At 73.7% G+C, this 55,212-nt stretch carries 50 protein-coding genes and 1 pseudogene (1 of these 51 only partly in view); 28 read left to right on the forward strand and 23 right to left on the reverse strand.

The features are described from left to right. A pseudogene (locus ACFYZL_RS19265) lies at positions 1–92 on the forward strand (TetR family transcriptional regulator); the annotation flags it as partial. Positions 93–258: 166 nt separating this feature from the next. Further along, complete coding sequence (locus ACFYZL_RS19270) at positions 259–1,290, forward strand: hypothetical protein (protein ID WP_388680243.1); 1,032 nt, start codon at positions 259–261, stop codon at positions 1,288–1,290. 2,583 nt (positions 1,291–3,873) lie between these two features. Here ACFYZL_RS19270 and ACFYZL_RS19275 read toward each other — a convergent pair. Then, on the reverse strand, positions 3,874–4,809 hold the full coding sequence (locus ACFYZL_RS19275) for a helix-turn-helix domain-containing protein (RefSeq protein ID WP_384754891.1): 936 nt from the start codon (positions 4,807–4,809) through the stop codon (positions 3,874–3,876). Positions 4,810–4,951: 142 nt separating this feature from the next. On the opposite strand from ACFYZL_RS19275, the gene ACFYZL_RS19280 reads away from it, so the two are divergent. Continuing rightward, positions 4,952–5,731, forward strand: a complete 780-nt coding sequence (locus ACFYZL_RS19280) for an NAD(P)H-dependent oxidoreductase (protein ID WP_388680246.1) — start codon at positions 4,952–4,954, stop codon at positions 5,729–5,731. 162 nt (positions 5,732–5,893) lie between these two features. Further along, a complete protein-coding gene (locus ACFYZL_RS19285; protein WP_388680249.1) occupies positions 5,894–6,313 on the forward strand; it encodes a hypothetical protein in 420 nt (139 codons plus the stop codon). A gap of 7 nt (positions 6,314–6,320) precedes the next feature. Here ACFYZL_RS19285 and ACFYZL_RS19290 read toward each other — a convergent pair whose 3' ends face one another. The 3 genes from ACFYZL_RS19290 to ACFYZL_RS19300 all read right to left on the reverse strand — a co-directional run bounded on the left by ACFYZL_RS19290 (position 6,321) and on the right by ACFYZL_RS19300 (position 9,127). After that, positions 6,321–6,707 carry a hypothetical protein gene (locus ACFYZL_RS19290; protein WP_384754885.1) on the reverse strand — a complete coding sequence of 129 codons (387 nt, stop codon included), beginning with the start codon at positions 6,705–6,707 and terminating at the stop codon, positions 6,321–6,323. Between the two features lie 104 nt (positions 6,708–6,811). After that, positions 6,812–7,210: a VOC family protein gene (locus ACFYZL_RS19295; protein ID WP_384754882.1), complete on the reverse strand. Its 399-nt coding sequence runs from the start codon at positions 7,208–7,210 to the stop codon at positions 6,812–6,814. Between the two features lie 285 nt (positions 7,211–7,495). Further along, positions 7,496–9,127, reverse strand: coding sequence for a N,N-dimethylformamidase beta subunit family domain-containing protein (locus ACFYZL_RS19300; protein WP_384754881.1), 1,632 nt, complete (start codon positions 9,125–9,127; stop codon positions 7,496–7,498). Between the two features lie 115 nt (positions 9,128–9,242). Between ACFYZL_RS19300 and ACFYZL_RS19305 the strand changes: the two genes are divergently transcribed. The 3 genes from ACFYZL_RS19305 (at position 9,243) to ACFYZL_RS19315 (ending at position 12,231) form a co-directional block, all read left to right on the forward strand. Then, entirely contained in the window at positions 9,243–10,139 is an 897-nt protein-coding gene (locus tag ACFYZL_RS19305; RefSeq protein ID WP_388680253.1) for a hypothetical protein, read from the forward strand. 176 nt (positions 10,140–10,315) lie between these two features. Beyond that, positions 10,316–11,263, forward strand: coding sequence for an aldo/keto reductase (locus ACFYZL_RS19310; RefSeq protein WP_388680256.1), 948 nt, complete (start codon positions 10,316–10,318; stop codon positions 11,261–11,263). Then, complete coding sequence (locus tag ACFYZL_RS19315; protein ID WP_384754871.1) at positions 11,260–12,231, forward strand: D-2-hydroxyacid dehydrogenase family protein; 972 nt, start codon at positions 11,260–11,262, stop codon at positions 12,229–12,231. The genes ACFYZL_RS19310 and ACFYZL_RS19315 overlap by 4 nt, the downstream gene beginning before the upstream one ends. A 31-nt stretch (positions 12,232–12,262) precedes the next feature. On the opposite strand, the gene ACFYZL_RS19320 is transcribed toward ACFYZL_RS19315, so the two are convergent. Then, on the reverse strand, positions 12,263–13,150 hold the full coding sequence (locus tag ACFYZL_RS19320; RefSeq protein ID WP_384754868.1) for an ABC transporter permease: 888 nt from the start codon (positions 13,148–13,150) through the stop codon (positions 12,263–12,265). Then, positions 13,147–15,930: an alpha/beta fold hydrolase gene (locus tag ACFYZL_RS19325; protein WP_388680259.1), complete on the reverse strand. Its 2,784-nt coding sequence runs from the start codon at positions 15,928–15,930 to the stop codon at positions 13,147–13,149. The genes ACFYZL_RS19320 and ACFYZL_RS19325 overlap by 4 nt, the downstream gene beginning before the upstream one ends. A gap of 202 nt (positions 15,931–16,132) precedes the next feature. Between ACFYZL_RS19325 and ACFYZL_RS19330 the strand changes: the two genes are divergently transcribed. After that, entirely contained in the window at positions 16,133–17,665 is a 1,533-nt protein-coding gene (locus ACFYZL_RS19330) for an ATP-dependent DNA ligase (RefSeq protein ID WP_384756404.1), read from the forward strand. Positions 17,666–17,677: 12 nt separating this feature from the next. Here ACFYZL_RS19330 and ACFYZL_RS19335 read toward each other — a convergent pair whose 3' ends face one another. Continuing rightward, entirely contained in the window at positions 17,678–18,661 is a 984-nt protein-coding gene (locus ACFYZL_RS19335; RefSeq protein WP_388680262.1) for a CorA family divalent cation transporter, read from the reverse strand. 199 nt (positions 18,662–18,860) lie between these two features. On the opposite strand from ACFYZL_RS19335, the gene ACFYZL_RS19340 reads away from it, so the two are divergent. The 4 genes from ACFYZL_RS19340 to ACFYZL_RS19355 all read left to right on the forward strand — a co-directional run bounded on the left by ACFYZL_RS19340 (position 18,861) and on the right by ACFYZL_RS19355 (position 21,366). Continuing rightward, a complete protein-coding gene (locus tag ACFYZL_RS19340) occupies positions 18,861–19,508 on the forward strand; it encodes a helix-turn-helix domain-containing protein (RefSeq protein ID WP_384756400.1) in 648 nt (215 codons plus the stop codon). Between the two features lie 49 nt (positions 19,509–19,557). Continuing rightward, the gene (locus ACFYZL_RS19345; RefSeq protein ID WP_384756397.1) at positions 19,558–19,737 is read left to right on the forward strand and encodes a DUF6126 family protein; all 180 of its coding nucleotides are present in this window, start codon (positions 19,558–19,560) and stop codon (positions 19,735–19,737) included. 70 nt (positions 19,738–19,807) lie between these two features. Beyond that, positions 19,808–20,890: a dihydrodipicolinate reductase gene (locus tag ACFYZL_RS19350; RefSeq protein WP_384756394.1), complete on the forward strand. Its 1,083-nt coding sequence runs from the start codon at positions 19,808–19,810 to the stop codon at positions 20,888–20,890. Then, positions 20,887–21,366 (forward strand): carboxymuconolactone decarboxylase family protein, encoded by a 480-nt coding sequence (locus ACFYZL_RS19355; RefSeq protein ID WP_384579090.1) that lies wholly within the window; start codon positions 20,887–20,889, stop codon positions 21,364–21,366. The genes ACFYZL_RS19350 and ACFYZL_RS19355 overlap by 4 nt, the downstream gene beginning before the upstream one ends. Positions 21,367–21,427: 61 nt before the next feature. Here the strand turns inward: ACFYZL_RS19355 and ACFYZL_RS19360 are convergent, their stop codons facing one another. From ACFYZL_RS19360 to ACFYZL_RS19370, 3 genes are all read right to left on the reverse strand, one after another. Beyond that, complete coding sequence (locus ACFYZL_RS19360) at positions 21,428–23,083, reverse strand: GMC oxidoreductase (protein ID WP_384756391.1); 1,656 nt, start codon at positions 23,081–23,083, stop codon at positions 21,428–21,430. A 91-nt stretch (positions 23,084–23,174) separates the two neighbouring features. Continuing rightward, a complete protein-coding gene (locus ACFYZL_RS19365) occupies positions 23,175–23,801 on the reverse strand; it encodes a DUF6629 family protein (RefSeq protein ID WP_388680268.1) in 627 nt (208 codons plus the stop codon). A gap of 33 nt (positions 23,802–23,834) precedes the next feature. Next, entirely contained in the window at positions 23,835–25,352 is a 1,518-nt protein-coding gene (locus ACFYZL_RS19370) for an MFS transporter (RefSeq protein WP_384756386.1), read from the reverse strand. Between the two features lie 157 nt (positions 25,353–25,509). Here ACFYZL_RS19370 and ACFYZL_RS19375 point away from each other — a divergent pair, with 157 nt between their 5' ends. From ACFYZL_RS19375 to ACFYZL_RS19385, 3 genes are all read left to right on the forward strand, one after another. After that, a complete protein-coding gene (locus tag ACFYZL_RS19375) occupies positions 25,510–26,307 on the forward strand; it encodes a hypothetical protein (protein WP_384756383.1) in 798 nt (265 codons plus the stop codon). Positions 26,308–26,353: 46 nt separating this feature from the next. After that, positions 26,354–27,655 (forward strand): cytochrome P450, encoded by a 1,302-nt coding sequence (locus ACFYZL_RS19380; RefSeq protein WP_388680271.1) that lies wholly within the window; start codon positions 26,354–26,356, stop codon positions 27,653–27,655. A 64-nt stretch (positions 27,656–27,719) separates the two neighbouring features. Further along, positions 27,720–28,793: a hypothetical protein gene (locus ACFYZL_RS19385; RefSeq protein WP_388680274.1), complete on the forward strand. Its 1,074-nt coding sequence runs from the start codon at positions 27,720–27,722 to the stop codon at positions 28,791–28,793. A gap of 30 nt (positions 28,794–28,823) precedes the next feature. On the opposite strand, the gene ACFYZL_RS19390 is transcribed toward ACFYZL_RS19385, so the two are convergent. Together ACFYZL_RS19390 and ACFYZL_RS19395 are read right to left on the reverse strand one after the other, a co-directional pair. Further along, entirely contained in the window at positions 28,824–29,318 is a 495-nt protein-coding gene (locus ACFYZL_RS19390; protein WP_384754122.1) for a gluconokinase, read from the reverse strand. A gap of 149 nt (positions 29,319–29,467) precedes the next feature. Next, positions 29,468–30,361 (reverse strand): sigma-70 family RNA polymerase sigma factor, encoded by an 894-nt coding sequence (locus tag ACFYZL_RS19395; protein ID WP_384754120.1) that lies wholly within the window; start codon positions 30,359–30,361, stop codon positions 29,468–29,470. A 130-nt stretch (positions 30,362–30,491) separates the two neighbouring features. On the opposite strand from ACFYZL_RS19395, the gene ACFYZL_RS19400 reads away from it, so the two are divergent. Beyond that, positions 30,492–30,851 carry a hypothetical protein gene (locus tag ACFYZL_RS19400; protein WP_384579077.1) on the forward strand — a complete coding sequence of 120 codons (360 nt, stop codon included), beginning with the start codon at positions 30,492–30,494 and terminating at the stop codon, positions 30,849–30,851. A 39-nt stretch (positions 30,852–30,890) separates the two neighbouring features. Here ACFYZL_RS19400 and ACFYZL_RS19405 read toward each other — a convergent pair whose 3' ends face one another. Both ACFYZL_RS19405 and ACFYZL_RS19410 read right to left on the reverse strand, forming a co-directional pair. Continuing rightward, positions 30,891–31,277, reverse strand: a complete 387-nt coding sequence (locus tag ACFYZL_RS19405; protein ID WP_384579076.1) for a VOC family protein — start codon at positions 31,275–31,277, stop codon at positions 30,891–30,893. A 7-nt stretch (positions 31,278–31,284) separates the two neighbouring features. After that, the gene (locus ACFYZL_RS19410; RefSeq protein WP_388680277.1) at positions 31,285–33,252 is read right to left on the reverse strand and encodes an ABC transporter ATP-binding protein; all 1,968 of its coding nucleotides are present in this window, start codon (positions 33,250–33,252) and stop codon (positions 31,285–31,287) included. A gap of 37 nt (positions 33,253–33,289) precedes the next feature. Here ACFYZL_RS19410 and ACFYZL_RS19415 point away from each other — a divergent pair, with 37 nt between their 5' ends. Both ACFYZL_RS19415 and ACFYZL_RS19420 read left to right on the forward strand, forming a co-directional pair. After that, positions 33,290–33,580 (forward strand): hypothetical protein, encoded by a 291-nt coding sequence (locus ACFYZL_RS19415; protein ID WP_388680280.1) that lies wholly within the window; start codon positions 33,290–33,292, stop codon positions 33,578–33,580. Continuing rightward, complete coding sequence (locus tag ACFYZL_RS19420) at positions 33,577–35,598, forward strand: AMP-binding protein (RefSeq protein ID WP_388680283.1); 2,022 nt, start codon at positions 33,577–33,579, stop codon at positions 35,596–35,598. The genes ACFYZL_RS19415 and ACFYZL_RS19420 overlap by 4 nt, the downstream gene beginning before the upstream one ends. Here ACFYZL_RS19420 and ACFYZL_RS19425 read toward each other — a convergent pair. After that, positions 35,595–37,391: a GNAT family N-acetyltransferase gene (locus ACFYZL_RS19425; RefSeq protein WP_388680286.1), complete on the reverse strand. Its 1,797-nt coding sequence runs from the start codon at positions 37,389–37,391 to the stop codon at positions 35,595–35,597. The two genes, ACFYZL_RS19420 and ACFYZL_RS19425, sit on opposite strands and share 4 nt — an antisense overlap. A gap of 100 nt (positions 37,392–37,491) precedes the next feature. On the opposite strand from ACFYZL_RS19425, the gene ACFYZL_RS19430 reads away from it, so the two are divergent. Further along, the gene (locus tag ACFYZL_RS19430) at positions 37,492–37,914 is read left to right on the forward strand and encodes a DUF350 domain-containing protein (RefSeq protein WP_384754107.1); all 423 of its coding nucleotides are present in this window, start codon (positions 37,492–37,494) and stop codon (positions 37,912–37,914) included. 68 nt (positions 37,915–37,982) lie between these two features. Here the strand turns inward: ACFYZL_RS19430 and ACFYZL_RS19435 are convergent, their stop codons facing one another. Together ACFYZL_RS19435 and ACFYZL_RS19440 are read right to left on the reverse strand one after the other, a co-directional pair. Then, positions 37,983–39,224 carry an acyltransferase gene (locus ACFYZL_RS19435; protein WP_388680289.1) on the reverse strand — a complete coding sequence of 414 codons (1,242 nt, stop codon included), beginning with the start codon at positions 39,222–39,224 and terminating at the stop codon, positions 37,983–37,985. Next, positions 39,221–40,261: an alpha/beta hydrolase gene (locus ACFYZL_RS19440; protein WP_388680292.1), complete on the reverse strand. Its 1,041-nt coding sequence runs from the start codon at positions 40,259–40,261 to the stop codon at positions 39,221–39,223. The genes ACFYZL_RS19435 and ACFYZL_RS19440 overlap by 4 nt, the downstream gene beginning before the upstream one ends. Positions 40,262–40,412: 151 nt before the next feature. Here ACFYZL_RS19440 and ACFYZL_RS19445 point away from each other — a divergent pair, with 151 nt between their 5' ends. Both ACFYZL_RS19445 and ACFYZL_RS19450 read left to right on the forward strand, forming a co-directional pair. After that, a complete protein-coding gene (locus tag ACFYZL_RS19445) occupies positions 40,413–40,835 on the forward strand; it encodes a hypothetical protein (RefSeq protein ID WP_388680295.1) in 423 nt (140 codons plus the stop codon). Positions 40,836–40,919: 84 nt separating this feature from the next. Next, a complete protein-coding gene (locus ACFYZL_RS19450; RefSeq protein WP_388680298.1) occupies positions 40,920–41,426 on the forward strand; it encodes a protein phosphatase in 507 nt (168 codons plus the stop codon). Between the two features lie 16 nt (positions 41,427–41,442). Here the strand turns inward: ACFYZL_RS19450 and ACFYZL_RS19455 are convergent, their stop codons facing one another. Next, complete coding sequence (locus tag ACFYZL_RS19455; RefSeq protein WP_384579060.1) at positions 41,443–42,123, reverse strand: response regulator; 681 nt, start codon at positions 42,121–42,123, stop codon at positions 41,443–41,445. Next, entirely contained in the window at positions 42,120–43,469 is a 1,350-nt protein-coding gene (locus ACFYZL_RS19460) for a sensor histidine kinase (RefSeq protein WP_384754096.1), read from the reverse strand. The genes ACFYZL_RS19455 and ACFYZL_RS19460 overlap by 4 nt, the downstream gene beginning before the upstream one ends. A 75-nt stretch (positions 43,470–43,544) precedes the next feature. On the opposite strand from ACFYZL_RS19460, the gene ACFYZL_RS19465 reads away from it, so the two are divergent. Genes ACFYZL_RS19465 through ACFYZL_RS19475 form a run of 3 tightly spaced genes read left to right on the forward strand, consistent with a single transcriptional unit; the run spans position 43,545 to position 45,430 of the window. Then, positions 43,545–44,495, forward strand: coding sequence for an AEC family transporter (locus ACFYZL_RS19465; protein ID WP_384754093.1), 951 nt, complete (start codon positions 43,545–43,547; stop codon positions 44,493–44,495). After that, entirely contained in the window at positions 44,492–45,022 is a 531-nt protein-coding gene (locus ACFYZL_RS19470; protein ID WP_388680303.1) for an HXXEE domain-containing protein, read from the forward strand. The genes ACFYZL_RS19465 and ACFYZL_RS19470 overlap by 4 nt, the downstream gene beginning before the upstream one ends. Before the next feature lie 30 nt (positions 45,023–45,052). Further along, entirely contained in the window at positions 45,053–45,430 is a 378-nt protein-coding gene (locus ACFYZL_RS19475; RefSeq protein WP_388680306.1) for a hypothetical protein, read from the forward strand. On the opposite strand, the gene ACFYZL_RS19480 is transcribed toward ACFYZL_RS19475, so the two are convergent. Continuing rightward, positions 45,384–46,607, reverse strand: coding sequence for a serine protease (locus ACFYZL_RS19480; protein WP_388680308.1), 1,224 nt, complete (start codon positions 46,605–46,607; stop codon positions 45,384–45,386). The two genes, ACFYZL_RS19475 and ACFYZL_RS19480, sit on opposite strands and share 47 nt — an antisense overlap. Positions 46,608–46,616: 9 nt before the next feature. Then, positions 46,617–48,131: an FAD-binding oxidoreductase gene (locus ACFYZL_RS19485; protein WP_384757099.1), complete on the reverse strand. Its 1,515-nt coding sequence runs from the start codon at positions 48,129–48,131 to the stop codon at positions 46,617–46,619. Between the two features lie 210 nt (positions 48,132–48,341). Between ACFYZL_RS19485 and ACFYZL_RS19490 the strand changes: the two genes are divergently transcribed. Further along, positions 48,342–49,535 carry a cytochrome P450 gene (locus tag ACFYZL_RS19490; protein ID WP_384757102.1) on the forward strand — a complete coding sequence of 398 codons (1,194 nt, stop codon included), beginning with the start codon at positions 48,342–48,344 and terminating at the stop codon, positions 49,533–49,535. A gap of 9 nt (positions 49,536–49,544) precedes the next feature. On the opposite strand, the gene ACFYZL_RS19495 is transcribed toward ACFYZL_RS19490, so the two are convergent. Both ACFYZL_RS19495 and ACFYZL_RS19500 read right to left on the reverse strand, forming a co-directional pair. Continuing rightward, positions 49,545–50,207: a class I SAM-dependent methyltransferase gene (locus ACFYZL_RS19495; protein WP_388680313.1), complete on the reverse strand. Its 663-nt coding sequence runs from the start codon at positions 50,205–50,207 to the stop codon at positions 49,545–49,547. Between the two features lie 44 nt (positions 50,208–50,251). After that, the gene (locus ACFYZL_RS19500) at positions 50,252–51,769 is read right to left on the reverse strand and encodes an IucA/IucC family protein (RefSeq protein WP_388680316.1); all 1,518 of its coding nucleotides are present in this window, start codon (positions 51,767–51,769) and stop codon (positions 50,252–50,254) included. 105 nt (positions 51,770–51,874) lie between these two features. On the opposite strand from ACFYZL_RS19500, the gene ACFYZL_RS19505 reads away from it, so the two are divergent. The 3 genes from ACFYZL_RS19505 to ACFYZL_RS19515 form a co-directional block, all read left to right on the forward strand. Then, positions 51,875–53,485: an IucA/IucC family protein gene (locus tag ACFYZL_RS19505; RefSeq protein ID WP_384757109.1), complete on the forward strand. Its 1,611-nt coding sequence runs from the start codon at positions 51,875–51,877 to the stop codon at positions 53,483–53,485. A 69-nt stretch (positions 53,486–53,554) separates the two neighbouring features. Next, positions 53,555–54,313 carry a GntR family transcriptional regulator gene (locus tag ACFYZL_RS19510; RefSeq protein WP_388680320.1) on the forward strand — a complete coding sequence of 253 codons (759 nt, stop codon included), beginning with the start codon at positions 53,555–53,557 and terminating at the stop codon, positions 54,311–54,313. A 394-nt stretch (positions 54,314–54,707) separates the two neighbouring features. Further along, positions 54,708–55,212: the 5' end (the start) of a glycine betaine/L-proline ABC transporter ATP-binding protein gene (locus tag ACFYZL_RS19515; RefSeq protein WP_388680323.1), read on the forward strand. The gene runs 542 nt beyond the window's last position; the window shows 505 of its 1,047 coding nt (coding positions 1–505); it begins with the start codon at positions 54,708–54,710; its stop codon lies beyond the right edge, outside the window.

Below are 55,212 nucleotides of genomic sequence, written 5' to 3' on the forward strand. Positions count from 1 at the left end.
GACTGGCCACCCTGACCCGTGCACGACGGCTCCCACCGGAGGACACCGGACGCAGGGTGGAACTACTCGTGGACCGACTCGCGATGCTCTGACGCGCCCCGCCGCGGGCCCGGGGACCCGGGGGTGGGGCCTGCCGGTCCGGGCACACGGTCCCAGCGGTGCGGTCGTACCCGTCTGCAACGGGGGAGGGGCAAGGGTGGGACGTCGTGTTACGGCCGGTCGGGGGACAGGGAGGTCGCGGCCGTAGGGTTCGGGATCATGACGAGGACCACGCCACCGCGCCCGCTCGACGTCGAGGGGCTCTTTCCCGCGCTCGCCGCCCACCGCGGCACGACCACCCGGCTGCACCCGCGGCCGGGCAGCCCCGATGCGTCGGTGAGCTCCGTGGGCGGCCCGATGCTCTGGCCGGCGGACGAGCCGTGGCCGGTGTGCACCGATCCGCATCCCCACGGGCGCGGCCGACGCCCCGCGGACATCCGCCGGGAGCGACAGCTGTTGACCGAGGCGTGGTCCCGGAACCCGGACCCGGGTCCCACGGACGAGGAGCGGCGACTCCTGGAGGAGCTCAGGCGCACGCACCGGGCGGCGGGGGATGGCGGCGAGACGGACCCGCTCCCGATGATCGCCGTGGCCCAGCTGTACCGCCGGGACGTACCCGACCTGCTCGCCGGGCCGGAGGACCACGATCTGCTCCAGGTGTTCTGGTGCCCCTTCGACGCGCACGGCGACAACCGGACCGGCATGCTGCTGGACCTGCGCTGGCGCCGGTCGTGGGAGGTCGTCGAGACGATGGCGCAGCCGCCCGTACCGGAGGTCGTGGGCTTCGAGGGGTACGTACCCGAGCCGTGCGTGCTGCACCCCGAGCAAGTGGTCACGTACCCCTTCGCGGGCCTGCTGCCCGAAGAGCTGTGCGCCCGGATCGACGCCAGGGAAGAGGCGCTCGAAGAGGAGGCAGAGGAAGCGGAGGCGGAGGAATGGGACTGGCCGACCTACCAGTTCGACCTGTCCATCCCACCCGGATGGCGCGCCGGGGGCTACGCGTCATGGAACCTGACCGACGCCTCCGCCACGGACTGCCCGACCTGCGCGACCCCGATGGAGCTGCTGCTGACCATCGACAGCAAGGAGTGGGACGGTGGAAGCGGCAGTTGGATGCCGCTGGAGGAACGGGGTCCGGCCGTCGGCAAGGACAGCGAGCCCACCCGGGTCACGGTGGGCCGCTGGGGCAAGCTGAACGTCTTCGCCTGCCCCGCGGACCCGGGACATCCACATCTCAGGAGCATTCAGTAGCCGCCGTACGGGCCCCCGCTGCGGGCCGCAGGGATTCGGCGGACATGGGGAGTTGATCCGCGGGCCGCGAAAGGGAGGACGCTCGCGGACCTGCGTGGGGCGGACCTGAACGGAGCCGGGGCCGGCGAGGGCTCCTGCCGGGCCCCATGCGGAGCGTGCCCATGCGATCGGGGCCCGCCCTGGGGGACCCGGTGCCGTTCGATGCGTCGACGTAGAGCCAATCCGCTGATAGCGCCACACGATATTCGGGAAATACCCCGGTTTGATCCGAAAATGCGTCAGAGTTCGATCATGCTTCGGTCCTGACCGTTCCTTCGTTTCTGGTTGGCAAGGAGTAGGTGGATGAACGGAAGGCGCGCAGTGCGTCTTGGTCCACTCCCGCGGCGGCAGAAGTGGCTGAGCGCCGGTGCCGCCGCCGCACTCGCCCTCGTGTGTGTCGGGATGGCGGGGCCGCCGGCGGTTGCGGCTCCACAGGCGGGCGCGTACGGGGGTCCCGCCGATGTCCTGGGCGGCGGTGACTGCAAACCGGGGGCGAAGCCCTCGCGCCCCCACGAGAAGCCCCGAGGCCCTGCGCCTCGCGACGAGCAGGGCCGTTGCCCCGACGGTGCCGGGCCCACGGGCCCGCAGGGCCCGACCGGTTCGGCCGGCGCCACGGGCCCCAGGGGCCCAGCGGGTGTGACCGGTCCGATGGGCCCCTCCGGCGCGGTGGGCCCCGCAGGCGCCACGGGTCCTGTCGGGCCAACGGGTCCCGCCGGTCCGAAAGGACCAACGGGCGACACCGGCGCGACGGGGCCACACGGCGACAGCGGCTCCGTCGGCCCGGCGGGCCCCACCGGGGCAACGGGCGCGCCTGGCCTGACCGGCCCATCCGGCCCGACCGGCCCGACCGGCCCAGCGGGTGACGGCGGCGCCACGGGTCCCACGGGTCCCACTGGCGCGACCGGTGCTTCCGGTTCTGCCGGCCAGATCGGCCCCACGGGAGCTGCCGGAGCAATCGGCAACACGGGCGCCACGGGCGATGCGGGCCCTACAGGAGCCACCGGGGCCACGGGGCCCACGGGCCCCTCGGGCACTGCCGGGGTAACAGGTGACACAGGGGCGACGGGCGCAACAGGCGACACCGGAGCAACGGGAACCACCGGGCCGACGGGCGCAATCGGGGCCACCGGGGCAATTGGCGATACCGGGGCGACCGGAGCCACGGGGGCGACGGGCGCAACTGGCAACGCCGGGCCAGCCGGAGACACCGGAGCGACCGGGGTGACTGGCGCAACTGGAGTAGCCGGAGTGACGGGTGCGACCGGGGCGACCGGGGTGACTGGCGAGGCCGGGGCTGCTGGGGCAACGGGCGACACCGGAGCCACGGGAGCGACTGGCGTAACCGGCGACACCGGGGCGACTGGAGCAACAGGCGGCACTGGAGCCACGGGTGCAACTGGAGTGGCAGGCGCGACGGGGGCTACTGGCGACACGGGAGCAACTGGTGACACTGGGGCGACCGGAGCCACCGGCCCCACCGGACCCACCGGAGCCACCGGTGTGACCGGTGTGACCGGGGCTACAGGGCCGACGGGCACAACCGGGGCTACGGGCGTAACTGGCGACACCGGAGCCACAGGGGCAACTGGCGACACCGGGGCAACTGGTGCAACGGGAGTAGCGGGCGCGACGGGGGCTACTGGGGCGACTGGCGATACCGGGGCGACCGGAGCAAGGGGGGCGACGGGCGTAACCGGCAACACTGGGGCAACTGGCGTAACCGGGGCCACGGGGGCGACTGGCGTAAGCGGCAACACTGGGGCGACTGGGGCGACTGGCGCCGTCGGCCCGACCGGCGTCACTGGGGCAACAGGTAGCACCGGCGACACCGGGGCGACCGGAGCTACGGGGCCGACGGGCGTAACCGGCAACATCGGGGCAACTGGCGTAACCGGAGCCACAGGCGCGACCGGAGTCACTGGTGCGACAGGTAACACCGGGGCTACAGGTGCCACAGGTGCCACAGGTGCCACGGGGGCGACTGGCGCGACAGGTGCCACCGGGGCGACTGGCGCGACAGGTGCCGCGGGTGTCACCGGGGCGACAGGCGCCACGGGTGCCGCGGGTGTCACCGGGGCGACAGGCGCCACGGGTGCAACGGGAGCCACCGGGGCGACAGGCGCGACTGGAGTGACAGGTGCGACCGGGCCTGCCGGGTCCGGCGGGTTGGGGGCGATCGCTGAGGTGCTCGGGCCTGTTGTGACAGTCGGTGACAACGGCGGGACCAACACCAGCGTCGCCGTGTGTCCCGGTACGCAACGGGCAGTGTCCGGCGGGTTCAGCGCCAACTCGTCATTGATCTTCCCCTCTTCGAGCAGCCGGTCCGGAACCAGCAGCTGGACCGTCTCGTTCCGGAACACCTCTTCCAACGTGGAGGGGACGGCTCGGGCCATCGTCTACTGCGTCACCTGACGCGAGCCTCGGCCGGCACTCCGACCGTTGTCGGTTCTCCCCGCGTCCGCGGGGTGAACCGGCACGGCACCGGCACCGGCAGGCACCGGCAACAGACGCGGGCGACGGTCGGGAGGACGTCTTGATGCCGTTTCAGCGACGCACGTCGCCGATCTGTCCCGGAAGTCCGTCGGAACGAGGATGCGAGAGTCCGCTGTGGGGCGCGGCGTGGGGCGGCCGTCCGGGTTCCGGCTGGGGCTCCGGGTGGGGCCCGGGCTGGGCCTCGGGCTCGCCCAGGCTCGCGAGCAGCCGCAGCCCGTCCTCGGCGGGAGAGCCGGGGGCCGCGGACAACACCAGCAGTTCCGTGCCCGACGGATCCGGGAGCGCGAAGTTCTCCTGGTGCAGTTCGAGGAGCCCGACCAGCGGGTGGCGGTAGGCCTTGAGCCCATGCGTGCGGGCGCGCACGTCCGCGCGCGCCCAGAGGCGGCGGAACCGCTCGCTGCCCATCGCCAACTCGCCGATGAGCGAGGCCAGTCGGGGGTCCTCCGGGTACGTTCCGGCGGCCAGGCGCAGGTGCCCCACCACGTCGAGGGTGCAGTTGTCCCAGTCCGCGTACAGGCCGTGCTCGGCCTCTTCGAGGAAGAGGTGTCGGGAGATGTTCAGACCCGGCATCGGCCGGCCGAAGAGGAGCCCGGCGAGGCGGTTCCCGGCAAGCACGTCCAGGCGGTGGTTCATGATCATCGCGGGTGCGCCGGCGACCAGGTCCAGGACGCGCAGCAGCTCCGGCCGAAGCCGCCCGCTCGGCTCCTTCGCACGGCGGCGGGGCTGCCGGGCGAGCCGGTCGAGGTGTCCGCGCTCGGTCTCGTCCAGGCCCAGGACGCGGGCGAGCGAATCGAGGACCTGTTCGGAGGGCTGGGTCGCGCGGCCCTGCTCCAGGCGCACGTAATAGTCGACACTGACCCCGGACAGGTGCGCGACCTCTTCGCGGCGCAGTCCCGAGACCCGGCGGCGGCTGTCGACGGGTATGCCGACGCCCGCCGGGTCGACCCGGGAACGCCGGGTGCGCAGGAAGCTCGCAAGATCGTCCATGCCCCCAGTATGGCTTCGCCGGAACCGGCGAAGGTGGCCCTGTCATTACCAGGAAGTCCCGTCCGACGGAAGAAGCGTCCCTGAACACCGGGCGCCGTCGCGCCGAGGATCGGAGGCACGCATCCGATCCGAAGGAGTTCCCATGAAGACCCTGATCGTCCACGCCCACCCGGAGCCGAGGTCGCTCAACAGCTCGCTGAAGGACCTCGCGGTGTCCACCTTGGAGGCCGCCGGGCACGAGGTACGGGTGAGCGATCTGTACGCGATGAACTGGAAGGCGGTGGTGGACGCCGCGGACTACGGCGACCACGCGTCGAGCCCGCTGAAGGTCGCTCTCGACTCGGGCCGGGCCTTCGACGCCGGAACGCTCACCCGGGACGTCCTCGCCGAGCAGGAGAAGCTGCTGTGGGCGGACACGATCATCTTCCAGTTCCCGCTGTGGTGGTACTCGATGCCCGCGATCCTCAAGGGCTGGGTGGACCGGGTGTTCACCTACCGATTCGCGTACGGCGTCGGCGAGCACAGCGACACCAAGTACGGCGAGCGCTTCGGCGAAGGCACACTGGCGGGCAAGCGGGCCCTCCTGTCCGTGACCACCGGCGGCCCGGAGGCGCACTACGCCGCCCGCGGGATCAACGGCCCCATCGACGACCTGCTGTTCCCGATCCAGCACGGCATCCTCTACTACCCGGGCATCGAGGTGCTGCCGCCCTTCGTGCTGTACGGCACGGACCGGATGACCGCGGAGGAGTACCCGGACGTCGCCAAGGCCTGGGAGCAGCGCCTGCTCACCTTGGAGTCGACCGAGCCCATCGCGTTCCGGCGGCAGAACTTCGGCGACTACGAGATCCCCTCGCTGCACCTGAAGGAAGGACTGGAACCCGCCGGCCGCACGGGATTCGGGCTGCACGTGCGCGGCTGATCGCCGAGGCGCGACGGCCGTCGGACGAGCCGGGTGGGGTGGGAGGAAGGGTGCGGACTCTTGACCGCGGAGAAAAGTCCGTGCGCCCCGTTCGCGAGGGTGCCAGCCTGTACGGCATGACGAACTCCCGAAAGGCCTGTGCCGCGTAGACGGCCGCGGCAGGTGCGACCTGCCCCACGCAGGAACCGGCACGTCCGGCTCCCGACCCCCTCCATCGACGGCCTGTCCGCGCGGGTGATGGGCGAGATGCTCCGGCTCGAATACACGCGGAACCATCTGAACACGGCAGACGTCGCTCTCGCCCTCGACCGCTGGAAGAAGTTCGTCCGCCGCCCGGAGAGCGCGGACTGGGATCTCTGCACATGGGGCAGCGTGCACTGGCACTGCTGCGGCAATCCGCTCGAAGGCCGACGGCTCCTCGACGCGGTGATGCGAGCCCTCTCGCGTCGAAGTGCCCGCGAACTCCGCGCGCTCATCGCCGAGTCCGACTCCCTGGCCGCCCACCCCGCTCTGGCCCTCATGGACCGCGGACGACGGCCACTGCCGGCCGTGCCGGAAATCGGGGAGCGGCGGGTGGGGTGAGCGGCGGCTACACGGTCATCACGTAGAGCGCCAGTGCGATCGGAGCGGGGCAGGCCAGGGCGCCCAGGAGGGTGAAGCGGGCCTCGCGCGACAGGCGTCGGACGCCGGGGGCGAAGTACAGCAGGGTGAGGAGTCCGCCCGCCCCGGCGAGCACGACCGCCGGCCAGAGCAGCAGCGCGGTCACGTCCGCTCCGGAGGAGGCGCTCCAGACGGCGATCATCAGCACGAAGAACGCGATCAGGGAGAGCGCGGAACACGTGATGGCCCACAGCAGCGCGGCCGCCACCACGAGCGCCCTGTTCGTCGGGGCGGCCGAGGAGACGGGAGCGGGGGCGTACAGGGCGGCGTACGCGGCGGAGTTCACGGGGGTGGGGGTGGGGTTCGGGGCGGACATGGCCGGTGGCTCCCTGTGGGTGGCTGACCTGCGGTGACTCGCCCAGTCTGGGGGACCGACGGCAGCGGGGGATGAGTGCGGATACTCATCCCCCGGGGCGTGAACTACTCGGTCGCGTCCTCCTGGTAGCCGTACGGGCGGGTGATGATCTCCATCCCGTGCCCGCTCGGATCCGTGAAGTAGACCCCGCGGCCCCCGTCGTTGTGGTTGATCTCGCCGGGGAACCTGCCGTGCGGGTCGGCGAAGTACGGGATGCCCGCCGACCGGATCTTCTCGAACGCCGCGCTGAACTCCTCCTCGGAGACGAGGAACGCGTAGTGCTGCACGGTGATGGATGCGGCCGGGATGGTCGCGAAGTCCAGGGTGACGCCGTTGGCGGTTTCGACGGGGACGAAGGGTCCCCACTCCGTCCCGACCTCGAGGTCGAGGACGTGCGCCAGGAATTCGGCGGACTCCCGGTTGTCACGGGAGTGGACGATCGTGTGGTTCAGTTCGACTGACATGGGTGAATGCCTCCGAAAGGCACGTCACGGGCACCTCCATGCCTCACCCGGTCGGTGACCGACACGCGATGCCGTGATCGCGATCGTAAGCGGTCGTTCGGGGCGGGTCCAACGGCTTTCGGCCGGAGGCCGGAGGCCGGAGGCAGGGGCCGGAGTCAGGGGCCGGAGGGTCATGGCCCCGGGATCCCGGCCCCGGGGTCCCGGCCTCAGGGTCCCAGCCCGAGAGTCGGAGTCGGACCCCGGAGTCGGACCCCGGAGTCGGACCCCGGGGCCGGGCCCGAGGGGTCATGAACCCCCGTACACCGCCTTGACGTTGTCCTGCGCCGGATGCGTCCGGCCCGCCGGGCCCGCCGCGAAGACGCGTAGGAGGTTCTCCGTCACGCGGGTCGTCAGCGCCCCGGAGCGGGCGTCCAGGCCGTGGTTGCGGCCGCTGCGGCCGTCGCCCGTGGCGTCCAGGGCCTCCACCCACCGCATCGTTCCGCTCGCGAAGACCCCCGCCCCGCTCGTCGTCGTGTAGTACGCCGTGTCCTGGTGGCTCGGGCGGCCGTCGCACACCACGGGGGAGTGCGCCAGTATCTCGATCGGCCGGGGCGTCGTGAAGCCGGTGTTCACCTTGTCGTACTCCACCCCGACCAGGTGCGCGAAGCGGTCGCCCGCCTTCGCGCCGGTGCCCTCGAACAACCAGTGGCCGGGGTTCGTCACCACGTACGGGGCGTCGACCGGATAGCCGTCGTAGATCACGCCGAGCAGCGAGCTCTCCGGGTCCGCGCCGGGCGGCGAACGGAAGTCGACCGTCGCCGGGTGGCCGCGTTTGATCGCCGGATCCTGGTCGTACGAGGACTTGTAGCAGACCACCGTACGGTCCGGCCCGAGGTCGGAGGCTTCGAGGCGGATCCGCCGGAAGCAGCAGTTCGCGCCCAGGATCGCGAGGTTGGTGCCCGCGTCGCGGGCCGCCGTGATGTGCGCCCGCTGCTCCGGAGACCAGTACTCGTCGTGCCCGAGCGAGAGGACCGCCGCCGCCCCCTCCAGCAGCCGCCTCTCCCGCGCCACGTCGCTGGTGGTCGCGTAGGCGAGGGGTATGCCGAGTCGCTCGGCGAGCGCGATCAGCGGGGCCTCGTACACCAGGAACAGTCCGGCGCCGTCGTCGTAGTCGTACGGCCGGTCGAAGGTCACCGCGAGGGAGCGCGAGGCGTAGCCGCCACTGGGGCCGTCGTAACTGCTGTAGCCGCCCCACTTGTTGTAGGCCTGCCAGGTGGCCACGGCGTTGACCACCACCGTACGGCCGGCCGTGGACGCCGACCGCACGGTCACGGGTACGAAGCGCTGCCCCTCGCCGCCCTGCGCGTCGAGCCGCAGCAGGTAGCTGCCCTCGGGCCAGTCCTTCGTCTCGACCGTGGTGGTGCGGGCCCACCGCGTGCGGACCATACGGGTCCCGGAGTCCACGGTGTGCTCCGGCTGCCGAACCCCCGGGAGCGCCTCGGAACGCCACACCAGCCGGGCCCGGGCCCCGCCGTACCAGCCCATCCGGTAGGCGGAGACGGTGAACCGGGGCGCCGTCGTCGAGACGTACAGCCCGAACGACTCGCCGGGCAGCACGCTGACCTTGTCCGCGAACCCCTCGACGGCGCGGTCCGGGCCGGCCTTGGTCACCGGCCAGTCGGCGTTGCCGGGACGGGCGTTCTCGGCCTTCACGTCGAAACCGTGCGGTGTGGTGGGGGAGGGCTTCCCGCCGGGGGTGCCCGACGTGCCGTGCCGGTCCCCGCCCCCCAGTTCGGCGTTGCCGTCCGCGCCCGCGCAGCCGGATACGGCCGCCCCCAGCCCGGCCACCGTGGCCGCCCCCGTCGCGATCGCGAGGAACCGCCGCCTGCCCGTCCCGTTGCCGCTCCCGCTCGTCCCGGCCATGTGCTCCTGATCCATGGAGGGCACGTTATGTCACGCTTCGAACCTGCTTTCGGCCGCCCCGTCCGCCGTCGTTGATCTAGGCTGGCGCCCGTCGGTTCCGTTGCACCAACCGAGCCTGGGGGAACGCGAGATGACGTATGACGGAGCACACGACCTGGGTACGGTCCGGCAGCTGTGGCAACTGCTGGAACCCGTCCACGCCCTCGTCTACTTCGCGCCGGAGTCCTACGAGGAGGCGGGCGCCCTCGGTTACGCCACCGACGACCGGTGGCCGATGTACTTCGCCTTCCGGTCCGCTCCGCTCGGGCCGGTGGAAGCGGAGCTCGTGAACGCCCTCTTCTACAGCTTCAGCCCGAGCATGGTCCGGCGGTACGCCGACCGGTCCTGGCGGGCCGCCCCGCCGGCCCGGGTCCTGGAGGCCCGTGCGGCGGCCACCGACCGGTCCCTGCGGGCCGCGCTCGGGAAGCGCGCCGCCTCCCCCGAGGTCGCCGAAGCGGCAGGGCTCGCCCGCCGCGCGGCGGAGGCCGCCGTCACCGCCGGGCGCCCGCTGGCCGCGGCCAACGCGGCCCTGCCCTGGCCCGAGGCCCCGCACGCGGTGCTGTGGCACGCGGCCACGATTCTGCGCGAGCACCGCGGGGACGGCCACCTCGTCGCCCTCCAGGCCCACCACCTCGACCCGGTCGAGTCCCTGGTCCTGCACGCCGGTGCCGGAGCCGCGCCGGCCGAGGCCTTCGAGAGCCGCCAGTGGTCCGCCGGTGAATGGCACCGGGCCCACGGCCGCCTCGCCGCCCGGAACCTCCTGTCCGAAGACGGCACGGCCACCGACGCGGGCATGGCGGTGCGCACCGCCGTCGAGAAGCTGACCGACGAACTCGCCGCGGCCCCGTGGTCCGCGCTGAGCGGCCAGGAGGTGGCCCGGCTCGCGGACCTGCTCCTCCCCCCGGTCCTCGACATCGTGGCCACCGGTCTGCTGCCGTCCCAGAGCACGCTGGGCATCGGCATGAAGTACGACTACTCGGACGCGTGACTCCGCAACCAGTGGGACGGTGACGCGGGACCGGCACGGTAGGCCGGGCGCCGGCGCGGCGGGCGCCGGGCGGCGGGCTGCCCGTCGTCCCCCGCCCGTCGTCCGTCGCGCCGGCGGCCCGCCTAGACTGGCCGTTTGGTCGATCTTCATCTGACGAGTGCGGAGGAACGAATCGCATGCGCCATCACCCGCTGGGCAGTTCAGGGCTTCAGGTCTCCGCCGTAGGCCTGGGCTGCAACAACTTCGGCGGCCGCCTCGACGCACGTGCCACCCGCGCAGTGGTCGACGCGGCCCTCGACGCCGGCATCACCCTCCTCGACACCGCCGACATCTACGGCGGACTCGGCGGTTCCGAGAGCCACCTCGGCCAGGCCCTCAAGGGCCGCCGTGACCAGGTCGTCCTCGCCACCAAGTTCGGCTTCGCCGGCATGGACATGAAGTACGGGCCGGCCGCCGGCTCCCGGGGCGGGCGCGCCTACATCCGGCGGGCCGTCGAGGAGTCCCTGCGCCGCCTGGACACCGACCACATCGACCTCTACCAGTTGCACAGCCCCGACCCGACCACTCCCATCGCCGAGACCCTCGCCGCGCTCACCGAGCTCGTCACCGAGGGCAAGGTCCGCTACATCGGCCATTCCAACCTCACCGGCTGGCAGCTCGCCGAAGCCGCCCACGTCGCCCGCGAGACCGGCGCGGCACCCTTCGTTTCGGCACAGAACCAGTGGTCGCTGCTGGAGCGGTCGGCCGAGCGGGAACTCGTCCCCGCCGCCCTGCACTACGGCGTCGGCGTGCTCCCGTACTTCCCGCTCGCCAACGGCCTGCTCACCGGCAAGATCCGCCGCGGCGCGCCCGTCCCGGCCGGCTCCCGCCTCGAAGGCCGCGACGATTACGTCACCGAGGAGCGGCTCGACGTGGTCGAAGCGCTCGCCGCCCTCGCGGAGAAGCACGGCCGGACCGTCCTCGAACTCGCCATCGGCTGGCTCTCCGCCCAGCCCGGTTGCGCGTCCGTCATCGCCGGGGCCACCTCCGCCGAGCAGGTGCGCGCCAACGCCGCCGTCGCCGACCGCCCGCTGGACGCCGAGCTGCTCGCGGAGATCGACGCCATCGCCCCGGCCGTCGCATGACCGGCGGCCCGCAGCTGCGCTGCGCACTCATCGACGACTTCCAGGGCGTCGGCACCACCGTCGCCGACTGGACGCCGCTCGCCGGACGCGTCGAAGTGGTGAGCTTCCCCGAGCACACCGACGACGAGGACGAACTCGCCGCCCGCCTGGCGGACTTCGACATCGTCGTCACCCTGCGCGAGCGCGTGCCCTTCCCGGGCTCGCTCCTCGACCGGCTGCCCCGCCTGCGCCTGCTGATCGCCTCCGGCATGCGCAACTCGGTCATCGACCACGCGGCCGCCGCACGCAACGGAGTGACGGTCTGCGGCACCGCCAGCTCCTCCACCCCGCCCGTGGAACTGACCTGGGCCCTGCTGCTCGGCCTGGCCCGCGGCCTGGTCCAGGAGTCCACGGCGCTGCGCGACGGCGGCCCCTGGCAGCAGACGGTCGGCGCCGACCTGCACGGGCGTCGGCTCGGCCTGCTCGGCCTCGGCAAGATCGGCAGCAAGGTCGCGCAGGTCGGGCTCGCGTTCGGCATGGACGTGGTGGCCTGGAGCGGCAACCTCACCAAGGAACGCGCCGACGAGGTGGGCGTCACCCTGGCGCCCTCCAAGGAAGAACTGCTGGCGAGCAGCGACTTCGTGTCCGTGCACCTCGCGCTCGGCGATCGCAGCCGGGGCCTGATCGGCGCGGCGGAGCTGGAGCTGATGCGGCCGACCGCGTACCTGGTCAACACCTCCCGGGCCGCCATCGTCGACCAGGAAGCGCTCCTCGACGCCCTGCGCGCGGGCCGGATCGCGGGCGCCGGCATCGACGTCTTCGACGTCGAGCCGCTGCCCGCCGACCACCCGATGCGGACGGCGCCGCGGCTCCTGGCGACCCCGCACCTGGGGTACGTCACCCGCGCCAACTACGCCACGTACTACGGCGAAGCCGTCGAGGACATCATCGCGTTCCTCGACGGCTCACCCGTGCGACTGCTCGGCTAGCTCGGGAGGACGGTTCTCCCGCTCGTGACCGTCACGAGACGATGTCCTTGCGGGAGAACCCCCGGAACGCCAGGGCGAACAGCACCAGCGCGTACGACACCGACACCGCCGCCCCCTTGACCATGCCGCCCCATTCCAGGTGCGGCTGCAAGGCGTCCGCCCACGCGAACTGCCAGTGCGCCGGCAGGAACTCCCGCCACGACCCGAGCGCGGTCACCGCGTCCAGCACGTTGCCGACGATGGTCAGACCGACCGCCCCGCCGACGGCGCCCAGCGGCGCGTCCGTCCGCGTGGACAGCCAGAACGCCAGCCCCGCCGTCACCAGCTGCGACACGAAGATGAACGCCACCACCAGCGCGAGCCTCGGCAGGGTGTCCCCGGTCGGCAGTACCCCGCCCGCCGGGAGCTTCAGCGGCCCCCACCCGTACGCGGCCGTCCCCACGGCCAGCGCCACCACCGGCAGCAGGACCATCGCCGCCAGGCTGAACGCGAGCGCCACCACCAGCTTGCTCCACAGCAGCCGCGCCCTCGGCACCGGCGAGGCCAGCAGGTACCGCAGCGACGACCAGCTCGCCTCCGAGGCCACGGTGTCCCCGCAGAACAGCGCCACCGGCACCACCAGCAGGAACCCGGCCGACACGAACAGGCAGGTCGCGGCGAAGTTCGCCGCCGAGGCCGTGGCCGTGTCGATCAGGGTGATCCGGCCGTCGCCGCCGCCCCGGCTGCCCGGACCGCCGCCCACCGCGAACGCGATCATCAGGATGAACGGCAGTGCGGCCAGCACCCCGCCCATCACCAGCGTCCGCCGCCGGCGCCACTGCCGCAGCGCCTCCACGCGCAGCGGCAGCGTGCGGCCCGCCCGGTAGCCCGGGGCCACCTCCTGCGCGGGGCCCGGGCCCGCGCTCCGCACCGTGCTCATGCCGGACCTCCGATCAGGGTGAGGAACGCGTCCTCCAGCCGCCGGTGCGGACCCACTCCGGTCACCGGCACCTCCAGCCGTACGAGTTCGGCGATCAGGCCCGCGGCCGTCGCGCCCTCCAGCCGTACGAGCAGCCCGTCGTCCGTGGCCGCCACGGAGCCCACTCCCTCCAGCGCCGCCACCTTCTCCACGCCCGCCTCGTCCACCGGCTCCGCCAGCGTCACCAGCAGGGTGTCGCCGCCGCCCGTGATCTCGGCGACCTCGCCCGCCGCCACCCGGCGGCCCCGGTCCATGACGACCAGGTGCGTGCAGGACTGCTCCACCTCCGACAGCAGGTGGCTGGAGACGATGACCGTCCGCCCGCCCGCCGCGTAACGGATCATCACGTCCCGCATCTCCCTGATCTGCGGCGGGTCCAGGCCGTTCGTCGGCTCGTCGAGGATCAGCAGGTCCGGCATCCCGAGCATGGCCTGAGCGATCGCGAGGCGCTGGCGCATGCCCTGCGAGTACGTGCGCACCGCCCGCTCCAGCGCGTCGCCGAGCCCCGCGATCTCCAGGGCCTCCGCCATGTGGGAGTCCTCGGCGGGCCGGCCGGTGGCCTGCCAGTACAGCTCCAGGTTGGCCCGGCCGGTCAGGTGCGGCAGGAATCCGGCGCCCTCCACGAAGGCCCCGACCCGCGACAGCACCGGCGCCCCGGCCCGCACCGCGTGCCCGAACACCCGGATCTCCCCGGCGTCCGGCGAGATCAGTCCCATCAGCATCCGCAGGGTGGTGGTCTTCCCGGCCCCGTTGGGCCCGAGGAGCCCCAGCACCTGCCCCTTCTCGACACGGAACGACAGGTCCCGGACCGCGTACCGGTCCTGCGACTTGGCGTACCGCTTCGTCAGACCCGTGATCTCCAGCGGTACGTCGGCCAGTGCGGCCTCCGCCGGCGGTGCGGCCGGGGTCCGGCCGGTCCGCCGGATCCCGAGCAGCGCCGCGGCCAGCGCGGCGGCGCCCAGCGGCAGCCCCCACGTCCAGGCGGGGAGCCCGGCCGCGGCCGTGCGCACCGCGGGGGCTTCGGGGACGGCCAGCGCACCGCGAACCGAGACCGTGTAGGTGGCCGGCGCGGCCGGGGTCGCGTAGCCGAGGTCGGTCGCGGCGACCACCAGCCGCAGCCGGTGCCCCGCCGCCACGGAGTGGTCGATCGCGGGCAGCCGCAGGTCGACGCTCGTGCCCTGCAGGGCGTTCTCCACCCGCACCGGGGCGACGAGCTGACCGGGCAGCACCTGTTGGCGGCCGTCCGGACCGACGTCGTACACCTTGCCGAACAGCACGGCCGATTCGTCCGCGGCCGTCGACCTCACGTTCAGGGTTACGGTCGGCGTCCCGGTGATCCGCAGCTCGCGGTCGAGGGGCTCCGATTCGAACCGGGCGTTCTGACCGGGGAAGTCCAGCGAGAAGCCGGCGCCGAGGGCCGAGAGCTGCCCGCCGATCCCCGGCAGCGAGGACAGGGCGGGAGGCGCCCCGCCCGCCGGGTTGGCGAAGCTCTGCTCGCGCCCGGCCAGGGCGAACTCCCGTGGGCCGGAGGTCAGCCCGGGGTACCGCCCGCCGCTCGCGCCGCGCAGCTTCACCTCGCCGTCGGTGGAGTCGATGCCACCGGATCGGGAGACCCGGAACACCGGACCGGTGTCCGCGCCCGCGTCGTCCTTGAGGTAGCGGTCGAACCAGGCCTCGACCCGGGCCTCCACCCGGTCCGCCTCGCGCATGCCGCCGTCGTGGCCGCCGGCGGCCCAGTCGACGGACACGGGCGCGCCGTTCGCCGCGATGGCCTTGGCCATGGCGTCGGCCTGGTCCAGCGGGAAGAGGGAGTCGTCCTGCCCCTGCACGATCAGCGTCGGCACCTTGATGCGGGCGCCCACGGCCGACGGACTGCGCTGCTCCAGCAGGACGCGCGCCTCGGCGTCCGGCTTCCCCGCCACCGCGACGCGCTCGTACATGGCGCACAGTTCGGGTTGGAACCGGCCGCAGCCGGGAGCCGCGGGGGCGGCGCCGGGGGTGGCCCGCTGCGGTCCCGCCTGCTGCTGCATCCCGCCCGCCGAGCCGGTGGTGAAGAAGATGCCGGACCACAGCTTCTTGAAGACGCCCCCGGGGAAGAGGGAGTCGGCGAGGTTCCAGTAGGTGATCTGCGGAGCGATCGCGTCCACCCGCCGGTCGTAGCCGGCGGCGAGCAGCGAGACGGCCCCGCCGTACGAGGCCCCGGCGACGCCGACCCGCGGATCGCCCGCCGCGTCGAGGCGCACCTCGGGGCGGGCCGCGAGCCAGTCGACGAGCCGCGAGACGTCCTTGACCTCGTATTCGGGGTCGTTCAGGCCGATCCGGCCGCCGGAGCGGCCGAAGCCGCGCGCCGACCAGGTCAGGACGGCGTAGCCGTCGCGGGCCAGCCGCTCGGCCTGCGCGCGGACGTCGTCCTTGCTGCCGCCGAAACCGTGCCCGAGGAGCACCGCGGGACGTTTCTCCCCGCCGCCGGTGGTGAAGTACGAGATGTCGATCCCGACCTCGCCGGTCTGCTGTCCGGGCACTGCCGGATCGGGCGCGGTCGACCCGGGCACGGCCGGATCGGGCGCGGCGGGATCGGGTGTGGTCGGACCGGCCATCTTCAGGACCCGGTCCTCGCGGTGCACGGCCGGACCGTCGTCGCCGCTCGCGGCCGACCACGTGCCGGCTCCCGCGACGACGACGAGGGCTGCGGCGCCCGCCAGCAGGCGGTCCCGGCGGCGCCGTGGCAATCGGAGCTTCATACGGGAACCCTAGACGCCCGGATGCCCCGCGCCCGAGCGCCCGGAGGGGGATGTCCAGCACTTCTCGAGGAGTACGCCGAGCCGCGCGCGTACCGCGTCCGCGGTACGCGCCCGGTCCGCGCGTCCGACGTGCGCGTCCGACGTGCGGGTCGGACCGCGCGTCCGACCTGCGCGGCGCGCCGGGCGGCGGGAGGATGGCCGCATGCTGCTGGCCGAGCTCGCGCGCGTGTCCCGGGAGGTCGCCGACACCTCCGCCCGCTCCAGGAAGACCGCCCTGCTCGCGGAGGTCTTCGCGGCCGCCCCGCCCGAGGAGGCCGGCCTGGTGATCTCCTACCTCGCCGGGCGCCTCCCGCAGGGCCGCCCGGGCATCGGTTGGCGCGCCCTCGCCCAGGAGACCACCCCCGCGCGGGAGCCCACCCTCACCGTCCTCGACGTGGACGGGGCGGTGACCGCGCTCGCCGCCGCCACGGGCACCGGCTCGCAGGCGGAGCGCCGCCGGATCATCGGCACCCTGCTCGGCGCGGCCACCGAGGAGGAACAGGCCTTCCTGCGCAGCCTGCTCTCCGGGGAGGTGCGCCAGGGCGCGCTCGACGCCGTGGCGCTGGAGGGCGTGGCCGCGGCCGCCGGAGTACCGGCCGCCGGTCTGCGCCGGGCGGTGATGCTGGACGGCTCGCTGCCCCGCGTCGCGCGGGCCGTACTGGCCCGGGGCGCGGGCGCCCTCGGCGAGTTCACCCTGCGCGTCGGGCAGCCCGTACAGCCCATGCTGGCGAACACCGCCGGATCGCTGGCCGAGGCCCTGGACGTGCTGGGCCCCTGCGCGGTCGAGGAGAAGCTCGACGGGATCCGGGTGCAGGTCCACCGCGAGGGGGACGACGTACGCGTCTACACGCGGTCCCTCGACGAGATCACCGACCGGCTCCCGGAAGTGGCGGAGCTGGCCCGGGCACTGGAGGGGGAGCGGTTCATCCTCGACGGCGAGGTGATCGGCCTCGCGCCGGACGGCCGCCCGGTCCCCTTCCAGGACATCGCGAGTCGGGTCGGCTCCCGCGTGGACGTCGCCGCGGCCCGCCGGACGCTCCCCGTCGTCCCGTACTTCTTCGACGTCCTGGCCAGTGGCGAGGACGTACTGCTCGACCTGCCGGTCCGCGAGCGGTACGCGACCCTGGCCGCCCTCGTGCCCGAGCACGCCCGGGTGCGCCGGCTGGTCGTCGAGGACCGGGCGGCGCAGGCGGCCGAGGCCGAGGAGTTCCGGGCCGAGACCCTGCGGCGCGGCCACGAGGGGGTCATGGTCAAGGCCCTCGACTCCTCCTACGCGGCGGGACGGCGCGGGAAACACTGGCTGAAGGTGAAGCCGGTCCACACCCTCGACCTGGTGGTCCTCGCGGCCGAATGGGGCCACGGCCGGCGCACCGGACTGCTGTCGAACCTGCACCTGGGGGCGCGGGCCGCCGACGGCACGTTTGCCATGCTCGGCAAGACCTTCAAGGGACTGACCGACGAGATGCTGCGCTGGCAGACCGACGCGCTGCGCGCCCTCGCCACCTCCGACGACGGCTTCACCGTCCGGGTGCGGCCGGAGCTGGTCGTGGAGATCGCCTACGACGGCCTCCAGCGCTCCCCGCGCTATCCGGCCGGCGTGGCCCTGCGCTTCGCGCGGGTGCTGCGCCACCGCCCCGACAAGACCGCGGCCGAGGCGGACACCGTGGACACGGTCCTGGCGGCGCACGTCCGGTAGAGGACCCGCGGGTCAGTCGTCGTCCACGTCGCTGTCGTCCTCGCGCAGTCTGCGCCAGAGGCGGGTGCGGTGGAGGACGTACAGCGCCACGACCAGGAAGGCGACCTGCAGGCCCACGGCGAGCAGCCAGAAGACGGCGCGGCTCTCCAGTTCGTCCGTCAGGTAGAGGAAGTTCATGCCGAAGAACCCGGTCACGAAGGTCAGCGGCAGGAAGATCGTCGACACCACCGCCAGCCGGTTGATCACGCCGTTCTGCTCGCCCGACACCAGCGAGGAGTAGCTGCCGAAGGCCCGCCGGGCGCTCTCCTGGAGGGACTCGATGTCCGCGAGCACGAGATTCCCGGTGCGCCGGTACTCGCGGACCAGCTGCCCGCGGTCCTCCCGGAAGCCCCGGTTCAGGACCCGGCGCGTCACGCTCTCCTCCGCCACCCGGTGGTAGGGGAGCAGGGTGTGGTGGAGCATGGCCGCGGTGCGCCGCAGCCGTGACAGGCGGTAGAGCTGCTCCGGCTCGCGCCGGCGGAACATGGCGTCCTCCAGGTCCTCCACCTCCAGCAGGGCCTGCACCGCGGCCCGGCGGTAGGTCTCCATGGCCTCGTCCAGCAGCAGGAACAGCATGGCCACGGAGTCCGAGGGGGCCTCGAGCGGGAACCGGGCGGTCACGTCCCCGATCAGGGGGGCCGGCCCCCGGTGCACGGTGAGCAGGTACCGCTCGGTCACCAGGACCTGGACGTGGACGACCCGGTCCCCGTCGACGGCCGGCACGACGAACACGCCGCCGTCCCCGCGGATCTCCGCCCGCGGGGACTCGTCCCGGCGCCCGAGCCAGGGCACGTCCGCGGCCTCCAGGCCGAGCAGGTGGGCGAGCGGCGGCTGGTCCGGTGCGTCGTCCTCGTCGGGCAGTTCCACGTCCACGAAGAGGAAGGGGGAGGCGGCGAGGAGCTCGCGGGCCTGCGACACGTCGCCACGGGTCAGGGTGCCGTCCGGCATGGACAGCATCGATACGATCATCGTCCCTCGCCGTGGGTCATCCGGTGCCGTGGATCCCAGCCTGTACGGCGGGGGACCGTGCGCAACCGCGGTGGCGCATTCGCCCGGAAACCGGCCCTCGAACAGGTGAGGCCGACCCGTCCGCGGGTGTTTTGCCTCAGAGGCAAGGAGGTTTGCCAGTCAGGCAATCCTCTGGCTCAATCGGCGTATGACTTCCGGATCCACCGGCCCCGAAGAAGCGGCCGGTACCGACCACCCGGCGGACGAGCTGCCCGCCGTGGCCCCGCAGCTGCGCGAGCTGCGCCGCCGTGCGGGCCTCACCCTGGAGGCCGCCGCCGCCCGGGCCCGGCTGTCGCCCGCCCACCTGTCCCGCCTGGAGACCGGCCGCCGCCAGCCCTCGCTGCCGCTCCTGCTCGGGCTCGCCCGCACCTACGGCACCACGGTGTCCGAGTTGCTCGGCGAGACCCCGGCCGTCGCCGATCCCATCGTACGGGCCGGCGGACCCGGCGCCCGCGAGGCCGACGGGTGGACGTACTGGCAGGCCGGTGGCTCCGGGCGTGGGATGCAGGCGCTGCGCGTGCACGTCCCGTACGGGCGCAGCCAGGGCGAACTGGTCCGGGTACATCCCGGCGAGGAATGGCTGTACGTGCTCGACGGGCGGCTGCGGCTGCACCTGGGGGAGACCGAGCACCTGCTCGAACCGGGCGACAGCGCCCACTTCGACTCGCTCACCCCGCACCGGATCGGCGCGGCCTCCTCGGGCGGGGCCGATCTGCTGTTCGTCCACACCCTGCTCCAGAGCAGTCTCGCCGGGCTGTGCCTCGGCGGATCCACCACGTCCACGCACCGCCCCTAAGCCGCAGAGCCGAGGAGGAGCCGTAACCATGACCCGAGGAGAGAACCCGGTGAGCACCGCTGACGCCCCCGAACCCGCGACCCCCGAACCCGCGATGACCCTGCGGACGCGCTTCGAATCGAAGTTCCCGCGCGGCCTCGTGATCCGGCTGATCGCCTACCTGTTCGTCGGCCACCTCTTCGCCTTCTTCGTCTATCTCCTCTTCGTCCTCGGAGCCCAGAACCAGTGACGCCGCGGAGCGCGTGACCGCGTGCCGCACGACTCTGGAAACGTGCAGGTCCCGCGGCTACCCTCCGCGCATGATTCCCACGGTTGTCTGGGGCACCGGCAACGTCGGCCGTTTGGCCATTCGTGCCGTAGAGGCCCATCCCGCGCTGGAACTCACCGCCGTCATCGTCCACGATCCGGCCAAGGTCGGCCGCGACGCGGGCGAACTCGGCGGACTCCACCACCCGTTGGGGGTGGCGGCCACCGACGACATCGAAGCCGTACTGGCCGCCCGCCCGCGGGCCGTGGTGTACGCCGCCTCCGGCGACGTCCGCCCCGACGAGGCCCTCGCCGACATCACCCGGGCCGTCCGGTCCGGGGCCGTCGTCGTCAGCCCCGCCCTCTATCCGCTCTACGACCACCGCAGCGCCCCACCGGAGTTCCGCGATCCGGTGCTCGCCGCCATCGCGGAGGGGGGCGGCTCGCTCTTCGCCTCCGGCGTCGACCCCGGCTGGGGCAACGACGTGCTCCCGCTCCTGATCAGCGGACTCGGCACCACCATCGACGCCATCCGCTGCCAGGAGATATTCGACTACTCCACCTACGACCAGCCGGACTCCGTCCGGTACCTCGTCGGCATGGGCCGGCCCATGGACTTCGAACCGATGATGCTCATGCCCTCCGTACCGACCATGGTGTGGGGCGGGCAGATCCGCATGATGGCACGCGCCCTCGGCGTCGAACTCGACGAGATCCGCGAGACGTCGGAGCGCCGCGCGCTCGACACCACCGTGACCACCCGGACCATGGGCGAGTTCGAGGCGGGCACCCAAGGGGCCATCCGCTTCGAGGTGCAGGGCATCGTCGAGGGCGAACCCCGCATCGTCATCGAACACGTCACCCGCATCCACGCCTCGTGCGCACCGGACTGGCCGACCCCGCCCGACGGCGGGGACGGCGCCCACCGGGTCGTCATCGAGGGCCGCCCCCGCATCGAGGTCACCATCGAGGCCACCGACGAGGGCGACAACCGCTCGGCCGGCGGCAACGCCACCGCCGTGGGCCGTCTCGTGAGCGCCATCGACTGGCTCGCCGAGGCGGAACCCGGACTCTACGACGCCCTCGACGTCCCCCTGCGCCCCGCCATCGGCAGACTCGGAAGGAAGCAGTCATGAGGATCGACATCCCCGAAGGCCAGCACCCCATCGAGTACGTCTGGGGCGACATGGTCCCCGGAATCGGCATGGCCGCGGCGAACTTCTCGCTGTCGGTGTACGCCCACACCACCCTGGGCCTGCGGGAGTTCGAGGCGGCCCGGCTGCGGGTCGCGCAGATCAACGGGTGCGTCTTCTGCCTCGACTGGCGCACGGAGCGCGACGGGGAGAAGGTCGAGGAGGAGTTCTCCGAGGCGGTCACCGAGTGGCGCACCACGAAGGCCTTCGACGACCGGACCCGCCTGGCCGCCGAGTACGCCGAGCGGTACGTGCTCGACCACCACGGGCTCGACGACGAGTTCTGGGAGCGGATGACCGCGCACTACAGCCAGTTGGAGATCGTGGAGCTGACCATGAGCATCGGCTCCTGGCTGGCCTTCGGACGACTCAACCACGTCCTGGGCCTCGACAGCGTGTGCGTCCTGCCCGGCCACTGACACGGGTCGACCGCAGCCGCCCTACGGCGGCTGCGGTGGGGGGTGAAGGCTCGGCTGCCTCTTACAGGTCGGTGGCGATGATCTTCTCGATGTTGCGTTCGGCGAGCGCCGTGATCGTGACGAACGGGTTCACGCTGGTGTTTCCGGGGATCAGCGCGCCGTCGATCACGTACAGACCGCTGTAGCCGTGCAGGCGACCGTAGTTGTCGGTGGCCTTGTTCAGCACCGCGCCGCCCAGCGGGTGGTAGGTGAGGGTGTCGTTCCAGATCTTGTAGGCCCCGAACAGGTCCGTCCGGTAGATCGTGCCCTCCTTCGCGTTGATCTTGTCGAAGATGGTCTTGGCCATGTCGATGGAAGGCTGCTTCCACGCGGTCTGCCAGCTGAGTTCGGCCTTGCCGGTGGCGGCGTTCCAGGTGAACTCCGCGCGGTTCGGGTTCTTGGTGATCGACAGGTAGAACGAGGCGTACGTCTCGATCCCGGTCGGCAGCGGCGCCACCTCGGCGAACGCCCCGCCGGCGTCCCAGTTGTCGATCCCGGAACAGGGGATGGTCGACTGGAGCTTGCCCGTCGGGTCCCACATGTGGTTGGCGCGGCCGCACATGACGTTGCCGTTGTCCCCCCAGCCCTTGCCGACCTCGCCGTTGAGGTTCGCCAGCGCGCCCGTGGCCTTCAGCTGGACCAGGAGCTTGCTGGTGCCGACGCTGCCGGCCGCGAAGAACACCCGGTCCGCCGTCACCGTCTTGGTGACCACGGTGTCGCCGGTGGTGTTCAGCTGGTCGATGACGACCGTGTAGCCGCCGCCGGTCGCGGGGGAGACCGAGGTGACCTTGTGCAGGGGGGAGATGGTGACCCGGCCCGTGGCCTTCGCACGGGCGAGGTAGGTCTGGTTCAGGGACTTCTTGCCGTGGTTGTTGCCGTACAGGATCTCCCCGTCCAGCGCCGACTTGGCGGCGGTGCCCGCCTGCTCCTGCTTCATGTAGTCCCAGTCGTACACGTCGGGCACGAAGGTCCACGCGAAGCCGGAGCGCTGGGCGTGCTTGCGGCCCACCCGGGAGAACTGGTAGCACTCGGCCGTCTCGAACCAGGCCGGGTCCACCATCCCGACGCCGAGGCCCGCGTTGGCCCTCGGGTAGTAGGTGCCGTACATCTCCTCGGCGTCCACCGACGGCAGGACGGACTGGAAGTTGGCCCGCTTGGGCGTGACGGCCATGCCGCCGTTGACCAGCGAACCGCCGCCCACGCCGCGGCCCTGGTAGACCGTGATGCCGGCGAAGTCCTCGGCGTCGAGGATGCCCGTGTACTTGGGGACGTCCTTGTCGATGGGGAACCCGAGGAAGTTGCTCAGCGGCGCCTTGGTCCGGGTGCGCAGCCAGAACGAGCGGTAGTCCGGACTGGTCACCTTGGGGAAGACCTTGCCGTCCGACCCCGGGGTGACCCAGTCCATGCCCATCTCGATCATCTGCACCTCGACGCCCGCCTCCGCGAGCCTCAGCGCGGCGACCGAGCCGCCGTAGCCGGTGCCGATGACCAGGGCCGGTACGTGGGCGCCACTGGCGATGGGGCCGGACGCCGCGGCGGCCTGATCCTGCGCCTGGGCGGCGGCCGGGGTGATGTGACCGGCGAGGGTCACGGCCCCGAGAATGGAACTCGTTCTAGCGATGAATCCGCGGCGCGAAAATCCATTGGAATCGTTTCCGGGCAGGGCTCTGTCACTCATGTGACGTTCCTCACTCTCGGCGGAATGGGAACGAGTTCTACTGCCGCCATCGTGCGAAGTCACTACATACGTCTAGGTAACTTTCGGTCGATCACGTAACAGTGGGGGACGGATCCCGGCCCCGCAGCCACCCCAGGACCAGGACGGAGGCGACCGCTGCGAAGGCGCACCACGTGGAGGCGAACTCCAGTCGCCACAGCGCTGAGCAGGCCAATGCCCCGACGGCCAGCACCGCTCCGAGGACCCGCAGGCGCCTGTCACCGGCGAGCAGCAGGGAGCCGAGAGTGGCGAACAGGTAGCCCGCCAGGAGCAGCGGCATCCACGGAACATTCACGCCGTAACCAAGGGTGTGACCCCGCACCTCGGCGCTCACCGGCTCCGTCGACAGGCGGTACGACAGGACGCCCGCGGTGGCCACACCGACGGCGAGCGGCCCCCACAGCCGGCGGCGGGCCTCCGGTCCGGCCGCGAGGAGCACCCCGAGCGGCACCCACACGGGCAGCAGGGGGAAGGCGATCACGGCCCAGGCCGTGGCGGCGGGGGAGCGCCCGCCGTCCGACGCCCAGACCGCGGCCTCCAGCAGCTGGTGCACGCCCAGCAGCAGCGGCAGCGCTGCGAGCGGCAGATCACGGACCCGCCGCACCCGGGCCAGGCACACCGCCCCGACGGCGGCGATCACCGTGCCCGCCGCCAGATCGGCCGTGGCGTTCCAGCACACGCGATCAGCCCGGCCCTGGCCGGAGGAACGCGGTCAACTCCGCCCACGCTCCTCATCGACGTCGCGCGGGGGTTCGAGCGGCGGGGCGGCCACCGCGCAGTACCGGTGGCACTCCGGGTGACAGGCCCCCGGCGCCGGGGACCGCACGGTCGCCCAGGCCACCACCGCGCCCACCAGGAACGCTCCCGCACACCAGACCATCGCCCGCCCGAAGGCCGCGTCGAACTCGACCGGCGAGCGGTAGGACTCCGGCGCCATCCCCGCCAGCAGCGGCAGCGCCGCCACCGCGAGCAGTCCGGCCGCCCGCGCCGCCGCGTTGTTGATGCCGCTGGCCAGACCCGCCCGTCCGGGGTCCACCGAGGACAGCACGGTCGCCGTCAGCGGAGCCACCAGGGCCACCAGCCCCAGCCCCATCACGGCCATCGCGGGCAGCACGTCCGCCACGTACGAGGCGTCCGGCCCCACCCGCAGCATCAGCAGCGCCGCGGCCCCGCAGACCAGCGGCCCCACCGTGAGCGGGATCCGCGGCCCGATCCGCTCCGCGAGCTCACCCGAACGGGCCGACAGCAGCAGCATCAGCAGGGTCGTCGGCAGCATCGCGGCCCCGGCGGCCAGCGCCGAGTACCCGGACACCACCTGGAGCTGGAGCACGACGAGGAAGAAGAACCCGGAGATGGCCCCGTACACGCACAGGGTGACCAGATTGACGGCCGTGAACTGCCGGGAGCGGAAGATGTCCGGCGGCACCATCGGGTCCGCCCGATGCCGCTCCAGCCACACGAACGCGACCGCGAGCAGCACGCCGGCCACCGCCGCGGCGATCACCGGCGCCGTGGCGGCCTGGGCCTCGATCAGCGCGTACGTGACCAGGGCCAGCGAGGCTGCCCCCAGCACCGCGCCGGCCACGTCGAAGCGGCCGTGCGCCTGCGGGTCCCGCGATTCCGGTACGTGCCGCAGCGCCACCGGCACGCACACCGCGGCCAGCGGCACGTTCAGCAGGAACACCCAGCGCCAGCCCGGCCCGTCCACCAGCCAACCGCCCAGGAACGGACCCACGGCGGCGCCCACTCCGCCCAACCCCGACCACAGGCCGACGGCCCGCCCCCGGTCCCGGCCGCGGATGGAGCCCTGGATCAGCGCGAGCGAACCGGGCGTGAGCAGCGCCCCGCCGATGCCCTGCAGCGCACGGGCGGCCACCAGCACCCCGGCGTTCGGCGCGATCCCGCAGAGCAGGGAGCCCACCGCGAACCAGACCACGCCCAGCACGAACACGCGCCGCCGCCCGAAGCGGTCGCCGAGCGCCCCGCCGACGAGGATCAGCGCGGACAGGGTCAGCAGATACGCGTTGACCGTCCACTGGAGCACGGCCAGATCGGCGCCCAGGTCCTCCCCGATGCGCGGCAGCGCGACGTTGACCACCGTCGAGTCCAACAGCGCCATGCTCGACCCGAGCACCGTGGTCAGCAGGATCCACCGCCCCCGCGCCGACGCGATCGCGACCCCGGGAGCCGCGGAGTCGCCCTGGTCACCGGAACCGGAGGGTGCGGTCATGCCCCCAGGCTGGCCCGCGCGGCCGGGAAAGGCCACCCGGAGCCACCCCCTCCGGGGCGCGGAGCCGGGTGGGCGGACCGGCATTCGAGTGGCCGGCGCCCGGATTCCGGCGCGACCGGACCCGCGGCCGGCGCACGCCTGGTTAGCGTGGCTGACCATGACGCTCCTGAGCGACCAGGCCGACGACATCCGGGCCCTCGTGGCCGCCGCCGATCCCGGGGCGGTGTGGGCCTTCGGCGACGCCGACGGCGTCCATGCGGGTTCGCGAGACGGGGAAGCCGGCGAGGAGGCGGTCGACGCGGGCGGACTGTGCGCCGTACTGGCCCTCTGGCCGGTGATCGGGAGCCTCGTCGAGGACGGCTCCCTGCGGCTGCACACCCCGATCGCGGCCTACGGGGAAACGGACGCCCCCGCCGGGACCACCGCGCACCACCTCCTCACGCACCCCGCCGGATCCGCCGACCTCACCCGGCTCGCCGAACGACTCTCCGGCAGCCCGCTCGGCGCGCTCGCCGCCACCAGGATCTGGGGCCCGCTCGGCATGACCACCACCCGGTTCGCCGACGGCACCCTGTACACCTCCCTCGCCGACCTCGTCCGCTTCCTGCGCCACCTCCTCGCACCGGATCCGGTGGCGCAGGGCGAGCCGGCCGCGCAGCCCGAGCCCACCGGCCGGGCCGTCCCGACCCACGCCTGGACCACCGATTCCCTCCGCATCCGCACCGGGGAACTCACCCCCGCCCGGGGCCTCCTCTGGCACCCCGCCCCGCACGGCGTCTGGACGCACCCCGCCCCGGCCGACGACGGCCCGGCCGTGTGGATCTCGCTGCGCCCGAACCGGTGGGCGTTCCTCCTCCCGACGGCCGCCGGGCAGCGGCCGCTCCGCTCCGCCTTCCGCGAGGCCGTCTTCCAGCGGACCGGCGCTCGCGCACTCCCGGGGTGGGACGTACGGTGATGCCGATGTCACCGACCGTCGTCGCCCATGCCGCGGAGGTACACGCATGCGTACGGTCCAAGGGACCGCCCTGGACGGGCTGAGAGCCCGCGTACGGGCCCTCGGCGCCGAAGCTCCGGACCGGCGGACACCCGCCGCCCCCACCTTCGGCGCCCGCCTGCGCGGCTTCGTCCGCACGGGCACGCCGCGCGCGACCGCCGCCGCCCTGAGCGCCCTGCGGGCCCGGCGGGGCGATGCGCCGGCCCTCCTGCGCACCCGGTCCGGACGCACCTTCCTCGTCCTGCTCGACCCCGTGGACCTCGACCGCTTCTACGCCGAACCCGTGAGCCTCCTCGCCGCGGACCCGCCGGAGAAGTGCCGCGGCACGGCCGCCGAGGAGCCCGCCGGCATCGGCTGCTCCCGCGGCGAACTGCGCGCCCAGCGGCGCCGGATCAACGAGGAGACACTGGCCGCGGGCGTCCCCGTACACCCCTCGTACGACAGCTTCCTCGCCGCCGTCGCGGCCGAGGCCCCCCACCTGACCGCCGCCCGCACCCTCGACCTCGTACGCGCCCGGCACGCCGTGCACCGCGCGGCCCGCCGGATCGTGCTCGGCGAGGACGCCGCCTCCGACGAGGAGCTCGCCGGCTGGCTGCGGCAACTGCGGGGCGGGCGGGCCCGGTCCGCCCGAGGCGTCTACGCCAAGGCCCACGCACGCATCCAGCGGTACGCCGCCGGCGCCGGCGACGACACCCTCGTGGGCCGCGCCACCCGCCGAGCCGACCCGGCCGGCGCCCTCGACCCGCTGCGCCAGGCCCACCACTGGCTCCTCGCCATGGACGCCGTACCCGGCACCCTGCTGAACACCCTGCTCCTGCTCGGCGCGCACCCGGCCGAACAGGACGCGGCCGCCGCGGAAGCCGCGCGCGGCGGGGACGCCGGTGAACTGCCCCGGTTGCGGGCCTGCGTTCGCGAGGCCCTGCGCCTCTACCCGGTGGTGCCCGACCTGATCCGCGTCACCCGGGCCGAGACCGAGTGGCGGGGCGTGCGCTACCCGCCGGGCACCTCCGTGCTGCTGCCCGCCGCCTTCCACCAGCGCGATCCCGAACGGGTCCCGGCCGCGCACGTGTTCGTACCCGGCCGGTGGAAGAACCCCGACGCCGACCAGGACATCCGGATCGCGCCCTTCAGCCACGGCGGCGGACGCTGCCCGGGCGACCAGCTCGGCCTGATGATCACAGCGGCGTTCTGCGCGGAGGTCCTCCGGGGCCACCGGCTCACCGCCGCCCGGCCGGTCCTGGACCCGGTGGGGCCGCTGCCCGCCACCCTCGACCCGGGAGCCGTCCGGATCACCCTCACCCGTCGCTGACGGTCCCCGCTCCTTCCTTCGTTTCCCTCCCGTCCTCCCCCCCGGCCGACCACAAGAGGAACCCATGCCCGACGCCGCGACCGCGTCCTCGTCCTCGTCCTCCTCGTCGTACCCGCCGTCCGCGCCCCCCGACCTGGACGCCGACCTGCTCGACGCCCTGTGCCGCGCCCTCGCCGAGGCCGCCGACGCCGTCGGCGAGGCCTCCCGGGACGCCTCCGCACTCGCACTCGGCCGCCGGCTGCCCGCCGCGGCCCTCGCCCGGGGAGGCGCCCACCGCCTCGGCTGGCGCACCCTGCTGCGCACCCTCACCGAGCCCGCCGGGCTCGGCTGGGCCCCGCGCGGTCGGGGAGTCGCGGGGGTGGGCCGGATCGCCGGGGTCCTGACGGGCCGTGAGAGCCTCGCGATCAGCATCGCCGTCTGCGGGCTCAGGGCCCGCATCCGGGCGGCGGGCACGAGCTGTCCCGAACTCCTCGCCGACCCGGGGGCGGCGGCCGTCCTCACCGCGGTCGGGGAGGGCCGGCAGGGCGAGGCGGTCCGCCTGTTCCGCCGCATCGTGCGGGACCAGGGCGCCGAGCACGCGTTCGCCCTGCTGTCCCCGTACTTCGCCGACATCCTGGCCTGGAGCGCCCTGACCGACGTGAACCCCTTCAACGACCACGCCGGCTGGCAGGTCGCCACGGGGCGCGCCCAGGAGGCGGAACCCCTCATCGGGCTCGGCGCCGCCTTCCTCGCCTTCTGCGACCGCGGCCGGGGTCTGACGGAACGGCCCACGGGGCACCCCGCCGCACGACCCGCGGGACAGTCCGCCAAGCCGTACGCGAAGCCCTACGCCCGGCAGCCCGGCTGGGCGGCCGCCGTACAGCCGGCCCGCGCAGGGAACTCCGCCGCCCGCCGCCGGGCCGCGCGACAGCTGCCCCGCCGGGCCCCGCGTCCGACGCCCGGCGGCCCGCTCGGGCTCTGCGACCACGCCGCCGCGCTGCGCTCGCACGCGGTCCGGCTGCGCGCGGCGGCCGCCGCGCCGGGATGGCACGGCCCGCAGAGCGACGGCCTGCGCGCCGAGGTGGCGGCCCTCGCCGACCGCTGCGCGACGGCGGCCGCGGGCCTCGCCCTCGCCGCCGTACAGCTACAGGACACGTGACGGCGGCGGCACGCGGACCGGCCCCGCCGCTCAGCCCTCCGCGGCGCGGAGCCGGCGCAGCGCTGCCAGCGCCCTCTCGGTGACTTCCTCCGGGGATCCGGACACGTCCACGGCGACGCCGAGTTCGTCCGACCCGAGCGGTTCCAGGGCGCCGAACTGGGAGTCCAGCAACGTGGTGGGCATGAAGTGCCCCCTGCGGGCCGACATCCGCTTCTCGATCAGCGGGCGGTCACCGGTGAGGTGGACGAACACCGCCCCGGGCGCCGCCGCGCGGAGCCGGTCCCGGTAGACGCGCTTGAGCGACGAGGCCGCCACCACCCCGCCGCTGCGCCCCGCGCTGTTGCGGATCCACTCGCCGATGGCGTCCAGCCACGGCCACCGGTCGGCGTCGTCCAGCGGGATGCCGGCCGACATCTTGGCGACGTTGGCCGCGGGGTGGAAGGCGTCTCCCTCCGCGTACGGAATGCCCAGGGCCTCCGCGAGCAGTTGGCCCACGGTCGTCTTGCCCGTACCGGCCACGCCCATCACCACAATGACGCGCTGGGTGCCCACGTCCACCTCGCTGTCCTCGTCGAGCCCGTTCCGTGCCCACCACTCAACCGCATTTCCCGCCGCGGGGGCCGGCTACACGGCGCCGGCGCGGTCGCCCGCGCCGGCGCCGTGCGGCACGACCGTCAGGCGTCGAGGACCGCGATCTCGATGCCGTCGAGGCGCTCCGGCTCCGCGACGACGTCGATCGCGCTGATCAGCCCGTCCTCGACGGTGAAGCGGAGCACGAGGAACAGCTTTCCGTACGGCGCCATCGCGAGGCCGACCGTGCCGTCGACCAGCGCGGTCTGCGTGGCCAGGGCGCGCTGCATGGCGGCCATCGCACCCGTGGCCACGGGGACGGCACCACGGACGACGATCGGCTTGGCGGAGGGGCCGACCGCCGTGTCTGCGGTGAGCACCACACCGGGGTGCAGCAGGGCCACCAACGCGTCGAAGTTCCCGCCGCGGGTGGCGGCGAGGAAGGCGTCCACGACGACACGCCGACGGGTCAGATCGGCGTCGGGGACCAGCGGTACGCCCTTGACCCGGCGCCGGGCGCGACTGGCGAGCTGCCGGGTCGCGGCCGGGGTCTTCTCGATCATCTCGGCGATCTCGTCGAAGGAGACGGAGAACATGTCGTGCAGGACGAACGTGAGGCGCTCGGCCGGTGACAGCTTGTCGAGCACGACGAGCAGGGCCAGCCCGACGGAGTCGGCCATCACCGCCTCCTGCTCCGGGTCGATCGCGTCCTCACGGCCGGCGGCGGGGTCGGTGGGGTAGGCGTCGATGGAGTCCTCGCGCCGGGTCCGGCGGCTGCGCAGCATGTTCAGGCACACCCGCGACACGACCGTGGTCAGCCAGCCGCCGAGGTTCTCGACCTCGCCGGTGTCGGAGCGGTCCAGGCGCAGCCAGGCCTCCTGAACGGCGTCATCGGCCTCGCTGAGCGAACCGAGCATCCGGTAGGCCACCGCTCTCAGATGAGAGCGGTGCTCCTCGAAGCGCTCCGTCAATGTCGAGCTCTCGTCCACTGTGTTCATTCCTCCCCTGGCGGATGATGATCAAAGTAGACGTGAGTCGGAGCCCGGCATAATGGCGCCGGACAGCCGAATCCGGTGAACGAGGCAGACGTCGGGCCGCAAGGCGGCCCGGCAGGAGAGGGAGCCCCTGATGGATGTGCAGCACTTCGAGCGGATCACCGCATTCATCGAAGCGCGGCTCACCCCGCTGTTCGACGCGGAGACGGGGAGCGAGTACGGCTTCTCCATGGACGACACCGGCCGCGCGCTGCGGGCGCTGCGCAACGCCGTCCTGGAGGCTTCGGCGATCAAGGGCCTGCTGGAGAAGCGCGAGTCCGCGGAACCGGCCATGCGCCGCGTCATCGACCAGTCGGTGGAGCACAACTGGGACGTCCTGCGCGGGATCGCCCGCCAGTGGGAGGACCACGCCGACTTCCGGCACGAGTTCAAGCACCACGCCTGGGAGCTGGACCACCACCACGACCACGACGTGGTCTCCGCGGAGGCCTGACCGCCGCCCGGTCCGCCCCGGCGGCCGGACCCGCGCGGATCACGCGGAGGGATCGGCCGCCTCGCGGGGCGTGGTCTGTTGGACCGCCCAGCCGTTGCCGTCGGGGTCGGAGAAGTAGACGAAGGACCCCCAGGGCATGTCCTGGATCTCGGTGACCTCGATGCCCCGGCCCCGCAGGTCCTCGTACGCCTCCTCGATGTCGGTGACGACGACCTGCATGTTGTCCAGCGATCCCGGGGCCATCCGGGTGAGCCCCTTGCCGATCGCGATCGAGCAGGCCGACCCCGGCGGGGTCAGCTGCACGAAGCGGATGTCCTCGCTCACCGTCACGTCGTGGTCGGCGTTGAAGCCGATGCGCTCGTAGAAGGCCTTGGCCCGGTCCACATCGGTGACGGGCACGGCGACCAGCTCCAGCTTGATGTCCATGCCGGCATCATGCGCCAGGCGCCGTGACGCCGCCGCCCGAGGCGGGGACGGTGTCGTCCGGGACGGTGTCGCCCGGAACGGTGGCGCCAGAAGCGGTGGCGCCAGAAGCGGTGTCCGCCGCCGCGAACTGGGTCCGGTACAGCTCCTCGTACCGTCCCCGCGCCGCCAGCAGCTCGGTGTGCGTGCCCCGTTCCACGATCCGGCCGTCCTCGACGACCAGGATCAGGTCAGCCGCCTGTACGGTCGACAGCCGGTGTGCGATCACCACCGCGGTCCGGCCGGCGAGGGCCTCGCCCAGGGCCTCCTGCACCGCCGCCTCCGAAGTGGAGTCCAGGTGGGCGGTGGCCTCGTCGAGGACCACCACCCGCTGACGGGCCAGCAGCAGTCGCGCGATGGTCAGCCGCTGCCGTTCCCCGCCCGACAGTCGGTAGCCGCGCTCTCCGACGACCGTGTCCAGCCCGTCCGGCAGCGAGGCGACGAGCCCGTCCAGGCGGGACCGCCGCAGCGCCTCCCAGATCTCCTCCTCGGTGGCGTCGGGCCTGGCCAGCAACAGGTTCGCCCGTACGGACTCGTGGAAGAGGTGTCCGTCCTGGGTGACCATGCCGAGGGTCTCGCGGATCGAGTCGGCCGTGAGGTCCCGTACGTCGATCCCGCCGAGGCGGACCGCGCCCGCGTCCGCGTCGTACAGGCGCGGCAGCAGTTGCGCGATGGTCGACTTGCCGGCGCCCGACGAACCCACCAAGGCGATCATCTGCCCGGGTTCGGCGCGGAAGGACACCTCGTGCAGCACCTGTGTCCCGCCCCGGGTGTCGAGGGTGGCGACCGACTCCAGTGAGGCGAGCGAAACCTTGTCGGCGGACGGGTAGCCGAAGGAGACCGCGTCGAACTCCACCGTCACCGGCCCCTCCGGCACCCGCCGGGCCTCCGGCTTCTCGGCGATCAGCGGCTTCAGGTCGAGGATCTCGAAGACCCGCTCGAAGCTCACCATGGCGCTCATCACCTCGACGCGGGCGCCGGCGAGTGCGGTGAGCGGGGCGTACAGCCGCGTCAGGAGAAGGGCGAGGGCGACGACGGAACCCGCGTCCAGGGTCCCGCGCAGGGCGTAGAACCCGCCGAGGCCGTAGACGAGCGCGAGGGCCAGTGCGGAGACCAGGGTGAGGGCCGTGATGAAGGCCGACTGGGCCATCGCCGTGCGGATGCCGATGTCGCGCACCCGGCCCGCTCGCGCCGCGAACTCGGCGGATTCGTCGGCGGGCCGCCCGAAGAGCTTGACCAGCGTCGCGCCGGGAGCGGAGAAGCGTTCCGTCATCTGGGTGCCCATCGCGGCGTTCAGGGCCGAGGCCTCCCGCTGCATCGCCGCCATCCGCGCGCCCATCCGGCGGGCCGGCAGTACGAACACGGGCAGCAGCACCAGTGCGAGGAGGGTGATCTGCCAGGAGATGCTCAGCATCACGGCCAGCGTGAGCAGCAGGGTCACGGTGTTGGCGACGACCCCCGACAGGGTGTTGCTGAAGGCCCGTTGGGCGCCGATCACGTCGTTGTTGAGGCGGCTGACCAGGGCTCCGGTCCGGGTGCGGGTGAAGAAGGCGACCGGCATCCGCTGCACGTGGTCGAAGACCGCCGTCCGCAGGTCCAGGATCAGCCCCTCGCCGAGCGTCGCGGACAGCCTGCGGGTCAGCAGGCCCAGCCCCGCCTCGACGACGGCGATCAGCGCGATGAGCAGGGCGAGGCGGACGACCGTGTCGCCGTCCCGCCCGGCGACGATCGCGTCGACGACCCGGCTGGCGAGCACCGGGGTGGCCACCGCGAGCAGGGCGGTGACCACGCTCAGCAGCAGGAAGAAGGTGAGCCCGCGGCGGTGCGGGCGGGCGAAGGCGGCGACGCGGCGCAGGCTCGCCCGGGAGAGCGGGCGCCGGTCCTGCTGGGCGTTGATGGCGCTGTGGAGCGAGGTCCAGGCGGTGACTTCCATGTCCATGGCCCGAACGGTAATACCTCAACCAAACTTGAGGTCAATGGATTCCCAACTCGCCATTCAAACGAGCCGGTTGACTGAAGAAACACCCTCCCGCGATCATTCCCGCGACAGATCGGCCAACGGGACCTCCGGCAATACCAAGGACGTCTGCTGGTCGACGCCGGGCCGGGACACCCCGTTCAGCGGCTGGTGGTGGAAGTTCGGCCCGACGCTCCACCTCTGCGGCAGCAGCGACCGCAGCGGCAGCCGGCGCCCAACCGGCTTTCCCTCCAAGGAAATCGGCGACTCCCGCCCTCTGTCGGTGCCCGGTGGCATCATCGGTCCATGACGCAGGGATCCGAGTCAGTCCGCTTCGGCAAGAGCACCACCGACACCGTCCTGCACCGCTTCGAGCAGTGGGCCCGCGAGGCCCCCGACGGGCTCGCCGTCGTCGCCGGCCACGAGAGCTTCACCTACGAACAGCTCGACACGGACGCCAACCGGCTGGCGCACCACCTGCTCGCCTCCGGCCTGCCGCCCGGCGGCCTCGTCGCGATCGGGACCACCCGCCAGGCCGAACTCCTCATCGCCCTCCTCGCCGTCCTCAAGGCGGGCGGTGCCTACACCGTCGTCGATGTCGACACACCGCGCACCGGACGGCTCCAGCTCACCGCCGTCGAGCCCTTCGCGCTGCTCACCCGGGCCGCCCGCGAAGCGGCCCTCGACAACGGGAACGGCCTGCGGGTGATCCGCCTGGAGGAGCAGACCGCCGCCGTCGCGCGGCAGCCCGCAGGGCCGCCCGGGGTCGCGGCGTCCACCGGGACCGCCGCGGTCCTGTTCACCGCCGGAGCGGAGCCCCGGGCCGTACCCACCGGCCACACGACGTTGCTCGCCGCGTACGAGGGGTGGGCCGAAGTGGCCCGGCCGGCCCCCGAGGACCGCCACCTGATCACGGCCGGAGCGGCCCTCACCGACTTCGCCGCGGGCTGGACCCGAGCCCTGTGCTCCGGCGGCACCCTGGTCCTCCCCGTCATCTCCCCCTGGAAGCCCGAGGACCTGCGGGCGGCGATCGACGGCGAACGCGTCTCCGTCCTGCACACCGACCCGGCCTGCGCCGAACGGCTCCTCGTGCGCGGGTCGAAGCCCGCACCCGGCATTCCGCGGAGCCGGGGCACGTTCGGGCCGGACTTCGGGGCCCTGCGCCTCATCGCCCTCACCGGCGACCGGCTCTTCCTCGACGAGCTGGACGCCCTCCAATCGCGGTTGCGGCCGGGCGTACGGGTGCTCGCCGTCTACGGCACGGCGGAGACGGCCGGAATCGGCACCCACTTCGAACTTCCGCACCTGCGCGGTCCGGTCGACGAACCGTACGGCCTCTCGCTGCTCGGTGTCCCCTTCCCCGGCTGGGACGTCGACGTCCGGGACGGGCAGATACGGCTCATGCCGCCGGGTGGCGGCGACGCCATCCCCACGGGGGACCTCGGGCTGCTGCGCCCGGACGGCCTTCTGGAGTTCCGCGGCCGGATCCGGGACCGGATCGCCGTGCCGGGCGGCGCCCTCGACCCCTATCCCGTCGAGGCCGCGATCCGGAGCCACCCCGGTGTCGGCCGGGCGGCCGTCACCGCGGTCGAGGAGGCCACCGGGGCCCGGCGGCTCGTCGCGTACCTCGCCCCGCCGCCCGGTGAGCAGATCGCCTGGGACGCGGCCGCCGCGCTGCCGGACATCGCAGGAGTGCGCGACCACCTGGCGGGAGTGGTCCTCAAGGCGGAGATTCCGCGCACCGTCATCAAGCTGCGCGCCCTGCCGCGCGGCAGGGCCGGCCAGGAGGACCGGACGGCCCTGCCGCTGCCGGCACGGCACGTTCCCGAGGCGGTGGCCCGGCCCAACAAGTTCGGCGGCGCGGCGCGGGCCGCCGAGGGTCCGGGCGGCTGCGCCTTCGGATGCATGGCGGTGGTGCTGGGCTTCGTCGCCATGCTGCTCACGAACGTGCTGTGGCCCGGCTCGACGGACCTCGGCGGGGTGCCCAACCCCTGGGCGACCCTCTTCTTCCTCCTCTACGTGTGCGAGGTGCTCGCCTTCGGCGCCGGAGTGCTGTTCCTGATCAACGGGCACCGCAGGATGAAGCACCGCAAGCTGGGCCGGCGGCGCACGAGGGCCGCCCATCTCGCCGTGAGTTACCTGCTCCTGGCCTGGTGGCCGCAGGACAACCTCTACCGCCTGGCGGCCAAGCACGACTGGCCGCAACAGGCACTCCTCGTCTACCTCTTCAACGTACCGCTGATGATCGCGGGCCTCATCGTGGCCGCGTTCGTCGCCAGGAAGCCGGACGATCCCTTCCACTTCGACCCGGAGGAGGAGGACGCCTAGTTCCTGCCATGGCACCAGGACGCGGCCGGCGGGCCGAACAGGGCGTCCACCGCCCGTGCCGCGGCCCGCACCCGCGCTTCCGCCGCGTCCAATACCCCCCTGCTGTGCGCGGCCACCAGCACACCCAGCCAGGGCGACGGTTCGAACGCCCCCGTCGGGATCGCGGGGACGAACACCGCCCCGAGCCGCGCGCACTCCCGTGCCAGGTCCGTGCACAGCTCGTCCAACTGCGCCTCGGGCAGCCGCGCGCCGAGCTCCACCCGGTCGACGATCCGTACGAGGTGCCCCGCGCCCCGCAGCGCGTCGAGCCGGGCCGCCACCATGAAGGCGATGGACGGGCCGGTCAACCGCAGGTTCGTCTCGGTCGGCGCGAGCCGTCGCCCCCCGGCGGTCACGAAGTCCACGTCGAACCAGCCCCGGTAGCCGGAGGCCGCCAGCTCCCGGCCCACCGCCGCACCGAAGGCGGTCAGCGGCTTCTCCGCCCACTCGGGCACCACCCCGGGCCCGACGGTGGCGCCCGCGTAGCAGCCGTCCCGTACCTCCATCACGGCCCCGCCGACCTCGTGGACGCGGCCGTCGGGGCCCACGAAGCCGTCGTAGGTGAGGTCGCGCGGGCCGTCGCCCCCGTCCGGGTCGTCGACGTACTCCTCCACCAGCAGCGGTCCGCGCGGCAGCCGCCGCAACAGGGCGCGGGCCCCGCCGGCCGCCCGCAGGCACTCGGGCGTGACCACCGTGGTGCCCGAACCGCCCACACCGTGCTCCGATTTCAGAACGGTGCTCTCGCCCGCCTCGGCCCGGACGGACAGGAGGCGGGCCGCCGCCCGCCGGGTGGCGGCCCGCCACTGCGCGGGGAGCACGATCCCGGGATGCCCGCCCTCCGCCAGGACCCGGCCGAACATCTCGTGCGCCGCGGACTTCGACTCGTACCGCAGCTCCCGGGGCTGCCACGGCCGGCCCGTCAGCGCCGCGAACGGCCGGGTCAGCCCCCACGGTACGAGCGGCAACCCGAACCCCGTCAGCCGCGCGGCGAGCGCGGGCCGCGCTCGGACGGCGTCCGTGAGGCCCGGGCCGCGCTCCACCAGCCCGTCGTACACCTCCACGTCCGACCATCCCAACTGGCGTCCCACCAGGTCCGTCCAGCCCCGCGGCACGGCCCGCGGCAGCACCAGCACGGCCGGGTCGGGGCCGTAGAAGGCGGCCAGGGAGGCGTAGTGGTGGGCGGGCCGCTGCTCCGCGTCCAAGGTGGCGTCGGCGAACTGCGCGTTGAACTCCGCGACGTTTCCCAGGTGCACGGCCCGGCCGCCGCCGGTCCACTCCCGCGCCCAGTCGGCGAGCGGGACGGGGGCCACCTCGAAGGGCACGAGGGCGGTCGGGTCGGCGCCGATGCCCGGGCGGACCTCCCCGGCCCGTGCGCCCATCGCCCGGTAGAACCCGGCCGCGTGCGGATCGGATTCGATCGCCAGCCCGCGCACCCCCAGAGCCACCGCCCTGCGCAGGACGTCCCGGTACAGCAGACGCCCCACGCCCCGCCCGATCGCAGCCGGTTCGACGAAGAGCAGACCGAGCACGGCGTGCGGGGGAGAACCCTCCAGGGAGGCGAGTCCGAGGACCGCCCCGCCCTCGTCCTCGGCCACCACGACCCTGCGGGCGGTCACGTCCTCGGCACGGATCCGCAGCTCCCCGGCGCACGCCGCGAGGAAGCCGGCGTCGTACCCCCAGTACGCCTTGGACCGCATCACCAGCCCCGTCAGGGCCTCGGCCTCGTCCGCCCGCGCGGCCCTGACCTTTACCAATTCACGACCTCCCCATGGTCTGCCGTAGGGCCGTGCGATAGATTCGGCCAGCCCACGCACGGCACATACTTATCCCACCCCCGCGGAGACAGGCTTCTCAATGAGCGACATCGTCAACGGACTTGGCCGCACCAGCGCCTTCGGTGCCCTCGGCCTGGTCCTGCTGATCCTCGGCATCGTCCTCGTGGACGTGCTGACGCCCGGGAAGCTGCCGAAGCAGATCTGGGAAGAGCGCAACCGCAACGCGTCCATCATGCTCAGCTCCGCGCTCCTGGGCATCGGCGGCATCGTCTTCACCTCGATCTGGACCACCTACGACGACTTCGGCAAGGGCCTGCTGTCGACGGCGGCCTTCGGCCTGCTCGGCCTGGTCCTGATGGGGGTGGCCTTCCTGGTGCTGGACCTGGTCACCCCCGGCAAGCTCGGCGCCATCGTCGTCGACCCGGAGCCGCACCCGGCGGTCTGGGTCACCGCCTCCTGCAACCTGGCCGTTGCCGCCATCGTCGCCGCCTCGATCGCCTGACACAGCCGCGTACGAGACACCGAGAGCGCCGCTCCCTTCGGGGAGCGGCGCTCTCGCACGACCGACGCCTACGCCAGGCCCAGGGCGAACACCGCGAATCCGGCCGCCAGCAGCCCCGCCACCGTCCGTCGCACCGCCCGGCCCCCGCGCACGGACCGCGGCGGCTCCTCGAACCGGCGCGCGTACCGGGCGATGACCACCAGCAGCGCCGCGAACACCGGCATCCACGCCACCCGCGCCGCGATCCACCCCAGGCTGTCCGGGGCCGTGGTCAGCCCGGCGAGCCCGGCCGGCCCGCCCAGGAAGGAACCGGGAACGGCCGCCGCCAGCATGGCCGTCTGGTGCCAGCACAGGATCGTCATCGCGCACAGGTTGATCACGACCACCGGAGCCCACACGGAGGGCCGGGCCAGCAGCGCCGCCAGCCGGTCGCGCAGCAGGATCGCCGCCCCCGACTGGGCCGAGGCCAGGGCCAGTACCAGCAGCGACGGCGGGTGCGAGTTGGTGCGCGCCTCACCCGGTACGCCCACCATCGACGCCGGGTAGTGGAAGAACACCAGCAGCGCGGCGAACAGCAGCGTCCCACCGGCCAGCAGCAGCCAGGCCCCGCGCCGCCCGATCCGCCGCTCGCCCCACGAGACGCCCAGCTGGTAGGCGAACAGCCAGCCCGGCAGGATGTTCAGCAGCGACAGCCAGGACGGCACGGAACCGGACAGCGGCCCGTAGCGCAGGAAGTCCACCACGGCCACCGAACCGAGCAGCGGGGCCGCCGCCCAGCCGCCGAGCCGGTGCGCGGCCCGCACGCAGTACGGGGTCAGCGCCGTGATCACGACGTACACCCCGACGAACCACAGCGGCTGGATCACCAGCGTCGCCCCGGTCCGCAGCGTCGCCTCCGGCACCCCGGCCGCGTACAGCAGCGGCGCGGCGAGCGCCCACACGGCGGTCACCCCGAGCACGGGCCGCCCCAGCCGGACGATCCGGCCCTTCAGCCAGGCACCCGTCGACCCCTCGCGGCGGTTGAAGGACAGCGCCGACGCGTACCCGCCGACCAGGAAGAAGATGCCCAGCATCTGGAGCACCCAGCTCGCCGGGGCGAGTGCGCCGAAGGCAGACAGAGGGCTGGCGTTGTGCAGGCCGCCGTCCGCGTCGAGGGTGAAACCGCCGAGCAGCCAGTGGCCGGTCGGCACGGCCAGCAGCGCCAGGGCGCGCAGCCCGTCGACGGCCCGGTCGCGATGGGCCGGAGTCCGCCGGTCGATCCGCTCGGCGCTCCGCCCCAAGGCGGTGAGCACGCGCATCGGACCACTCATCGGACCTCTCCCTTCGCGATCGAGGCGAAGGCCGCCAAGGACTGGGTGCCGGGCGTGAAGTAGCCGGTGTGGCCCTGCACATCGGCGGCGGGCACGCGGCGCGCGCCGAAGGCAGGCGAGGTGGGGTCGGCGCCGTGGCCGAGCCCGGCGAACCGGACGTTCGGCACGTCGGCGATCCAGTCGGAGGGGCCGCGGGCCGCCCACACGCGGGCCCGGGTGCCCAGGGCGGCGGCGGTGCCGGCCCGCATGCCGGGGGAGCCGAAGGCGACCACGTCGGTGGCGTCGGTGTTCCGGGCGGCGAGCCCGCAGACCACCGAGCCGTAGCTGTGGCAGAACAACACCGGGTCGGGCGCGCCGACCGCGTCCAGCCCCGCGGTGAACCGGGCCAGCCGGTCCGCGCCCGCCTCCGCCAGCCGGCCGACGGCCACGTCCCACCCGACACCGACCGGGGTCGTGTACCCGGTCCACGCGATCACGGCGACGTCCGGCGAGACCGCGCGCAGGGCCCGGGCCATCCCCGCCGGACCGGTGTGCGGCGTACGCGCCGCGTCGTGCGACGTGGCGTCGTTGTCCGAACCGGGCACGATCACCGAGACGTGCCGCGCCCGCGCCAGGTCCCCGAACACCTCGACGACCTGCCCCCGGCCGCGAGGATCGAAGGCGAGGACCTGGCGGCCGGGCGCCGCGAGGGAGGCGTACCGGGCCTCGCCGGTGGCCGCCACGGCGATCCGGTTGGCCTCGTACCGCAGGGCCGGGGGCGCCCCGTCCAGGTTCCCCAGCACCAGCGGGTGCGACCGTACGAGCGCCTGTCGCGCGGAGTCGTCCAGCCCGGCGAAGAACCGGGCCACCTCGGCCGGGGTCGCGCCCGCCGGGTCGGGCAGCGCCCTGCCGCGCACCGAGTCCGCCCGCCAGGCGGCGGCGCCCGGCGGGGGCCCGGTGACCGCCGCCTGGCCCTCCCCGGCGGCCCATCCCGCGGTCCCCGCGACGACGGCCACCGCCAGCGCGGCCGTGCCCAGCGTCCTCCCCAAGCGGCGCATGCCCCTTCTCCCTTCCTCGTGGCGAGCCTCGTGACGAGGAGGAAGGTAGGAACGAGGTACCGCGACGGACGTCGCACCGGGGAGCCAAGTGGGATGTCATACCCCGGTAGGGGGTGGAGGAGACTGGGGGCGGAGGAAAGAGGGGGACGGCATGTCGCGCTACACGGCCGCCGCGGAGGCGGAGATGGACGGGATCACGTTCCGTGCCTGGCAGGGACGCCACTACGTGACGCTCCCCGAAGTGCTGGTCCGGCTCGGCAGCTTCGGCCTGGGCCTGACGTGGCGCGTCGAGATCGACGAGATGGTCGACCCGCGCTGCGCCGAGATCGAGCGACGCTCCGGGGGCGAGGGGCTGGACACGCTGACGCTGCTCTCGCTCACGACCCCCGGGTACCAGCTGATCGATGCCGAGGCATGCGGGTTCGCGGACGGCGAGCTCGTGGTCGTCCTGACCGAATTCGACAGCTCGTTGTGGGACGTCAGGTCCGCCGACGAGACCGTGCTGCGCGAACTCGCCCGCCACTACGAGGTGAAGCCACTGGCACGGACGTCCGGCACCACTGCCCGGCCCTGACCGGTGACGTACCGACGGCCTCGGCTGACGCCCGCGCGCCCGATCCACGCGACGCGACGGACGCCGCGCAGACTTGGAGTCAAGGTGAAGACACGGCAGAAAGGCCGCGGAGTGCCGGAGCCGGACGCCCCGTGGAACGAGATCGTGCCCGGGCTGTGGATGGGCGGCCACCAGTGGACCGACCCGCTCGGGGACAGTCGGCCGGTCGTCGTCGGGCGGGAGTTCGGGCTGGTCATCAGCCTGTACACGCGGCGCGGCCACGGTCCCGTTCCCGGCGTCGAGCACGTGGTCGCCGAAATGCCCGACGCCCCGCTGAGCGCGGAGCAGATCCGTACGGTCCAGCACCTGGCCCGTACCGCCGATCAGGCGCTCCGGGACGGCCGCGGCGTCCTCGTCCGGTGGCGCTCGGGCTACAACCGGTCCGGGCTCGTCGTGGCGCAGACGCTCGTCGAGCGCGGTGAAGAAGCGGCGGCCGCCGTCGGCATCGTGCGGCGGGGGCGGTCGCCGTGGGCGCTGAACAACCGGGTGTTCGAGGAGTACCTCACGACCGGGCTCGACGTCGCCGGGCTGCTCGCCGGGCTGGGGGCGTGAGCCGGGGTCGGTGCCGTCAGCCGGTGTCGCCCGGGCGGACCAGGCCCGCCTCGTACGCGAAGATCACGGCCTGGGCGCGGTCGCGGAGGTCCAGTTTGGCCAGGACCCGGCCGATGTGGGTCTTCACCGTCTGCTCCGCGAGGACGAGATGGGCGGCGATCTCCTGGTTGGAGAGGCCGCGCGCGATGAGTTCGAGGACCTCGGTCTCGCGCGGGGTGAGACCGTTCAGCCGCAGCGCCGGGTCCTTGCGCGGAGCCGGTCGCTGCCGGACGAAGTCGGCGATCAGGCGCCGGGTCACCGACGGCGCCAGCAGGGCCTCGCCCGAGGCGACGACCCGGACCGCCGAGATCAGGTCGGCCGGCGGGGCGTCCTTGAGGAGGAATCCGGAGGCGCCGGCGCGCAGCGCCTCGTACACGTAGTCGTCGATGTCGAAGGTGGTCAGCATCAGCACCTTCGGCCGGTGCACCACCCCCGGCGGGGGATCGAGGAGCTCCCGGGCGGCCGTGAGTCCGTCCATCTCCGGCATCCGCACGTCCATCAGCACCACGTCGGGATGCGTGGAGCGCGACACCCGGACCCCTTCGCGGCCGTCGGGCGCCTCGCCCACCACGTCGATGTCCGCCTGCGCCGACAGCAGCGCGGCGAACCCCGCCCGCACCATGGCCTGGTCGTCGACGATGATCACCCGGATGGTCAAGTCGTCTCCCGCGTAGCGTCGTTCAGGGGCAGGCGGGCCGCCACCCGGAAGCCGCCGTCGGGCAGCGGACCGGTGTCCAGCGTCCCGCCGGTCAACCGTACGCGCTCCCGCATCCCCACCAGACCGTGCCCGGTGCCGGAACTCTCCAGCGCCACCACGGCGCCCCGGGCGGGGCCGTTGACCACGAGCACCAGCACCTCGTCGGCGTCGACCGTCACCGAGACCCGGGTCGCGGCCCCCGGCGCGTGCCGCACCACATTGGCCAGGGCCTCCTGCACGATCCGGTACGCCGACAGGTCCACGGCCGGCGGCGCCGTACGGGCCGCCCCCAACGCACCCGCCGCCAAGGACAACTCCACGGGCTGCCCCGCCCGTACCGTCGCCTCCACCAGCTGCTGGAGCCGGTCGATCCCGGGCTGCGGGGCCTTCTCGCCCTCGGCGCGCTCCGTACCGTCACCGCGCAGCACGGTCAGCAGCCGCCGCATCTCCCCGAGGGATTCCCGCGCACTGGCGGCGATCGCCGCGAACTCCTCCCGCACCGGCTCCGCCATGCCCGGCAGCCGGTACGGCGCCGAATCCGCCTGCACGGTGATCACCGACATGTGGTGGGCCACCACGTCGTGCAACTCCCGCGCGATCCTGGCCCGTTCCTCCAGCAGGGTGCGTCGGGCCCGCTCCGCCTCGCTGATGCTCTCCTGCTCGGCGATCCGCCGCTGAGCGTCGCCGTATCCGCGCAACGCGCCCGTCAGCGCCAGCATCACCCCGGCCAGCACGAACAGCAGGGCGAAGGTGCTCGACGCGCCCGTGGGGCGGAGGAATTCGAGCGCAACCCCTACCGCGCCGGTCGCCAGCCACACCCCGACCATGGTCCGGACGGACTCGCGCAGCCCCAGGCACGCCATCAGCAGCAGGTACCCGACGATGGTCATCGGCGGCCACGGCCAGGGGTACGAGGCCACGTGGTCGGCCTGGACCAGCAACAGGGCGCCGAGGGTGTCCGCGAGCAGGACCACCGCCCAGGCCCGCACCGGCCGGGTCACGGCCAGCAGCAGCGGTACGGTCTGCGCCACGCCCAGCGCGCCCGCCCAGCCGCCGCCGAGCCCGTAATTGAGGGTCAGCACGGTGATGGTCACCGGCAGCAGCGTCACCACGAACACGCCGACGATCGCGAAGGGCAACATCCGCTGCCAGGGCTTGGGTGCCTGCGCCAGCAGGGGCTCCGCCGCACGGGCGGGCGTCCGCAGCAGCATGCCGAGCTGCGCCCACGCCCCCGGCCCGGCGGCCTCGGGCTTGCGGGGGCGTTCACGGTTCCGGCGGCCCGGCCGGATGCGGGGTGTGTCGCTCATGTTCGGTCCAGAGTAGGGGGTGTCCGGTATACGGGTAGGCTGCCGGCCAGTCGATCACGGGGGAGTACGGTACGCATGGGTGGGGCAGCCGCGCTGGAGAAGCTGTTGCCGGTACTGCTGGCATTCGGCGGAGGGGTGCTGCTCGCACGCCGCAAGATCGTTCCGGCGGAGGCCTCCAAGGCCTTCTCCGACTACGCCTTCCTCTTCGCCGTCCCCTGCTACCTCTTCGGCAACATCTACGCCAGCGACCTCGGCGCCCTCTTCAACTGGCGCGCGATCGGCGGCTACGCCACGGCCGCCGCCCTCGCCGTGGCCCTCGTCGCGGTGGCGTCGGTCGCCCACTCGATCCGGGAGCCGCGCGCCGTCGCGCTCCGCGTGATGGCCGGAGTGCAGGTGAACACCGCCTACTTCGCCGTCCCCGTCTTCATCACCGTCTTCGGGACCGCCGCGCCGATCTTCCCGATCCTGCTCTTCCAGGTCTGCGTGCTGTCCCTGGTCGTCATCTCCCTCATGGAACTGGGCCGGACCGACCCCACCACCGGCGGCGGACCGGGCCGGCGCCTCGGCCGCGCGGTCGGCGCCTCGCTGGTCACGCCGCTGGTCCTCTCCTGCAACGCCGGCATCCTGCTCAACCTGCTGTCCGTGCACGTGCCCGCCGTGGTCCTGGACGGCGCCGCGTTCGTCGGCGACAGCGCCTCCCCGGTGGCCCTGTTCGCCCTGGGCCTGCACCTCGGCGGCCTCGGTCTGGACGTCCGCGGCACCACCCGCGAGGAACTCGCCCTGATCGGCTTCAAGTGCCTGGCCTTCCCGCTGCTGGCCTGGGCGGTGTGCGGGATGCTGTTCGGGGTGCGGGGCGAGTGGCTGGCGTACCTGGTCCTGATCGCCGCGATGCCCACCCCGCAGAACCTGTTCATCTTCGCCCAGCGCTACGACGTGGGCGTCGACCTCTCCGCCTCCCTCGTGATCAAGAGTTCGGTGATCTCCCTCCTGCTGCTGCCGTTCTGGCTGCAGACTGTCGTTCCATGACAGGAACCTCGTTACCGGCGCGCGCCGCCACCCTCGGACTGTTCGCCGCCTGGGCCGTCCACGACCTCGAAGAACTCGCCACCATGGGCCACTGGTCGCGGACCAGGGTGCCGGTGCTGCGTGCACGTCACCCCGGGCTGTTGCCCGACCGGGTCTGGCGGCGCCTCGAAGGCGCCGGCGGGCGGGAGTTCGCCACCGCCGTCGGCCTCATGGGCCTCGTCGTCGCGGCGGCCGCCGCCGACGGCCACCGCACCGGCGGGCGTTCGGCCTTCTTCCAGGACTCCCTCAACGGGTTCGGGCTGCACGGCCTCGTCCACCTCGCGCAGGCCGCCGCGACCCGCGGTTACACGCCCGGGGTGGTCACCTCGCCGCTGCTCGTCATCCCCTTCACGGTGTGGGCGCGCGGACGGCTGCGCCGGGCCGGGGTCCTGCGGCCCACGCGGCCCCAGGACCTCGCCCGGGGCCTGGCGGTTGCCGGCGCGGCCGCGTTCGCGGTCAACGCGGCGGCCCGCCGCATCCGGTCGTAGCCTCCGCCGGGCCCGGCTCGTTGAGCCGGCATGGAACTGCCGACCATCGCGGCGCCGGGCGTCGGTGAACGGGCCGACGCCGTGGCCGATGCCGCCTGCCACCTCTACGACACCGCCGTGCACGGGGGGTGGAGCCGCGGGGCCGCCGAGGACGCCGCCGAGGCCATCGAGACCACCGCGCACGCCCTCGCGCACATCGACCCGGGCGCGGAGGTCGTCCTCGCCCCGGTCCACGCGGCCCTCGCCGACCTGCGGCGCCGGCTCGGCCTCGCGCCCGCCGAACCGCTGACCGCCGACGGGCTGCACGCGGCCCCGCGTACCGTCGGCAACCCGCGCCGCACCCGCTGGGTGCGCGTCCCGCTCAGCCCGCCTTCGCCTCGGCAACCGCCTTCTCGTACAACTTCCTGACGTCGGTGCCGAAGTACGAGCTGTAGGACGTGTCGGCGGTGTCCCCGCCCGTCTTCCAGCCGCCGATGACCCCGATCACGTCGCCCGTGCCCGTGCGCGCGTCGTAGCGGCTCAGGAACGGGCCGCCGCTGGTTCCGCCCGGGTAGCCCGTGCAGTCGATGCGCAGGAACGATCCGGGGATCTCCGGATCCTTGCTGGTGAACTTCGTCGTCCGGTTGACGCAGAGCCGCGGCCGGGCGGCGGAGGCCGGGTAGCCGACCAGCGTCACGTTGGAGTGCGCGTAACCGGAGCCGGTCACGAGCCGGTTCCCGCCGACCACGTCCTCCACCGGGAGCCCGTCGGCGTCCGGGCCCACCTGCGCGAAGGCCACGTCGAGTCCGGCGGCCCGGTCGACGCCCTGCGAGCGGTAGCGCGGGTCGATCCAGATCCTCGACTTCCCGGCCGCGGTCCGCCGCACCGGGAACATGCCGTAGGGCTGCGGGTTGGAGCGGGTGTACTGCGGTACGAAGGCCACCTGCTGGTAGTCCGACCCGGTCAGGCAGTGGGCCGCGCTCATCACCAGGTCGTGGCCGGCGGAGGCGACCACGCTCGCCGTGCAGAAGTAGGCGCCGCCGCCCTTGACGAGGTACATCCTGCCGACGACCGGCGTCCCGTTGAAGTCCTGCCCGACGCCGGGGCCAGGGGCGGGCAGGCGGGGCGAGGCGGGGTCCAGGATCGGGGGCGGGTTCACCGCCTTGTCGTCCGGGTCGCCGTCCGGGTCCGGGAGCGGATCGGGGAGCGGGTCCACGTCCGGGACCGGGGGCAGTTCCAGGTCCTGAGCCACGGGGGGCGTCGGTGCGGGCGCCGGTGCGGGCGCGGGCACGGGTGCCACGCCGGGCGCGGCGTCCGGCACGGCCTGCGCCGGGGCCGGGACGGGCGCGGGGAGCCCGGGGGCCGGCGCCGGGACCGTGCCCGGGGTCGCGTCGCCGGCGGCGTCCGGGGCGGGGTCGGCCGGCAGCGGGACCGCGGAGGCCATGCGTTCGGGCGTCCAGAAGGACTGCGCCGCCCGGGCGGTCCAACGTCCGGCGGCGAGGGCCTCCGGGGCGGCGGCGCGCTCCGCCGCGGCCACGTGCGGCTGCCCCGCGGGCACCAGCAGCGCGGCCGCCGCCGCGGCCATCGTCAACGTACGTAGCACCATGCGCAGCTCCTAGAGGGCGTGGGGGAAACGGAACAGCCGGTAGGGGTCGTAGCGGCGCCGGACCGCTTCCAGGCGGGCGAGGTTCGGCCCGTGGTAGGCCTGGCGCCAGCCGGCCAGTTTCGGGTCGGTGTAGTTCTGGTACGCGCTCCCGCTCGCCCACGGGCGCAGGTCCCGCCAGAGCCCGTCGAGCCAGTCCTCGTGCCGGGCCACCTCGGAGGCCGGCGCGGACGCGGGCCAGTAGACGAGGTACTGGGCGAGGAAGGCGGCGGCGCGGTGCGCGAACGCGGTCGCGCCGGGCGGGACCCGGTTCAGGGCCCCGCCGCAGACCCCGTCGAACTGCACCACCCCGATCCCGCCCCGGGGCGTCGCCGACGGGTGGCGCCGCACGGCGTCCAGCACCACGCCGATCGCCGCGTCCGGCAGCCCGGCTCCCGCCCAGAAGTCGGAGCGGGCGGCGTACGACTCCCGGCCGAGGCGCCCCTTCGGGTCCCGGCCGGGCAGCACCCCCGGCAGCCGGCACTCCTCGGCGCTCCGCTCCAGGCAGCCCGACATGGCCCGCACCGTGTCCCCGTAACCGCGGACGACGGTCCAGGCGTCCCGGACCGGCCTGCCGATCAGGTCCGTCAGCCGGGTCAGCTCCCGCTCCAGCTCCCGGCGCCCGTCGAGGCACACCACCCGCAGCGCGGGCACGGTCCCGCCTTCCGCGTCGGCGCCGACGACGAACTCCACCTGGCTCCAGAACGGGTCCGGCAGCCCGACCAGCCACCGCTGCCAGCCCCGGAGCACCGCCGCCGAGTCGGCGCCGGACCAGTGCAGTTCGGCGAAGGCCGCGTCGGCCACCGGATGCGTGCGGAAGCGGAACTCGGTGACCACCCCGAAGTTGCCGCCCCCGCCGCCGCGCAGGGCCCAGTACAGCTCGGGCTCCAGGTCCGGGCCGACCTCTCGGACGGCCCCGTCGGGGGTGACGACCGTGGCCCCGGTGAGCCGGTCGCTGGTGGCTCCGTACGCCCGGGAGGCCAGTCCCAGACCGCCGCCCAGGGCGAGACCGGCGATGCCGACGGAGGGGCACAGACCGGTCGGGATGCCCAGACCGCGCCCGGCGAGCGCGGAGTTCACGTCCCCGAGCCGGGCCCCGGCGCCGACCCGGACGCCGTCCCCCGCCACGACCACCCGCGCCACGGCCCCGAGGTCCACGACCAGCCCGGCGGCGCGCGTGGACCAGCCCGCGTAGCCGTGCCCGCCGCCGCGCGGCACCACGGGGACGGCCGAGCGGCGCGCGAAGTCCAGGCAGGCCGCCACGTCCGCGGCGTGCGCGGGATAGGCCACCGCGGCCGGTGCGACCGCGTCGTAGCGGGGCTGGAACAGCTGCCGGGCCTCGGCGAAGTCCCGGTCGCCGGGGAGCACCAGCCGCCCGTCGAGCCCGCGGTCCAGAGCGCCGAAGTCGGGCCCGCGCCGCGCCGCCACGACGGTGGCCGACACCGCCGCGGCCGCGCTGCCCAGGACCCGGCGGCGAGGAAGGCTCATACTCCCTTCTGCCACCGCCCGGCCCGATCCCGGTGAAGGCGGGCCCACGCGGACCGGGGTTGCCGCCCGAACGGCCCACGGCCGGGAGCCGCAGAGGAAACGCTTCGGCTCGTAGGACAACCACTTCGGAACGTCGTCTCGGGTCATCACTTCGGACAACGGTTCGGACAACCGCTTCGGGCCGGTGGTCATCGGCCGTACGCTGCGCGCATGTCTCTTGTGGATCTCGGTTCGCACGCCGAGGAGTTCGACGCCGACCCCTACCCCTTCTACGCGGCACTGCGCCAGGCGGGACCCGTCCACCGGATAGAGATCGGTGGGGAACGCCCGTGGCTGGTCGTCGGCCACGAGGAGGCCAGAGCGGCCCTGAACCATCCCGCGCTGTCCAAGAACTGGCTCGGCTCCGACCTGTTCGACACGCCCCAGGCCTACGCCGCCAACCGCAACATGCTGGAATCCGACCCGCCCCACCACACCCGGCTGCGCCGCCTGGTGGCCCGCGAATTCACCTCCCGGCGCGTCGAGGCCCTGCGCCCCCGGGTCCGGCAGATCACCGACGAGCTGCTGGACGCGATGGCCGCCCTCCCCGAGCGGCGGGCCGACCTGATCAGCTCCTTCGCCGCGCCCCTGCCGATGACCGTCATCTGCGAGCTGCTCGGCGTCCCCGACCTCGACCAGGAGCGCTTCCGCTCCTGGTCGGGCGAGATCGTGACCTCGGCGGACCCCTCCGGCGCGGCCCCCCGGGCCATGGAGCAGATGACCGCGTACCTCTTCGAACTCGTCGGTGCCAAGGCCGAGGACCCCGGCGAGGACCTCCTCAGCGCACTGATCCGCACGCGCGACGAGGACGGCGACCAGCTCGCCCCGGACGAGCTGATCGGGATGGCCTTCCTGCTGCTGGTGGCCGGCCACGAGACCACCGTCAACATGATCGGCAACGGCATACGGGCCCTCCTCGCGCACCCCGAGCAGCTGGCGGCGCTGCGCGCCGACCCGGACGGCCTCATCGACGGCGCGGTGGAGGAGATGCTCCGCTACGACGGCCCCGTCCAGCACGCCACGTACCGCTTCGCCCGCACCGACCTGGAGATCGGCTCCACCCGCATCGAGGCCGGCTCCTCGGTCCTGGTCGCCCTGGCGGCGGCCGACCGGGACCCGGCACGGTTCGCGGAGCCCGGGCCGGACGTCTTCGACATCCGCCGCAGCGGCCAGAGCCACCTGGCCTTCGGGCACGGCATCCACTTCTGCCTGGGCGCACCCCTGGCCCGCATGGAGGGGCGCATCGCGATCCGCTCGCTGCTGGAACGCTTCCCGGACCTGGCCGAGGACCCGGACGCGGGCCCCCGCGAGTGGCTTCCGGGAACCCTGATGCGGGGAGTGAGCCGGCTCCCGCTGCGCTGGTAGCCGGGGGCGTCAGGCCTTGCGGGCGAGCAGGAACCCCTGCGGACCCGCCTCGTCCTCGGCCGGCTGCCGTACCAGGCGGCCCACTTCGGTGAGTCCGGCCGCGGCCAGCAGTCCGGCGATCAGCTCGGGCGGAGTCCAGTACACGTCCAGATCGACCGGATGCCCGTAGGCGTGATCCAGCCGGACCCTCCGGTCGCCGGCCTTGAAGGCGATCAGGAAGTGGCCGCCGGGCGCCAGGACCCGGGCGAACTCGGCGAACAGGGCGGGCAGCTCCGCGGGCGGGGTGTGCACGGTGGAGTACCAGGCGAGCACCCCGCCGAGCACCCCGTCCGCCACGTCCAGCGCCGCCATCGCACCGACGTCGAAGCGCAGCCCCGGATACGTCCGCCGGGCCACCGCCACCATCGCCGGGGACAGGTCTATGCCGAAGGTCGGCACCCCGAGCCCGGCCAGATGGGCCGTCACCCGGCCCGGACCGCAGCCGACGTCCGCGACCGGACGGCCGCCGGACCCGTCCCCGCGCCCGTCCCCGCGCACGCACTCCGCGAACGCGGACAACATCCCCCGGTCCAGGGGCCTGCCGGACAGCTCCGTGCCCAGGAGACGGGCGTAGTCGACGGCGACGGTGTCGTAGGACGCCCGTACGGAGCTCAGATCCGAGGTACCTGTCATGCCCCTGGACAGTAGCCCGCGCGGCGCCCCGGTTCATCCCCCGCTCAGTGAACGGTCAGTGGATGGGGCAGGTCCGCCCACTGATCGCCGGGGACACCGGGGCTCAGCCGCATCAGCGTGAGCGCCTTCACCGGCAGCGGCCCGGTGAGCAGGGCCTCCGAGTCGGCGGTGGCCGGCAGGGCGGAGAGGGCCGAGGCGAGGTCCTCGCGGAAGGCGTCCGTCGAACCCGCGGTCGCCCCGAGCGCCCCCGCGAGCAGGGACCCGAAGAGCTTGCGCCGCAGCACGGTCACGTCGTCGGTGATCAGCCGGCCCGACAGCGGAGGCACCGCCAGCCCGTGCCGCGCGAGCCGGGCCGGGCTGATCCGGATGTCGGCGAGGTCGCGGTAGACCAGCCGCACCGGCTCCCCGGAGGCGGAGAGCACGACGAGGAGGTTCTGGCCGTGGGCCTCCAGCGCCACTCCGAGGTCCAGCACGCGCAGGCACACCGAGAGCGCCAGTCGGGCGAAGCGGGCCCGCCACGCCGCCGAGCGGGCCTCGGGCAGCCCGGCCAGCGCCGCCACCGGGAGGACCCGTTCCCCGGCGGCGGCGTCCGCGTACGCCTCGGGCGGTTCGCGCAGCACGGCCGCCAGGTCGGGGCTGTGCGCGGTGGCGGCCCCGAGGGTGCGGGTGATGTGCAGGCGCCCGTCGAGCCGCTCGGCGAGGGCCTCGGCGAAGGCGGAGACGGCCGCGGCCGTCTCGATGGAGTAGACGGAGATGTCCCGCACCGAGGAGGTCAGCCGGGTGCTCAGCGCCGTCTTGACGTGCGGACCGCCGTCGGCGGGCGCCAGCGTGCGCAGGGCCATCAGCGGGTGCGCCGCGAAACCGGCCCGCACCGGCTCGTGCTTGAGGGCGTGCGCCGCCTGCCACGGGTGCACCGGGACCAGGATCCGCCCGCCGTCCCGGAGCCCGTCCGGCCAGTCGCCGGTCACCAGGCACTCCTCCGCCCGTACCGCCACCAGCCCGAGCTCCACCACCGGCCGGTGCTCCGGCGCGTACGCCAGCTGCTCGGCCACCGAGAAACCGGGCCGGGAGCGGCAGTTCGGGTGGTACGGATGCCCGTCCACGATCCGCTGCTCCCACTCCCAGGTGGTGTGCGCGGCGACGTCCCGCCCGGCGGGGGGCTGCCCGGCCCGGGAGAGCGCGAGGCCCGCCGCACTGCCGTCCAGCTCGGCGGCGAACCCCTCCCCGTGCGGCACGCCCAGCGCCGCCATCAGGGCAGCGGCCTGCCCGTACGGCCGGCCGTCGAGGAGCAGCTCGCGGGCGTACGGCGCGGTCGCGTACGGATCCGGCGCCGGGCCGTCCAGCCTGCCACCCCCCTCCAGCAGCAGTCTCAGCCCGCCCGGGACCCGCTCCCGGCCCACCACCCACGGCAGCGGCTCGAAGGCCAGGGCGCGCCACAGCCGGGTCAGCACCGCAGCCCGGGCCCCGTCCAGCGCGTCGGCGTACCCGGCCGAGAGGGCGGGGCGGACGCCGTCCAGCTCGGCGGCGACGGCGTCTTCGGCCGGTGAAGCGGGAAGGTACATGCTGCGGCTCCGCAGATAGTCGCTCGAAGGGATGATCACTTCATCATCGCGGATACTGAAGATCACGGCCGGGCGGTCGCGTCCCGCGAGCCCCCGGCGCACCGGATGGACCGGACAGATCGAATGGAACCAGTGGACCTCAACGCCGCAGCCGACGCGTACGCCACCACCCCGCTGCTGAACTGCCTGCTCAGGGAGGCCGCGGAACCCCTCGGGGGCGAGGTCCACCGGCTGCGCGGCAGCGGCCGGCTGCTCCGCGTGCGGGGTGGGCGCCGCTCGGCGCTCCCCGAGCTGCGAGCGGCCGACGGCTGGCATCCGCTGGGCCACACCGAACTGGTCAAGCTCACCTCCGAGGAACTGGGCCGCTTCACCGGGACCCCGAACGACGAACTCCCCGTCGAGATCGCCGACAGCCGCGACACGATCGCCGCGCTGCTGGCCGCCCGCCTGGCAGCGGAGCCTCCGGCCGACCCGTACCTGCTCTCCGAACAGTCCCTCGTCATGGGCCATCCGCACCACCCCGCCCCCAAGGCCCGCGGTGGGGCGCCGGCCGCGAGCTGGCTGCCCTACGCGCCCGAGGCCCACGCCCGTTTCCCGCTGGTCTTCCTCGGGCTGCGCGAGGACCAGTGCGTCGAGGAGGGCGGCGAGGCCGCCGCCGGGGCCGTCGACTCCCTCGCCGACCTGCTCGACGGGCCGGGTGCGCCCGCCGGGTACCGGCTGCTGCCCGCCCACCCCTGGCAGCTCGACCTGGTGGCCGCCCGGCCCGCGGTGCGCGAGGCCTTCGCCGACGGGCGCCTCCTGCGGCTGGGGGAGGGCCGGCTGCCGGCCTGGCCGACCGCCTCGATCCGGACCCTGTACGCACCGGAAACCTCCGCCTCCGCTTCCGCGGACCTCTTCGTGAAGTTCAGCCTCGACGTCCGGATCACCAACGACGTGCGCCGGCTGTGGCGCCACGACCTGCTGAAACTGCGCCGCACCGACGCGGCGGTCGAGGCGGGCTTCGCGGCACTGCGCCGGTCGGGCTCACGGGCGGCCTGGCTCGCCGACCGTGGCTACCGCACCGCCGGGTTCGCCTTCGAGGAACTCGCCGTCCTGGTCCGCGACGGCCTGCGCGCGCACACCGAGCCCGGAGCCACCCCGCTGCTGGCCGCCGCGCTCGCCGAGGGCCACCCGGGGAGCCCGTTGGCCGGCACCCGTGACCCGGCCGCCTGGTGGCGGGCGTACCTGCGCCAGGTGGTTCCGCCGGTACTGGAGCTCTTCGAACGCCACGGGGTCGTACTGGAGGCCCACCTCCAGAACACGCTGGTCGCGGTCGACGCCGAGGGGATGCCCGCGCAGGCGCTCTTCCGGGACGCCGAGGGGGTCAAGCTCCTACCGGACCTCCCGCGCGAAGCGGCCTGGCAGCGCCTCGTCTACTGCCTGGTGGTCAACCACCTCACGGAGATCGCGGCCGAACTCGCCGACCGCCACCCGCACGCCGCCCCCGGGCTGTGGCCGGCCGCCCGGGAGGAGTTCCTCCACTACGCGGCCTCGCACGGGCTCCCCGAGATCACGGACCTCCTCACTGCCCCCTCCCTCCCGGGCAAGACCAACCTCCTGCTGCGCTGGACCCGCGCGGACGGCGCGGACGCCCGCTACATCCCGCTGCCGAACCCGCTGCGGGGGGAGTGGGGAATCGGCCAAGGTGGGCGGTGGGGCCGGGCACCCCTCACGTAGAGGTATAGACCAATGCTAGGTTGGTCGGGCAGACCGCGCAGTCCTTGACCACCCGTCAGAGGAGATGCCATGCCCTCCCCTTCGCGGGGCGGCGGCCCGGCCGCCATGCCCAAGTACCAGCGGATCGCCGCAGCGCTGCGGCACGAACTCGACCGCACCGCGCACGTCCCCGGCGCCCGGCTGCCCTCCGAACGCACCCTGGCCGCCCGCTACCAGGTCAACCGGCAGACCATCAGGGCCGCCCTCCAGTACCTGCGCGAGGACGGCCTCGTCGTCACGGGCCGCCGGGGGACGCGCCCCGCCGCGGGGAGCGGGGCGCCGCCACCCGCGGTCGTCGGCGCGCCCCGCCCGGCGTCGACCGCCGTGAGCCGGGTCGACCTGGTCAGCGTCCCGCCGGCGCTCGCCGCGCTGCTCGGCATGCGCGGCGGGGAGCGGACCCTGGTGCACCACCGGCGTGAACGCGGCCCCGAGGGCGAGGCGTTGCGCGACGCCGTCACCTACTTCAGCCCCGGCGCCATCGCCCGCAGTCCCGAACTCGTCCGCTGCCGCGACCGGGTGGCGGCGACCGGTGACGCGGACCCGCACGCACTGGACCGCTGGCTCGACCGGGCCGCCGTGGACGGCCGGGTCACCGAGACCCTCACCATGACCCGCACCAGTCACCCCCCGGTCGCCTCCGCCGCCTGCGGTCTGACCGCGCGCCGCACCCTGCACGACGACTCCGGCCGACTGCTCGCCGTCACCGACCTGGCCTTCCCCACCTGGGACCGGCTGGTCCTCCACCGCAACCGCCATGACCGGGCGACCGCCGGCTTCCGCGTTACGTAGCTCACATCGCCCGGTCGGCCGGGACTCCGGTCCGGCCGCCGGGCGCGCACTGTGGCTTCCGACACGCCCCGGGTGGCGGTGAGCCGGGCCGGACGTCCGCTCCGGGGCGACCGGGCGCCCGGCCCAACTCCGCTGCGGGAACGGCGCGTACACGGTCTCGGCCGTGCCGTCCGGGGCGTGCGCCACGGTGGAGCGCCTCCGGTTCCCACAAGTGACGAGGATCACGCGCGAGTTTGCTTGAGGGAACGCGTGCGGGGCATGGTCGACGGTGGAGCGGAACCAAGCGCTCCGGCCGCTCGTGCCGGAGGCGAGGCGCACACGGGCAGATCCCGTCCCGCTCTACGGCCCGCCGGTCCGCCCGGCGCGCCGTCCTCGTACGACCCGTGAGGTGCATGTGTCCACGCTCCAAGCCGAGCACGTCTACAAGGTGTTCGGACGACGGCCCGGCGACGCGGTCCGCGCGCTCGAAGACGGCACCGACCGTGACGAGTTGCGCGCCGAAGGGACCACGGCAGCGGTGATCGACGCCTCGTTCAGCGTCGAAGCCGGCCAGATCTTCGTCGTCATGGGTCTGTCGGGATCCGGCAAGTCCACGCTGCTGCGCATGCTGAACGGACTGCTGGAGCCCACCGCGGGGCGCATCCTCTTCGGCGGCCAGGACCTCACCGCGCTCACCGCGGGCGAGCTGCGCCGCGTACGCTCCACGAAGATCTCCATGGTCTTCCAGCACTTCGCGCTCTTCCCGCACCGCAACGTCCTGGAGAACGCCGGCTACGGCCTCGAAGTACAGGGAGTGCCCCGCGCGGAGCGCGACCGGCGCGCAGCCGAGGCGCTGGCGCTGTGCGGCCTGGAGGGCTGGGAGAACTCCTGGCCCGACGAGCTCTCCGGCGGCATGCAGC

This window comes from Streptomyces sp. NPDC001717, assembly GCF_042892775.1.
GTDB lineage: Bacteria > Actinomycetota > Actinomycetes > Streptomycetales > Streptomycetaceae > Streptomyces.

What these genes read in the sequence shown, in the direction of transcription:
- ACFYZL_RS19465 (WP_384754093.1), top strand. Translation starts at nt 43,545, where the DNA reads ATGGGTGGGGCAGCCGCGCTGGAGAAGCTGTTGCCGGTACTGCTGGCA.
- ACFYZL_RS19460 (WP_384754096.1), bottom strand. Translation starts at nt 43,469, where the DNA reads ATGAGCGACACACCCCGCATCCGGCCGGGCCGCCGGAACCGTGAACGC.
- ACFYZL_RS19360 (WP_384756391.1), bottom strand. Translation starts at nt 23,083, where the DNA reads ATGAGTGACAGAGCCCTGCCCGGAAACGATTCCAATGGATTTTCGCGC.
- ACFYZL_RS19475 (WP_388680306.1), top strand. Translation starts at nt 45,053, where the DNA reads ATGGAACTGCCGACCATCGCGGCGCCGGGCGTCGGTGAACGGGCCGAC.
- ACFYZL_RS19370 (WP_384756386.1), bottom strand. Translation starts at nt 25,352, where the DNA reads ATGACCGCACCCTCCGGTTCCGGTGACCAGGGCGACTCCGCGGCTCCC.
- ACFYZL_RS19280 (WP_388680246.1), top strand. Translation starts at nt 4,952, where the DNA reads ATGAAGACCCTGATCGTCCACGCCCACCCGGAGCCGAGGTCGCTCAAC.
- ACFYZL_RS19300 (WP_384754881.1), bottom strand. Translation starts at nt 9,127, where the DNA reads ATGGATCAGGAGCACATGGCCGGGACGAGCGGGAGCGGCAACGGGACG.
- ACFYZL_RS19385 (WP_388680274.1), top strand. Translation starts at nt 27,720, where the DNA reads ATGCCCGACGCCGCGACCGCGTCCTCGTCCTCGTCCTCCTCGTCGTAC.
- ACFYZL_RS19470 (WP_388680303.1), top strand. Translation starts at nt 44,492, where the DNA reads ATGACAGGAACCTCGTTACCGGCGCGCGCCGCCACCCTCGGACTGTTC.
- ACFYZL_RS19505 (WP_384757109.1), top strand. Translation starts at nt 51,875, where the DNA reads ATGGACCGGACAGATCGAATGGAACCAGTGGACCTCAACGCCGCAGCC.
- ACFYZL_RS19330 (WP_384756404.1), top strand. Translation starts at nt 16,133, where the DNA reads ATGCTGCTGGCCGAGCTCGCGCGCGTGTCCCGGGAGGTCGCCGACACC.
- ACFYZL_RS19335 (WP_388680262.1), bottom strand. Translation starts at nt 18,661, where the DNA reads ATGCTGTCCATGCCGGACGGCACCCTGACCCGTGGCGACGTGTCGCAG.
- ACFYZL_RS19275 (WP_384754891.1), bottom strand. Translation starts at nt 4,809, where the DNA reads ATGGACGATCTTGCGAGCTTCCTGCGCACCCGGCGTTCCCGGGTCGAC.
- ACFYZL_RS19500 (WP_388680316.1), bottom strand. Translation starts at nt 51,769, where the DNA reads ATGTACCTTCCCGCTTCACCGGCCGAAGACGCCGTCGCCGCCGAGCTG.
- ACFYZL_RS19400 (WP_384579077.1), top strand. Translation starts at nt 30,492, where the DNA reads ATGGATGTGCAGCACTTCGAGCGGATCACCGCATTCATCGAAGCGCGG.
- ACFYZL_RS19375 (WP_384756383.1), top strand. Translation starts at nt 25,510, where the DNA reads ATGACGCTCCTGAGCGACCAGGCCGACGACATCCGGGCCCTCGTGGCC.
- ACFYZL_RS19415 (WP_388680280.1), top strand. Translation starts at nt 33,290, where the DNA reads ATGGATTCCCAACTCGCCATTCAAACGAGCCGGTTGACTGAAGAAACA.
- ACFYZL_RS19405 (WP_384579076.1), bottom strand. Translation starts at nt 31,277, where the DNA reads ATGGACATCAAGCTGGAGCTGGTCGCCGTGCCCGTCACCGATGTGGAC.
- ACFYZL_RS19490 (WP_384757102.1), top strand. Translation starts at nt 48,342, where the DNA reads ATGTCTCTTGTGGATCTCGGTTCGCACGCCGAGGAGTTCGACGCCGAC.
- ACFYZL_RS19395 (WP_384754120.1), bottom strand. Translation starts at nt 30,361, where the DNA reads ATGAACACAGTGGACGAGAGCTCGACATTGACGGAGCGCTTCGAGGAG.
- ACFYZL_RS19340 (WP_384756400.1), top strand. Translation starts at nt 18,861, where the DNA reads ATGACTTCCGGATCCACCGGCCCCGAAGAAGCGGCCGGTACCGACCAC.
- ACFYZL_RS19290 (WP_384754885.1), bottom strand. Translation starts at nt 6,707, where the DNA reads ATGTCCGCCCCGAACCCCACCCCCACCCCCGTGAACTCCGCCGCGTAC.
- ACFYZL_RS19435 (WP_388680289.1), bottom strand. Translation starts at nt 39,224, where the DNA reads ATGAGTGGTCCGATGCGCGTGCTCACCGCCTTGGGGCGGAGCGCCGAG.
- ACFYZL_RS19430 (WP_384754107.1), top strand. Translation starts at nt 37,492, where the DNA reads ATGAGCGACATCGTCAACGGACTTGGCCGCACCAGCGCCTTCGGTGCC.
- ACFYZL_RS19310 (WP_388680256.1), top strand. Translation starts at nt 10,316, where the DNA reads ATGCGCCATCACCCGCTGGGCAGTTCAGGGCTTCAGGTCTCCGCCGTA.
- ACFYZL_RS19355 (WP_384579090.1), top strand. Translation starts at nt 20,887, where the DNA reads ATGAGGATCGACATCCCCGAAGGCCAGCACCCCATCGAGTACGTCTGG.
- ACFYZL_RS19380 (WP_388680271.1), top strand. Translation starts at nt 26,354, where the DNA reads ATGCGTACGGTCCAAGGGACCGCCCTGGACGGGCTGAGAGCCCGCGTA.
- ACFYZL_RS19420 (WP_388680283.1), top strand. Translation starts at nt 33,577, where the DNA reads ATGACGCAGGGATCCGAGTCAGTCCGCTTCGGCAAGAGCACCACCGAC.
- ACFYZL_RS19295 (WP_384754882.1), bottom strand. Translation starts at nt 7,210, where the DNA reads ATGTCAGTCGAACTGAACCACACGATCGTCCACTCCCGTGACAACCGG.
- ACFYZL_RS19270 (WP_388680243.1), top strand. Translation starts at nt 259, where the DNA reads ATGACGAGGACCACGCCACCGCGCCCGCTCGACGTCGAGGGGCTCTTT.
- ACFYZL_RS19445 (WP_388680295.1), top strand. Translation starts at nt 40,413, where the DNA reads ATGTCGCGCTACACGGCCGCCGCGGAGGCGGAGATGGACGGGATCACG.
- ACFYZL_RS19485 (WP_384757099.1), bottom strand. Translation starts at nt 48,131, where the DNA reads ATGAGCCTTCCTCGCCGCCGGGTCCTGGGCAGCGCGGCCGCGGCGGTG.
- ACFYZL_RS19390 (WP_384754122.1), bottom strand. Translation starts at nt 29,318, where the DNA reads ATGGGCGTGGCCGGTACGGGCAAGACGACCGTGGGCCAACTGCTCGCG.
- ACFYZL_RS19440 (WP_388680292.1), bottom strand. Translation starts at nt 40,261, where the DNA reads ATGCGCCGCTTGGGGAGGACGCTGGGCACGGCCGCGCTGGCGGTGGCC.
- ACFYZL_RS19495 (WP_388680313.1), bottom strand. Translation starts at nt 50,207, where the DNA reads ATGACAGGTACCTCGGATCTGAGCTCCGTACGGGCGTCCTACGACACC.
- ACFYZL_RS19410 (WP_388680277.1), bottom strand. Translation starts at nt 33,252, where the DNA reads ATGGACATGGAAGTCACCGCCTGGACCTCGCTCCACAGCGCCATCAAC.
- ACFYZL_RS19315 (WP_384754871.1), top strand. Translation starts at nt 11,260, where the DNA reads ATGACCGGCGGCCCGCAGCTGCGCTGCGCACTCATCGACGACTTCCAG.
- ACFYZL_RS19510 (WP_388680320.1), top strand. Translation starts at nt 53,555, where the DNA reads ATGCCCTCCCCTTCGCGGGGCGGCGGCCCGGCCGCCATGCCCAAGTAC.
- ACFYZL_RS19320 (WP_384754868.1), bottom strand. Translation starts at nt 13,150, where the DNA reads ATGAGCACGGTGCGGAGCGCGGGCCCGGGCCCCGCGCAGGAGGTGGCC.
- ACFYZL_RS19305 (WP_388680253.1), top strand. Translation starts at nt 9,243, where the DNA reads ATGACGTATGACGGAGCACACGACCTGGGTACGGTCCGGCAGCTGTGG.
- ACFYZL_RS19480 (WP_388680308.1), bottom strand. Translation starts at nt 46,607, where the DNA reads ATGGTGCTACGTACGTTGACGATGGCCGCGGCGGCGGCCGCGCTGCTG.
- ACFYZL_RS19325 (WP_388680259.1), bottom strand. Translation starts at nt 15,930, where the DNA reads ATGAAGCTCCGATTGCCACGGCGCCGCCGGGACCGCCTGCTGGCGGGC.
- ACFYZL_RS19350 (WP_384756394.1), top strand. Translation starts at nt 19,808, where the DNA reads ATGATTCCCACGGTTGTCTGGGGCACCGGCAACGTCGGCCGTTTGGCC.